This is a genomic window from Methylobacterium sp. (assembly GCF_019750675.1).
GTDB lineage: Bacteria > Pseudomonadota > Alphaproteobacteria > Rhizobiales > Beijerinckiaceae > Methylobacterium.
Map to the genome: position 1 here is coordinate 1 of NZ_JAIEOF010000008.1, position 53,175 is coordinate 53,175.

At 70.4% G+C, this 53,175-nt stretch carries 51 protein-coding genes and 2 pseudogenes; 24 read left to right on the top strand and 29 right to left on the bottom strand.

The window, feature by feature from the left end:
* A pseudogene (locus K2X24_RS00285) lies at positions 1-351 on the top strand (ribosome biogenesis GTPase Der); the annotation flags it as partial.
* Between the two features lie 10 nt (positions 352-361).
* Here K2X24_RS00285 and K2X24_RS00290 read toward each other — a convergent pair.
* The 23 genes and pseudogenes from K2X24_RS00290 to K2X24_RS00400 form a co-directional block, all read right to left on the bottom strand.
* Positions 362-1,489: a carboxylate-amine ligase gene (locus K2X24_RS00290; protein WP_292493590.1), complete on the bottom strand. Its 1,128-nt coding sequence runs from the start codon at positions 1,487-1,489 to the stop codon at positions 362-364.
* Positions 1,490-1,525: 36 nt separating this feature from the next.
* Positions 1,526-1,945, bottom strand: coding sequence for a dihydrofolate reductase (locus K2X24_RS00295; RefSeq protein ID WP_292493592.1), 420 nt, complete (start codon positions 1,943-1,945; stop codon positions 1,526-1,528).
* Between the two features lie 42 nt (positions 1,946-1,987).
* A complete protein-coding gene (locus K2X24_RS00300; RefSeq protein ID WP_292493594.1) occupies positions 1,988-2,737 on the bottom strand; it encodes an SDR family NAD(P)-dependent oxidoreductase in 750 nt (249 codons plus the stop codon).
* A 7-nt stretch (positions 2,738-2,744) separates the two neighbouring features.
* Positions 2,745-4,235, bottom strand: coding sequence for an amidophosphoribosyltransferase (gene purF, locus K2X24_RS00305; RefSeq protein WP_292493595.1), 1,491 nt, complete (start codon positions 4,233-4,235; stop codon positions 2,745-2,747).
* A gap of 107 nt (positions 4,236-4,342) precedes the next feature.
* Complete coding sequence (locus K2X24_RS00310) at positions 4,343-4,948, bottom strand: CvpA family protein (RefSeq protein WP_238281971.1); 606 nt, start codon at positions 4,946-4,948, stop codon at positions 4,343-4,345.
* A 206-nt stretch (positions 4,949-5,154) separates the two neighbouring features.
* On the bottom strand, positions 5,155-6,591 hold the full coding sequence (gene radA, locus K2X24_RS00315) for a DNA repair protein RadA (protein WP_292493600.1): 1,437 nt from the start codon (positions 6,589-6,591) through the stop codon (positions 5,155-5,157).
* A 48-nt stretch (positions 6,592-6,639) separates the two neighbouring features.
* A complete protein-coding gene (gene alr, locus K2X24_RS00320) occupies positions 6,640-7,776 on the bottom strand; it encodes an alanine racemase (protein ID WP_292493602.1) in 1,137 nt (378 codons plus the stop codon).
* Entirely contained in the window at positions 7,776-9,266 is a 1,491-nt protein-coding gene (locus K2X24_RS00325; protein WP_243915747.1) for a replicative DNA helicase, read from the bottom strand. The genes alr and K2X24_RS00325 overlap by 1 nt, the downstream gene beginning before the upstream one ends.
* A gap of 288 nt (positions 9,267-9,554) precedes the next feature.
* On the bottom strand, positions 9,555-10,118 hold the full coding sequence (gene rplI, locus K2X24_RS00330; protein ID WP_292493606.1) for a 50S ribosomal protein L9: 564 nt from the start codon (positions 10,116-10,118) through the stop codon (positions 9,555-9,557).
* Between the two features lie 30 nt (positions 10,119-10,148).
* On the bottom strand, positions 10,149-11,162 hold the full coding sequence (locus K2X24_RS00335) for a hypothetical protein (protein ID WP_292493608.1): 1,014 nt from the start codon (positions 11,160-11,162) through the stop codon (positions 10,149-10,151).
* A 155-nt stretch (positions 11,163-11,317) separates the two neighbouring features.
* Entirely contained in the window at positions 11,318-11,599 is a 282-nt protein-coding gene (gene rpsR, locus K2X24_RS00340; protein ID WP_292493610.1) for a 30S ribosomal protein S18, read from the bottom strand.
* Between the two features lie 3 nt (positions 11,600-11,602).
* Positions 11,603-12,082, bottom strand: a complete 480-nt coding sequence (rpsF, locus tag K2X24_RS00345) for a 30S ribosomal protein S6 (RefSeq protein ID WP_056190048.1) — start codon at positions 12,080-12,082, stop codon at positions 11,603-11,605.
* A 568-nt stretch (positions 12,083-12,650) separates the two neighbouring features.
* Positions 12,651-13,355, bottom strand: a complete 705-nt coding sequence (locus K2X24_RS00350) for an MgtC/SapB family protein (protein ID WP_292493615.1) — start codon at positions 13,353-13,355, stop codon at positions 12,651-12,653.
* Between the two features lie 48 nt (positions 13,356-13,403).
* The gene (locus tag K2X24_RS00355) at positions 13,404-13,667 is read right to left on the bottom strand and encodes a PepSY domain-containing protein (RefSeq protein ID WP_292493617.1); all 264 of its coding nucleotides are present in this window, start codon (positions 13,665-13,667) and stop codon (positions 13,404-13,406) included.
* Between the two features lie 64 nt (positions 13,668-13,731).
* A complete protein-coding gene (locus K2X24_RS00360; protein ID WP_292493674.1) occupies positions 13,732-14,433 on the bottom strand; it encodes a 16S rRNA pseudouridine(516) synthase in 702 nt (233 codons plus the stop codon).
* Positions 14,434-14,480: 47 nt separating this feature from the next.
* Positions 14,481-15,416, bottom strand: a complete 936-nt coding sequence (locus tag K2X24_RS00365) for a methyltransferase (protein ID WP_292493619.1) — start codon at positions 15,414-15,416, stop codon at positions 14,481-14,483.
* Positions 15,417-15,545: 129 nt separating this feature from the next.
* Positions 15,546-16,448, bottom strand: a complete 903-nt coding sequence (gene era, locus K2X24_RS00370) for a GTPase Era (protein ID WP_292493676.1) — start codon at positions 16,446-16,448, stop codon at positions 15,546-15,548.
* A 79-nt stretch (positions 16,449-16,527) separates the two neighbouring features.
* Complete coding sequence (gene rnc / locus K2X24_RS00375) at positions 16,528-17,316, bottom strand: ribonuclease III (RefSeq protein WP_292493621.1); 789 nt, start codon at positions 17,314-17,316, stop codon at positions 16,528-16,530.
* Between the two features lie 13 nt (positions 17,317-17,329).
* On the bottom strand, positions 17,330-18,130 hold the full coding sequence (gene lepB / locus K2X24_RS00380; RefSeq protein WP_238279830.1) for a signal peptidase I: 801 nt from the start codon (positions 18,128-18,130) through the stop codon (positions 17,330-17,332).
* Between the two features lie 158 nt (positions 18,131-18,288).
* On the bottom strand, positions 18,289-18,675 hold the full coding sequence (locus K2X24_RS00385; RefSeq protein ID WP_292493624.1) for a helix-turn-helix domain-containing protein: 387 nt from the start codon (positions 18,673-18,675) through the stop codon (positions 18,289-18,291).
* Positions 18,675-18,971 (bottom strand): type II toxin-antitoxin system HigB family toxin, encoded by a 297-nt coding sequence (locus tag K2X24_RS00390; protein WP_292493626.1) that lies wholly within the window; start codon positions 18,969-18,971, stop codon positions 18,675-18,677. Before K2X24_RS00390 ends, K2X24_RS00385 begins: the two co-directional genes overlap by 1 nt.
* Positions 18,972-19,051: 80 nt before the next feature.
* Positions 19,052-19,444: pseudogene (gene acpS, locus K2X24_RS00395) on the bottom strand (holo-ACP synthase); the annotation flags it as partial.
* On the bottom strand, positions 19,441-20,202 hold the full coding sequence (locus K2X24_RS00400) for a pyridoxine 5'-phosphate synthase (RefSeq protein ID WP_292493628.1): 762 nt from the start codon (positions 20,200-20,202) through the stop codon (positions 19,441-19,443). The pseudogene acpS and the gene K2X24_RS00400, both read right to left, overlap by 4 nt.
* Before the next feature lie 95 nt (positions 20,203-20,297).
* On the opposite strand from K2X24_RS00400, the gene K2X24_RS00405 reads away from it, so the two are divergent.
* The 8 genes from K2X24_RS00405 (at position 20,298) to dxr (ending at position 27,676) form a co-directional block, all read left to right on the top strand.
* On the top strand, positions 20,298-20,672 hold the full coding sequence (locus tag K2X24_RS00405) for a PH domain-containing protein (RefSeq protein ID WP_238279827.1): 375 nt from the start codon (positions 20,298-20,300) through the stop codon (positions 20,670-20,672).
* Between the two features lie 167 nt (positions 20,673-20,839).
* A complete protein-coding gene (locus K2X24_RS00410) occupies positions 20,840-21,907 on the top strand; it encodes a 30S ribosomal protein S2 (protein WP_292493631.1) in 1,068 nt (355 codons plus the stop codon).
* Between the two features lie 182 nt (positions 21,908-22,089).
* A complete protein-coding gene (gene tsf / locus K2X24_RS00415; protein ID WP_292493632.1) occupies positions 22,090-23,010 on the top strand; it encodes a translation elongation factor Ts in 921 nt (306 codons plus the stop codon).
* A 171-nt stretch (positions 23,011-23,181) separates the two neighbouring features.
* Positions 23,182-23,904 (top strand): UMP kinase, encoded by a 723-nt coding sequence (pyrH, locus tag K2X24_RS00420; protein ID WP_292493634.1) that lies wholly within the window; start codon positions 23,182-23,184, stop codon positions 23,902-23,904.
* 253 nt (positions 23,905-24,157) lie between these two features.
* The gene (frr, locus tag K2X24_RS00425) at positions 24,158-24,724 is read left to right on the top strand and encodes a ribosome recycling factor (protein ID WP_243915762.1); all 567 of its coding nucleotides are present in this window, start codon (positions 24,158-24,160) and stop codon (positions 24,722-24,724) included.
* Positions 24,725-24,917: 193 nt separating this feature from the next.
* Positions 24,918-25,634: an isoprenyl transferase gene (locus K2X24_RS00430; RefSeq protein ID WP_292493678.1), complete on the top strand. Its 717-nt coding sequence runs from the start codon at positions 24,918-24,920 to the stop codon at positions 25,632-25,634.
* Positions 25,634-26,500 carry a phosphatidate cytidylyltransferase gene (locus K2X24_RS00435; RefSeq protein WP_292493680.1) on the top strand — a complete coding sequence of 289 codons (867 nt, stop codon included), beginning with the start codon at positions 25,634-25,636 and terminating at the stop codon, positions 26,498-26,500. The genes K2X24_RS00430 and K2X24_RS00435 overlap by 1 nt, the downstream gene beginning before the upstream one ends.
* Positions 26,501-26,512: 12 nt before the next feature.
* Positions 26,513-27,676, top strand: coding sequence for a 1-deoxy-D-xylulose-5-phosphate reductoisomerase (gene dxr, locus K2X24_RS00440; protein ID WP_292493637.1), 1,164 nt, complete (start codon positions 26,513-26,515; stop codon positions 27,674-27,676).
* A gap of 9 nt (positions 27,677-27,685) precedes the next feature.
* Here the strand turns inward: dxr and K2X24_RS00445 are convergent, their stop codons facing one another.
* Positions 27,686-28,330, bottom strand: a complete 645-nt coding sequence (locus K2X24_RS00445) for a TetR/AcrR family transcriptional regulator (protein ID WP_292493639.1) — start codon at positions 28,328-28,330, stop codon at positions 27,686-27,688.
* A 141-nt stretch (positions 28,331-28,471) separates the two neighbouring features.
* Between K2X24_RS00445 and K2X24_RS00450 the strand changes: the two genes are divergently transcribed.
* The 9 genes from K2X24_RS00450 (at position 28,472) to lpxB (ending at position 40,140) form a co-directional block, all read left to right on the top strand.
* A complete protein-coding gene (locus K2X24_RS00450; RefSeq protein WP_292493641.1) occupies positions 28,472-29,698 on the top strand; it encodes an HlyD family secretion protein in 1,227 nt (408 codons plus the stop codon).
* Positions 29,699-29,707: 9 nt separating this feature from the next.
* Positions 29,708-31,288: a DHA2 family efflux MFS transporter permease subunit gene (locus tag K2X24_RS00455; RefSeq protein WP_292493643.1), complete on the top strand. Its 1,581-nt coding sequence runs from the start codon at positions 29,708-29,710 to the stop codon at positions 31,286-31,288.
* A 162-nt stretch (positions 31,289-31,450) separates the two neighbouring features.
* Positions 31,451-32,611 carry an RIP metalloprotease RseP gene (gene rseP, locus K2X24_RS00460; protein WP_292493644.1) on the top strand — a complete coding sequence of 387 codons (1,161 nt, stop codon included), beginning with the start codon at positions 31,451-31,453 and terminating at the stop codon, positions 32,609-32,611.
* A 329-nt stretch (positions 32,612-32,940) separates the two neighbouring features.
* Positions 32,941-35,484 carry an outer membrane protein assembly factor BamA gene (bamA, locus tag K2X24_RS00465; RefSeq protein WP_292493647.1) on the top strand — a complete coding sequence of 848 codons (2,544 nt, stop codon included), beginning with the start codon at positions 32,941-32,943 and terminating at the stop codon, positions 35,482-35,484.
* Positions 35,485-35,529: 45 nt separating this feature from the next.
* The gene (lpxD, locus tag K2X24_RS00470; RefSeq protein WP_292493649.1) at positions 35,530-36,585 is read left to right on the top strand and encodes a UDP-3-O-(3-hydroxymyristoyl)glucosamine N-acyltransferase; all 1,056 of its coding nucleotides are present in this window, start codon (positions 35,530-35,532) and stop codon (positions 36,583-36,585) included.
* A gap of 207 nt (positions 36,586-36,792) precedes the next feature.
* Entirely contained in the window at positions 36,793-37,257 is a 465-nt protein-coding gene (fabZ, locus tag K2X24_RS00475) for a 3-hydroxyacyl-ACP dehydratase FabZ (protein WP_292493651.1), read from the top strand.
* Positions 37,254-38,066, top strand: a complete 813-nt coding sequence (gene lpxA / locus K2X24_RS00480; RefSeq protein WP_292493653.1) for an acyl-ACP--UDP-N-acetylglucosamine O-acyltransferase — start codon at positions 37,254-37,256, stop codon at positions 38,064-38,066. The genes fabZ and lpxA overlap by 4 nt, the downstream gene beginning before the upstream one ends.
* Positions 38,063-38,971, top strand: coding sequence for a UDP-2,3-diacylglucosamine diphosphatase LpxI (lpxI, locus tag K2X24_RS00485; RefSeq protein ID WP_292493655.1), 909 nt, complete (start codon positions 38,063-38,065; stop codon positions 38,969-38,971). Before lpxA ends, lpxI begins: the two co-directional genes overlap by 4 nt.
* Positions 38,968-40,140, top strand: coding sequence for a lipid-A-disaccharide synthase (gene lpxB / locus K2X24_RS00490; RefSeq protein ID WP_292493657.1), 1,173 nt, complete (start codon positions 38,968-38,970; stop codon positions 40,138-40,140). The genes lpxI and lpxB overlap by 4 nt, the downstream gene beginning before the upstream one ends.
* A gap of 4 nt (positions 40,141-40,144) precedes the next feature.
* On the opposite strand, the gene K2X24_RS00495 is transcribed toward lpxB, so the two are convergent.
* Positions 40,145-40,579 (bottom strand): DUF805 domain-containing protein, encoded by a 435-nt coding sequence (locus K2X24_RS00495; protein ID WP_292493659.1) that lies wholly within the window; start codon positions 40,577-40,579, stop codon positions 40,145-40,147.
* Positions 40,576-43,077, bottom strand: a complete 2,502-nt coding sequence (gene hrpB / locus K2X24_RS00500) for an ATP-dependent helicase HrpB (protein ID WP_292493661.1) — start codon at positions 43,075-43,077, stop codon at positions 40,576-40,578. Before hrpB ends, K2X24_RS00495 begins: the two co-directional genes overlap by 4 nt.
* Before the next feature lie 189 nt (positions 43,078-43,266).
* Between hrpB and K2X24_RS00505 the strand changes: the two genes are divergently transcribed.
* Both K2X24_RS00505 and mutS read left to right on the top strand, forming a co-directional pair.
* Positions 43,267-43,560: a hypothetical protein gene (locus tag K2X24_RS00505; protein WP_238279808.1), complete on the top strand. Its 294-nt coding sequence runs from the start codon at positions 43,267-43,269 to the stop codon at positions 43,558-43,560.
* A gap of 256 nt (positions 43,561-43,816) precedes the next feature.
* Positions 43,817-46,471 (top strand): DNA mismatch repair protein MutS, encoded by a 2,655-nt coding sequence (mutS, locus tag K2X24_RS00510; protein WP_292493682.1) that lies wholly within the window; start codon positions 43,817-43,819, stop codon positions 46,469-46,471.
* Positions 46,472-46,483: 12 nt separating this feature from the next.
* Here mutS and K2X24_RS00515 read toward each other — a convergent pair whose 3' ends face one another.
* Positions 46,484-47,002, bottom strand: a complete 519-nt coding sequence (locus K2X24_RS00515; protein WP_292493663.1) for a TIGR02281 family clan AA aspartic protease — start codon at positions 47,000-47,002, stop codon at positions 46,484-46,486.
* A 404-nt stretch (positions 47,003-47,406) separates the two neighbouring features.
* On the opposite strand from K2X24_RS00515, the gene K2X24_RS00520 reads away from it, so the two are divergent.
* From K2X24_RS00520 to K2X24_RS00535, 4 genes are all read left to right on the top strand, one after another.
* Entirely contained in the window at positions 47,407-48,099 is a 693-nt protein-coding gene (locus K2X24_RS00520) for a 50S ribosomal protein L25/general stress protein Ctc (protein ID WP_292493665.1), read from the top strand.
* A gap of 126 nt (positions 48,100-48,225) precedes the next feature.
* Complete coding sequence (gene pth / locus K2X24_RS00525; RefSeq protein ID WP_238279805.1) at positions 48,226-48,834, top strand: aminoacyl-tRNA hydrolase; 609 nt, start codon at positions 48,226-48,228, stop codon at positions 48,832-48,834.
* 67 nt (positions 48,835-48,901) lie between these two features.
* Positions 48,902-49,999 carry a redox-regulated ATPase YchF gene (gene ychF, locus K2X24_RS00530; protein WP_292493667.1) on the top strand — a complete coding sequence of 366 codons (1,098 nt, stop codon included), beginning with the start codon at positions 48,902-48,904 and terminating at the stop codon, positions 49,997-49,999.
* Positions 50,000-50,090: 91 nt separating this feature from the next.
* Positions 50,091-51,086 carry a MaoC family dehydratase gene (locus K2X24_RS00535; RefSeq protein WP_292493669.1) on the top strand — a complete coding sequence of 332 codons (996 nt, stop codon included), beginning with the start codon at positions 50,091-50,093 and terminating at the stop codon, positions 51,084-51,086.
* 3 nt (positions 51,087-51,089) lie between these two features.
* On the opposite strand, the gene mtnA is transcribed toward K2X24_RS00535, so the two are convergent.
* Both mtnA and K2X24_RS00545 read right to left on the bottom strand, forming a co-directional pair.
* On the bottom strand, positions 51,090-52,187 hold the full coding sequence (gene mtnA, locus K2X24_RS00540) for an S-methyl-5-thioribose-1-phosphate isomerase (protein ID WP_292493671.1): 1,098 nt from the start codon (positions 52,185-52,187) through the stop codon (positions 51,090-51,092).
* A gap of 124 nt (positions 52,188-52,311) precedes the next feature.
* Positions 52,312-53,175 (bottom strand): NAD(P)-dependent oxidoreductase (locus K2X24_RS00545; RefSeq protein WP_292493673.1); only part of this gene is annotated, 864 nt, incomplete at its 5' end.

Here is a 53,175-nt window from a genome sequence, read left to right on the forward strand (position 1 = left end):
GGCCTCGCGGGCGAGGGCATCGACAAGTTGATGCAGGCGGTCATCAGCGCCGAGGAGACCTGGAGCACCCGCGTCTCCACCTCGCGGATCAACGACTGGCTGAGCGAGGCGCTGCAGCGCAATCCGCCCCCGGCGGTCTCGGGCCGGCGCATCAAGATTCGCTACGCCACCCAGGTGAAGAGCCGCCCGCCGCACTTCGCCCTGTTCGGCAACCAGCTCGACGGCCTGCCGAAATCCTACACCCGCTACCTGGTCAACGGCCTGCGCGAGGCGTTCACGCTGCCGGGCACGCCGATCCGCCTGTCTCTACGCACCTCGAAGAACCCGTTCGATCGCGAGAACAAGGGCTGAGGCGGGGCGCTCACGCCGCCCCGCAGGTCGTCTCCGCGAGCCAGTCCACCACCGCGTCGAGGGCCTGACGATTCGAGGTGTCGCCGTTGCGCGTGTCCTCGAAGGTCGCGATCTGGCGGTCGGCGCTGGTACCGTGCGCGAGGATGCTCCGGGCCCGCGCGACCTCCGGTTCGCAGCCGAGGGCGGCGGCATCCTCGGCGACGAGGGCGAGGAGGTTGTCCAGGGCCTGCCCGAAGGGCAATGCCGCCTCGCTCGCCTCGTCGATCAGCTCCGCCTCCGTACCACTGCGCTGGGCCCGCCACAGATTCTCCTGGGCGAGCGCCCGCGAGGCCCCGTCGAGACGGGCGTTGAGGTCCGGCCGGCGCACCACGAGGCGGACGAGGCAGCGGTAGAGGGCCGCGATGGTGAGGGCATCGTCCAGGCGGGTGCAGGAATCGGCGATCCGCAGTTCGAGCGTCGGGAACTTGATCGAGGGACGCAGGGACCACCACAGGAAGCTGGCATCCTGGATCGATCCCGCGTTGGTCATGATGCGGACGTAGCGCGCGTAGGCCGCCTGATCGGCGAAGAGATCGGGGAGGCCGGTGCGCGGCAGCTCGCCGAAGGCGCTGAGGCGATAGGCGCTGAGACCCGTCGGCTTGCCCTGCCAGAACGGCGACGAGGCCGAGAGGGCGAGCAGCAGCGGCTGGTAGGGCAGCAGCCGGTTCATCAGGTCGACGCGGGCGTCGGGGTCGGGCACCTCCACGTGGACATGCATGCCGCAGATCAGGCTGCGCCGACCGGCGAGGCCGACGTCCCGCAGGATGCCGCGATAGCGGTCGCCCTTGGTGGGGAGCTGGCGCGCCCAGTCCGCGACCGGATGCGTGCCGGCGGCGAAGACCAGCAGACCGTGCTCGCGCCCGAGCTTCGCCAGCGCCGCGCGCTGGCGGGCCAGCACCTCGCGCGCCTGCGCGAAATCCGTCGCGGGCGGCGTGCAGACCTCGACCTGACACTGGAGTAGTTCGCGCCCGATCTCGGGTAGTTCCTCGCCGGCCTGGACGTGGAAGGGCTTCACCGAGCGGCGCGGCGTGCCGCGCGTCTCGGCATCGGCCAGGAAATATTCCTCCTCGATGCCGAAGCGGTAGGGGGCTGAGGTCATCGGGAGCCTTGTGGAATGGTCGCTCCCCTCAACCCGTCAGGCGCCGGTTTGTGCCCGCGCGGGGCCGCCGACGAGCCAGGCCGGGTCGAACCAGCGGTCGGCCTCGCCGTCGTAGGGCAGGCGGGTGATGTCCCAGTGCTGGATGTACCGGGCATAGACGTCCCAGACCGCGATGCCGCCGCCGACGTAGATGCGCCGTCCGGGATAGCGCGCCAGCACGGCCTCCGGGTCCTCGTGGCTGCGGATGACGTCGATGGTGCGGTCCTTGAACGCGAACTCGGGCACCGACGCGATGGTCTTCGGGCCGGCGATCAGGACGTGGCCCATGGTGACGGCGAAGAACCGCGTCACGTCCTCGACGAAGAGCGGATCGGTGTTGCCCTCCCAGGGCAGGTGCCCGTTGAGGCCGAGCTGTCCGCGAAGGCCGATGGCGCAGATGCAGCGAACGTCGATCATGTGTTTCTCGGGCGGAAGGGGTCGGGACGAGCGCGGCCGGCGTCAGCCCGGCATCTGCGGCGTCAGCACGCGATCGCTCGGGAAGTCGTAGATCTTGCCGGAATCCGAAAAATCCGGGCTCGCGAGGCGCACGAAGTGCGGGGCGAGGTCGTCCGGGGTCTTCAGGGTCGTCTCGTCCTCGCCCGGCATCGCGGCCTTGCGCATCGCGGTCCGCAGGGGGCCGGGATTGAGCAGCATGGCGCGCACGTTCGTCGTCGCCGTCTCGGCCGCGTAGGTCCGCACCAGGGCGTCGAGGGCCGCCTTGGAGACGGAGTAGGGCCCCCAATAGGCCCGGCATTTCTGCGCGGCGCCCGAGGTCACGAAGATGGCGCGGCCCGCATCGGACATCCGAAGCAGCGGATCGAACGAGCGGATCAGGCGGTAATTCGCCGTGACGTTGATGTCCATCACCTGCGCCCAGGTCTTCGGCGTCACGTGCCCGATGGGCGTCAGGTTGCCGAGGATGCCGGCATTGCCCACCAGGATGTCGAGGCGCTTCCAGCGCTCGTGGATGCCGGCACCGAGGCGGTCGATGGCGTCGTAATCCGTGAGGTCGAGGGGCACCAGGGTGGCGCTGCCGCCGACGCCCCGGATGGCGTCGTCGAGTTCCTCGAGGCCCCCTTGCGTGCGGGCGACGGCGACGATGTGCGCGCCGGCCTGCGCCAGGGCGAGGGCGGCGGCGCGGCCGATGCCGCGCGAGGCGCCGGTGACGACGGCGAGGCGGCCGGCCAGCGGCTGGGTCGTGTGGCTCATCGGGCGCTCAATCGGCTTCGGCGAGCATGGCGAGGCGGCGCGGCCCCGCGATGGCGAGGTCGGTCAGGGCGGTCGGGTAGTCGCCGGTGAAGCAATGGTCGGTGTATTGCGGGCAGGCCTCGTCGCGGCGCTCCTCGCCCATGGCCTTGTAGAGGCCGTCGATGGACAGGAAGGCCAGGGAATCGGCGCCGATGTAGCGGCGCATGCCCTCGAGGTCGTGGGTCGCGGCGAGCAGCTTCTCCCGCTCCGGCGTGTCGATGCCGTAGAAGTCCGGGAAGGTGATCGGCGGCGAGGCGATCCGGAAATGCACCTCGCGGGCGCCGGCCTCGCGCATCATCCGCACGATCTTCACCGAGGTGGTGCCGCGCACGAGGCTGTCGTCGACCAGCACGATGCGCTTGCCCTCGACAACCGCCCGGTTGGCCGAGTGCTTCATGCGCACGCCGAGTTCGCGCACCGACTGGGTCGGCTGGATGAAGGTGCGCCCGACATAGTGGTTGCGGATGATGCCCATCTCGAAGGGCAGTCCGGTCTCCTGGGCGAAGCCCAACGCCGCCGGCACGCCGGAATCCGGCACCGGGATGACCACGTCCGCCGCGGTGGCCGATTCGCGGGCGAGCTCGTGGCCGATGTTCTTGCGCACGGCGTAGACGCTCTTGCCGTTCACCACCGAATCCGGCCGGGCGAAGTAGATGTACTCGAAGATGCACGGGCGCATCGGCTGCGCCGGGGCGAAGCGGATCGATTCGATGCCTTCTTCGGAAATCACCACGATCTCGCCGTTCTCGACATCGCGGATGAACTTGGCGCCGATGATGTCCAGCGCGCAGGTCTCGGAGGCCAGGATGTAGCGGCCGTCGAGTTCGCCGAGCACCAGGGGGCGGATGCCCATGGGGTCGCGGGCGCCGATGAGCTTCTTGTTGGTGAGCGCCACGATGGCGTAGGCGCCCTCGATCTGGCGCAGGGCCTCGGTGAAGCGCTCGACGATGCGCGGCGCGCGGGAGCGCGCGGCCAGATGCAGGATCACCTCGGTGTCGGAGGTCGACTGGGTGATGGCGCCGTCGCGCACGAGATCGCGGCGGATCGAGAGGGCGTTGGTGAGGTTGCCGTTATGCGCCACCGCGAGGCCGCCGCTGGCGAGCTCGGCGAAGAGCGGCTGCACGTTGCGCAGGATGGTACCGCCGGTGGTGGAGTAGCGCACGTGGCCGATGGCGGCCGGACCTTCGAGATGCTCGATGGTCGAGCGGTCCGAGAACGAATCCCCGACGAGGCCGGGCCGGCGCTCGGAATGGAACACCTCCCCGTCGAAGGAGACGATGCCGGCGGCCTCCTGGCCGCGATGCTGCAGGGCGTGCAGGCCGAGGGCGACGATGGCGGAGGCATCCGGATGACCGAAGATGCCGAAGACGCCGCACTCCTCGCGCAGCGTATCGCCGTCGCGGTCGAGACCGTCCACGACCTCGACAGGGGGGCGGGCGCTCGACTTGGCTACTGACATGGTGATGTCCTTCCCTGGTTGGCCCCGCGCGAACCCCACGCGGGCACCGTCAGACGACCGTCATGTAATCGGCCTTCGCGCCGCGACCAAGCGCGCGGCAACGCAGATCAGCGTCGCGGGGCGGGCGTGGCTGGCACTTCCGTGCGCCGCTGTGCCGGGACCTCGCCTTCGGGCGGCTCCACCGGGTCGGCCGGCGTCTCCCCCTTCGGCTTCTTGAATTGCTTGAGCAGACCTTCCGGATTCTCCGGCAGCTGGGCCACCAGGGCCTCGCCGGACTTCTCCAGCATCGGACGGCTGCGGGCCTCCGAGGCCCAGGGCGGCATCTTGCCCTGCACCAGCCAGGCCAGGAACACCCAGCCGATCACGCAGATCAGGAAGCCGCGCCCGGCTCCGAACAGGAAGCCCAGCGACCGGTCGATCGCGCCGATGCGCGAATCGAGGATCATGTCCGACACCTTCACGGTGAGGATGGACACCACGATCAGGGTCACGAGGAAGATCGCCGCGATCGAGGCCACGAGGGCGACGGTGGGGTTGCTCACGTGCTGGCTGACGGTGGGCAGCAGCAGCGGATGGAATTTCCACGCGATGGCGGCGGCGGCGACCCAGGCGATGATGGCGAGCACCTCGCGGGTCGCGCCGCGTACGGCGGCCAACAGCGCCGACACCACGACGATACCCAGCACGACGAGATCGAGAACGGAGAACGGCATCTCTGAGAAATGTCACTTCATGGGGCGGAGCGGCGACGATGATCGGATCGTGCGGCATCCCCCGGCCGCCACCCCGTATATCCTGCCGAAACTCGGCCGTCACCCTGGCCTGGGCGGCCATCCGAGACCTGTTCGAGCGCAGTCCGAATCGCGGCGATCCCCTCCAGCGCGCTTTCGGCGGGAGAGGGGATCGCGCGAGCGCCGCATCAGTCGTCGTCGCCGTAATCCGGCGGGTTGTGTCCGCGCCGCGACGCGCCCCGGCGCGGGCCGTTGCTGGCGATGCCCACCACCATGTCGGCGATGTGGCGCAGGGCCTCCGTCGTCAGGCCGCCGTCGCCGCCCTCGCCGCGCCCCTGGGGCATGACGGCCTTGGCGAAGCCGAGCTTCAGCGCTTCCTTCAGCCGGGCCGGGGCCTGCGCCACCGGGCGGACCGCCCCCGAGAGCCCGATCTCGCCGAAATAGACCGTCTCGGGCGGTAGCGTCGCCCCGGAGAGGGAAGACACGAGGGCAGCCGCGACCGCGAGGTCGGCCGCCGGCTCCGAAATGCGCAGGCCGCCGGCCACGTTGAGGTAGACGTCGTGGGTGCCGAGCCTGATGCCTCCGTGGGCTTCGAGCACGGCCAGCACCATCGAGAGCCGATTCGGGTCCCAGCCCACCACGGCCCGGCGCGGCATGCCCAGGGAGGAGGGGGCGACCAGGGCCTGGATCTCCACCAGCAGGGGCCGCGTGCCCTCCATGCCGGCGAAGACCGCGGTGCCGGGGGCGGCATGGTCGCGCCCCGCCAGGAACAGCGCGGAGGGGTTCGGCACTTCGGCCAGACCCATATCGGTCATCTCGAACACCCCGATCTCGTCGGTGGGCCCGAAGCGGTTTTTCACCGCGCGCAGGATTCGGAAGTGGTGGCCCTGGTCGCCCTCGAAGGAGGCGACGGCATCGACCATGTGCTCGACCACGCGGGGACCGGCGATCTGCCCGTCCTTGGTGACGTGGCCGACGAGGATCACCGCGGTACCGCTGGTCTTGGCGAAGCGGATCAGGGTCTGGGCCGAGCCGCGCACCTGCGTGACCGTGCCGGGGGCGGATTCCACGGTCTCGGTCCACATGGTCTGGATCGAGTCGATGATGGCCAGCGCGGGCGGGCGCCCCTGCGACAGGGTCTCGACGATGTCCTCGACATTGGTTTCGGCGGCGAGTTCGACTTCGGCCGAGGACAGGCCGAGACGCTCGGCCCGCAGGCGCACCTGGGCCACCGCCTCCTCGCCCGAGATGTAGACCACGCGCTCGCCCGTGCGCGCCATGGCGGCGGAGGCCTGCATCAGCAGGGTCGACTTGCCGATGCCGGGATCGCCGCCCAGCAGGATCACCGAGCCGCGCACGAAGCCGCCGCCGGTGACGCGGTCGAGCTCGTTGATGCCGGAGGGGATGCGTGGGGCCTCCTTCACCTCGCCGGTGAGGCCCTCCAGGGCGAAGACCCGGCCCCGCGCGCGGCTCGGGCGCGTCTTGACGGGCCCGGCCTGCGGCCCGGTGGCGCCGGTCTCCTCGACGATGGTGTTCCAGCCGTTGCAGGCCTCGCAGCGCCCGCGCCAGCGGTTGTAGACCGCCCCGCAGGACTGGCAGACGAAGGTCTGGTGGATCTTGGCCATCGCGGTTCCGCTGAGGGGGACGGTGCGACGCCGTCCGTCAGGCTGGCGTCAGGCGTCGTGTCCTGTCATATAATGGCGAACATAGCGAGAACCCAGGCCGGTGAGGATCTCGTACCCGATGGTACCGGCGGCCCGTCCCACCGTGTCGACGTCGAGGGCGTCGCCGATCAGGGTCGCGGACGTGCCGCGCACGGCTCCGGGGGCGTCGGTGACGTCGAGGATGACGAGGTCCATCGAGATCAAGCCGAGGATCGGGCAGCGTGAGCCGTCGACGAGGGCCATGCCGCGCCCGCTCGCGGCGCGGGGATAGCCGTCCGCGTAGCCCATCGACAGCGTGGCGAGGCGCCGGGGTTCGGCCGCCCGCCACCGGGCATTGTAGCCGCAGGTCTCTCCGGCCGAGACCGTGCGGACCTGGGCGATCTGCGCCTCGAGCCGCACCACGGGCCGCATCGGATTGGCCTTCCAGGGCGTCGGGTTCCCGCCGAACAGGGCGTAGCCCGGACGCAGCAGATCGTGATGCGCCGGCCCGCCCAGGTAGATGCCGGAGGAATTGGCGAACGAGCCCGGGATGCCGGGGTGGGCCGCACGCACGCGGGCGAAATCCGCCGCCTGGCGCGCGTTGATGGGGTCGCCCGACAATTCGGCGCTGACGAGGTGGGTCATCAGCAGGGCGATGCCCGCGCGGGCGATCAGCGGATCGCCGGCCAGGGCCAGGGCCTCGGACACGGGCAGGCCGAGGCGGTTCATGCCCGTATCGACGTGCAGCGCGGCCGGCAGGCGCCGGCCCGCCGATTCGGCCAGGGCCGCCCACTCGGCGAGTTCCTCGCCGCTGCCGAGGACGGGCCGGAGGTCGTGCGCGACCAGCGCCGGACCGAGGCCCGGCAGCAGGCCGTTCAGCACGTAGATCGTCGCCTCGGGCAGGGCCGCGCGGGCGGTGATGCCCTCGCTCAGGTGAGCGACGAAGAACGTCCGGCACCCGGCCGCCCACAGGGCCGGCGCGACCCGGGCGAGCCCGCAGCCATAGGCGTCCGCCTTGACCACCGCCGCGCAGGCCGCATCCGGCGCCTGCGCGGCGAGGCGGCGCCAGTTCTCCGCGATGGCCGCGAGGTTGACGGTGAGGCGGGCGCCGTGGGTGAGGTCTTGAATCGCGAGATCTCCCTGGCTGACGGAGCGCGGGCCGCGCATCACATGTGCTGCTCCGGCATGCGATCCGACTGCGCGAGGTTCGAGAAGCGCGTGATGTTGGCGTCGAACTGCAGTTCCACGGTACCGGTGGGGCCGTGGCGCTGCTTGCCAAGGATCACCTCGGCCTTGCCGTGGACGCGGTTCATCTCGGCCTCCCAGGCGAAGAACTCCTCGGTGCCCTCGCGGGGCTTCTTGTTGTTGACGTAGTACTCCTCGCGGAACACGAACATCACCACGTCGGCGTCCTGCTCGATCGAGCCCGATTCGCGGAGATCCGCGAGCTGGGGCCGCTTGTCCTCGCGGTTCTCGACCTGACGCGAGAGCTGAGACAGGGCGATGATCGGCACCGCCAGCTCCTTGGCCAGCGCCTTCATGCCGGTGGTGATCTCGGTCATCTCCTGCACGCGGTTGTCGCTGCGCTTGCCCGAGCCGGACAGCAGCTGCAGGTAGTCGACGATGAGGAGGTCGAGGCCCTTCTGGCGCTTCAGGCGGCGCGCGCGGGCGGCGAGCTGCGCGATGGAGATGCCGCCGGTCTGGTCGATGTAGAACGGGATCGTCTGCATGTCGCGGGCGGCGTCGGTGATCTTGTAGAAGTCGGCCGGCTGGATGTCGCCGCGACGGATCTTGTAGGAGGCCACGCCCGATTGCTCGGCGATGATACGGGTGGCCAGCTGCTCCGCCGACATTTCGAGGGAGAAGAAGCCCACGATGCCGCCGTTCTTGGTCTCGGTGCGGCCGTCCGGCAGCTTCTCGGACTGGTAGGCCTTGGCCACGTTGAAGGCGATGTTGGTGACGAGCGAGGTCTTGCCCATGGCCGGGCGCCCGGCCAGGATGATGAGATCCGAGCGTTGCAGGCCGCCCATCTTGGCGTCGAGGTCGGACAGCCCCGTGGCGATGCCCGAGAGCTTGCCCTCGCGCTGATAGGCCTTCGCCGCCATGTCCACGGCGGCCGTGAGCGCGTCCGAGAACTTCTGGAAGCCGCCATCGTACTTGCCCGATTCGGCGAGCTCGTAGAGCCGGCGCTCGGTACCCTCGATCTGGTCGCGCGGCGAGGATTCCACCGGCGCCTCGTAGGCGCCGTTCACGAGGTCCTCGCCGATGGTGATGAGGCGGCGGCGAATGGCCAGATCGTAGATGGTGCGGCCGTAATCGCCGGCGTTGATGACGGTGGTGGCCTCGGCCGCGAGGCGGGCGAGGTACTGCATCACCGTCTGGCCGCCGAGATCGGCGTCGCCCAGATAGGTCTTCAGGGTGATGGGGGTCGCGAGCTTGCCTGCCTTGATGAGCTGGGCCGCCACCTCGAAGATCTTGCGGTGGACGTCCTCCATGAAGTGCTCTGCAAGGAGGAAGTCCGAGATCCGGTAATAGGCGTCGTTGTTGACCAGGATCGCGCCGAGCAGGGCCTGCTCCGCATCGATGTTGTGCGGCGCGACGCGGAATTCCTGCGCGACGGGCTGAAGGTTGGCCGTCAGGGCGTTGGGCAGGGCCATGGTCTGTTTCGAGGCTCCGACTCGTCGATACCGTGTCCGCGCGGCGACGAGGCCGCCGCGGGGTTCTAGCCGCCGACCATGGCCCCGGCATGGTTAGCCGAACCTTAGCCGATTCGCGCTGACCCACCGTGGCATTCGCGCCACCCCCGCCCGGGTCGCGCCGGCCGGCATCCGCTCATGGAAACGCCCGCCATCCTCGCGGATGACGGGCGTCCATGCTGGAACAAATCGGGAACTAGTCAACCGGGAAAGCCGGCGATCCCCGCTGTCCACCGCGTTTCGGCGCGCTTACTCGCGGTCGTCGCCGGCCTCGGCGAGGGCCGCACCGACCTCGAGACCGAGGTCGTCGAGGTTGAAGGCCTCACGCTCGGTGGTCGATTCGCCGCGGGCCTGACGCTCGGCCTCTTCCGGCGAACGGGCGACGTTGACGGTGATCGAGACCTCGACCTCGGGGTGCAGCACGACCGGGACGGTGTGCAGGCCGAGGGTCTTGATCGGCTGGTTCAGGGCGAACTGGTCGCGGCCGACCGTGAAGCCGTCGGCGGTGACGACGTCGGCCAGATCGCGGGTCGAGACCGAACCGTAGAGCACGCCGGTCTCGCCCGACTGGCGGATGAGCACGAAGCTCTTGCCCTCAAGGGTCTCGGCGACGCTTTGCGCCTCGGACTTACGCTCGAGGTTGCGGGCCTCGAGCTGGGCGCGCTGGGTCTCGAAGTGCTTCTTGTTGTTGGCGGTGGCGCGCAGGGCCTTGCCGCGGGCCAGGAGGAAGTTGCGGGCGTAGCCCGGCTTCACGTTCACGGTCTCGCCCATCTGGCCGAGCTTGGCGACGCGCTCGAGGAGGATGACTTCCATGGTCTTGGTCCTTTGGTTCTACGGTGAGGATCAGGGTCGTCCGGCCGCGTCGCGGGGACGGCGGCGGTCGAGGGCGGTATCGGCGATGCCGAACAGGGTCAGGGCGAGAAGGGCGACGCCCTGGGTGAAGAACAGGATGAGGTAGAGGCCGAACAGCAGCGCGAGGCGCCCGGGCCGCCCGCGGCTGCGGTCGTGGAAGGCGGCCAGCCCCTGCATCGCGAACGCGGCGCTCAGCGCGCCCGCCACGGCGACGCCGAGGACGCCGAGGTAGCCGGGAGCCAGGCCGACGAGCATCGCGCCCGCCAGCACGCCGAGCACCCGGCGCGGCATCATTGTCGCGGCGAGGTCCGGCCAGGGGCGGAGCAGGCGCCCCGAGATGCGCACGATGCGGGCGGCGGCCCAGAGATAGAAGGTCAGCAGCACCGTGAGGCCGTGGGTGGCGAGGCCGGGCGCGATGGCGGCGAGCGCGTTGGCGACCTCGGTCCGCGTGGTCTCGGCCGGGTCCTGCGGGCCCGGCTCGGCCGGAGCCTCGGCGCCGGCCTCCGGCGCGGCCGGCTTCGGAACGGGAGCGCCCGGATTGGCGGCGCGGTCCGCCCGGACCTGGATCAGCGTCCGGGTCATGCCCCGGAGCTGGGACTGGAAGGTCTCGTAGTTCGGGGCCGCGATCACCGCGATCGCCACGAAGGCGAGGCCGGCGGTTCCCGCCGTCCAGGCGAGGAGCCGGCCGGTCGGATACCATTCCATCGTGCCGTCGGCGTTCGCGCGGCCGAGCAGCGCCAGGTAGGCGAGCCACCAGGCGGGCAGGGCCAGATAGGCGAAGAAGCCGAGACCGAGAAAGGGCTGGACCACGACGGCGAGGGCCAGAGCGCCGGTGATTGCGGCGACCAGGGCGGCCCGGTGGCTCCAGCCGAGGCCCACGATGAGGATCGGGAGCGGGGCGAGCAGGTAGAGCAGGATCGCGAGCGCCGTCGCCTTCAGCAGGACGCCGAAGAGGAGGGCGGAGACGAGGCCCGCGCCGATACCGATGCCGAGAAACTGTGTCATCAATCCCGCTGTCCCACTGTCCCGATCCGGGCAGGGTTAGAGGCGCGTGTCGCCCCAACGACTCCCGGCACCCGATCGGGAAAGCCGGTACGGACGTGCACGCCGGGCGTGCACGAGTGCCTCGGCCCGGGCGATCCGGGCCGAGGCGCGCGGTCTTACTTGATCACGTAGGGGAGGAAGCCGAGGAAGCGGGCGCGCTTGATCGCCTGGGCGAGCTCGCGCTGCTTCTTGGCCGACACCGCCGTGATGCGGGACGGAACGATCTTGCCGCGCTCGGAGACGTAGCGGGACAGGAGCTTGACGTCCTTGTAGTCGATCTTGGGCGCGTTCGCGCCCGAGAAGGGGCAGGTCTTCCGACGACGGAAGAACGGACGGCGTCCACCGCCGCCACCACCGCCGCCAGCGGCGGGCGCACCGGGTCCAGCACCAAATGCCATGACTTAAGCCTCCCCGCCGAAGCTGCGCTCGGGGCGGTCACCCCGGTCGCCGCGATCACCACGGTCGCCGCGATCGCGGTCGCCGCCGAATCCACCACCACCACCGAAGCCTTCGTCGTCACGACGACGGCCGCGCTCACGATCCTTGCGGTCGTCGCGGTCGCGCTTCTGCATCATCGCCGACGGCTCGGACTCGAGCTCTTCGACGCGGACGGTCATGAAGCGCAGGACGTCCTCGGAGATCTGCATCTGGCGCTCCATCTCGGCGAGCGCCGCCGGGGGGGCGTCGACGTTGAGGAGCGTGAAATGCGCCTTGCGGTTCTTCTTGATGCGGTAGGCGAGGGACTTCACGCCCCACATCTCGATCTTCTCGACCTTGCCGCCATTGGCTTCGATGACGCCCTTGTAGGTCTCGACCATGGTCTCGACCTGCTGGGCCGTCACGTCCTGGCGCGCCAGGAAGACGTGTTCGTAGAGAGGCATTAACGGGCCCTTCATATCCAAAGGGACCCGACGGCACGGGATACGTGCGGGAAAGGGAGCGTCGGGCCGGTTCGTACGCGAGATCGCCCGGCGCCAAGCCCTTCGAGCCGTTTGAAGGCCCGAGCGGTTGATCGAAGGCGGAGACACGGGACGACGGGAAAACCCTCTTCAGGGTTCGGCCCTGTGCCGATGGAATCGGCACCGTCCGTTCAGCCCCCAGCCGGAGCGAACGCGAGGGGGTGCGCTTAAAGGACTTGTTCGCGATTGGCAAGGTCCGCGAGCCGGCCGATAACCGGCGCCATCGGTGTTCTGCCGAACCGGATCGGATCGAACCGGAGGGCGAATGGGGACAGGCCGATGGGATTCGACCTCCGGAGCGATTCTGCAAAGCTCGATACGTCGGCTCTGAACGATAGGATCGGTCAGCGTTTCATTTGTCGACCGGGTGCGCATCCTATCGGACGCGGGTCGGTCGTCTCTCCATCATCGAATGCGAGCGCAACGACGTGTCGGACGTATACCGGCGCTGCATCCATCACGCTGACCGATGGACATCGCGCCTCGATCGTCAGGCGTCGGGATCGCGCCCCGTGGTTTGACGCTCCATCGCCTCGACGCTCTCGACCGCCTCGTGCTTGCGCAGGCGCTCCACCAGAGCGTCGAAGGCGCCGCGATCCACGTGCACGAGGCAGAGGGTGATCTCGTCGCGGCTCCCCGCCTCGCATTGCCGAATCACCATCTGGCGCAGCTTCGAGGCGCATGGTCCGGCGATGCCCCGCAGGCTGTCGATGGTCAGGGTGCCGTGGCGTGCCACGATGCGCAGGTCGTGTCGCTGGCGGCGTTCGCGATACCGTTCCTCCAGCGGCTTCATGCCGGCGAGGATGGCGAGCACGATGACGGTCGTGGCGATGGCCGGTACGTACAGGCCGCCGCCGGCCGCGAGGCCGATGGCCGCCACCGCCCAGAGGCTCGCGGCCGTGGTCAGGCCCTTCACCACCTCGCCGCGCAGCAGGATGGTGCCCGCCCCGAGAAACCCGATGCCCGAGACGACCTGCGCGGCGACGCGGGAAGGATCAAGGGTGACGTTCGGCCGCCCCAGGATGTCCGCGAATCCGAAGGCGGAGACGATCATCAGCAGGCAGGAGCCGACGCAGACCAGCATGTGCGTCCGCATGCCGGCGGCCCAGACCAGACGCTCGCGCTCGAAGCCGATGACGCTGCCGAGGAGCGCGGCCGCCAGCAGGCGCCCGACCATGTCGATGTTGCTCAGCATGCCGCGCCCCTCATCATGCGAGCGAGATTTGGCAGCCGGGGCATGTCCTCACGTGTCGGGCTTCTCCGACAGGATGGCGCCGGTCTTCGGGTCGGCGTGGAACTGCATCTTCATGCCGTTCTTCACGCCCTCGCCCTCCCAATGTCCGTCATCGGCCTCGAATTCGGTGATGCTGGTGTAGCCCGCCGCCATCAGCTTCCGCTTGACCTGATCGGCCGGCATCCAGTCGGCCCCGGGCGTGTCTGCTCGGGACGAGCCGACGGCGCCGGCACTCAGGGCGAGGGCGAGCACAAACGTCGCGAATCGGTTCATGAGGCACCTCCCGCCGATATAGCCGGCGATCAAACGAGGGGTGAGCGCTCCGGTTCCGCGTGCGTCAGGCGCTCCCGCCGGCGAACACGGCGGCGATGTCGGCCTCGTCCAGGATGCGGTAGGCGCCGGGCGCGAGGTCGTCCGGCAGGTCGAGGCCGCCGACGCGGTCGCGGTGCAGGGCGGTGACGTGATTGCCGATCGCCGCGAACATGCGCCGGACCTGGTGGTAGCGCCCCTCGTGCAGGGTGACCACGGCGCCCGTCTCGCCCTCGGCCTCGAAGTCGACCGGCAGCAGGGGCTTCTCCTCGCCCTCCAGCATCAGGGTGCCGGCGGAAAAGATCGCGGCCTCGCCGCCGGTCAGGGGCCGGTCGAGGGTGACGCGGTAGCGCTTGGCCACGTTGGCCTTCGGGGCGATGATCCGGTGGAGCAGGGCGCCGTCGTCCGTGAGGAGGAGCAGGCCCGAAGTCTCCTTGTCGAGGCGGCCGACCGTGGAGAGGGCCGGCTCCCGCCGCCGCCAGCGCTCGGGCAGCAGGCCGTAGACGAGGGGGCCCACCTCCTTGTGCGAGCAGGTGACGCCGAGCGGCTTGTGCAGCATCAGGGTCAGGCCCGGGGGCGGATCGAGGGGTTCGCCGTCGATCAGCATCCGCTGCGCGAGGTCCGGCGTCACCGGGATGCGCTGGTCGGCATCGCGCAGGGGCACGCCGTCCAGCACCACGAGGCCGGCCCGGGTCAGGAGGGCGATCTCCCGGCGGGAGCCGTAGCCCATGTTGGCGAGCAACCGGTCGAGGCGCAGGTTGGCGGCCTTGGTCTTGGTCACCGGCGCGCCTCGTAGATCTTGTAGCCGCCCGCCGACGCCTTGAGCGCCACGGCCTTGAAGGCGGCGTTCAGGGGCGCCTCGTAGGGCAGGTGGGTGTTGGCCGTGAGCCAGAGGCTGCCGCCGGGGCGCAGGGCCTCCGCCGCGCGGGCGATGAAGACTTGGCCGAGGGCCTGGTCCTCGGCGCCGCCGTCGTGGAAGGGCGGGTTCATCACCACGAAGTCGAGGCGGCTGAGCCCGAGGCCACCGGAGCGGATGTCGGCCCAGCGCAGGGTCGCGCGGGGATCGCCGACGTTGCGGGTCGCCATCTCGACGGCCCGCCGGTCGATGTCGATCAGGGTCAGCCCCGTCACCTTCGGCGAGGCCAGCACGGCCCGGGCGAGAATGCCGAGGCCGCAGCCGAAATCGGCGCCCGTGCCGGCGAGGAGCGGCAGGTTGGCCAGCAGCAGGGCGGTGCCCGGATCGAGCCGATCGTAGGAGAAGATCCCCGCCTGGCTGCAGAGCGCGAGGTTGTCGATGTGGCGCGGACCGCCCTCGTGGATCGCCTCCTCGAGGCCGCTCACCGTCTCGGGACGCGTCAGCGCGCAGATGCGGTGGTGCCGGCGGGCCTCCTCGTGCACGGTGCAGCCGAACCCCGCCAGTTCCTTGCCGAGCCGGCTGCCGCCGCGATCCTTCGGAGCCAGCGCGGTCAGCCGCCCGCCAGGGCGCAGGGCCTGGAGGGCGAGGGCGAGCACGTAGCGCCGCTCAAGGGTGCCGGCCGGCGCCAGGACGTCGACGCGCTCGAGGCCGCCGGGGGCGAGATCCTCCAGGCGGGCGGCGCCCGGGACCAGGGGCGAGACCTGCAGGGCGGTCTCGGCCACCTGGACCAGTTCGAGGGGCGGCGCGCCGTAGACGGCTTCCGGGGCGGGCGCTTCCGAGACGGGTATGGGGGACATCGTGACGGGATCCGGCGCGACGGCGCGCGCGCCTCGACGGCTCAGGGCGTGACAGGAAATCGGGAGGCCCGGGCCGCCGCACGATGAGAATCGTCGCGGGGGCCGGTCTCCCGTCCTCATAGCGCATGCTCAGCCGCGCGGGAACTCCAGACCCATCTCCCGGTAGCGCGCCGGATCGTCCGCCCAGTTCTCCCGCACCTTGACGTGCAGGAAGAGGTGCACCGTCTGCTCGGCCGCTTCCGCGATCTCGTGGCGGGCGGCCTGCCCGATGGCCTTGATGGTCTGGCCGCCCTTGCCGAGCACGATGGAGCGCTGGCTCTCGCGCTCCACGAAGATGGTCTGCTCGATGCGCACCGAGCCGTCGGGGCGGACCTGCCACTGGTCGGTCTCGACCGTGGAGCGGTAGGGCAGTTCCTCGTGCAGGCGGTCGTAGAGCTTCTCGCGGGTGATCTCGGCGGCGAGCATCCGGATCGGCGCGTCGGAGACCTGGTCCTCCGGGTAGAGCCAGGGGCTCTTCGGCATCATGCCGGCGAGCGTCGACTTCAGCGTCTCGATGCCGTCGCCGTTGAGCGCCGAGACCATGAAGGTGTGCTGGAACGGGATGCGCTCGTTCAGCGTGGCGGCCAGCGCCAGCAGGCGGTCGCGGGGGATCAGGTCGATCTTGTTCAGGATCAGCACCTTGGGGCGCTTCACGTCCGGCAGCTTGGCCAGGATCGCCTCGACTTCCTCGGTCACGCCCTTGCGGGCATCGATGAGGAGGCAGACCGCGTCGGCATCCGAGGCGCCGCTCCAGGCCGAGTGCACCATCGCCCGGTCGAGGCGGCGCTTCGGGGCAAAGATCCCGGGCGTGTCCACGAGGATGATCTGCGCGGTCTCGTGCATGACGATGCCGCGCACCAGGGCGCGGGTGGTCTGGACCTTGCGCGAGACGATCGAGACCTTGGTACCGACGAGGCTGTTCAGGAGCGTCGACTTGCCGGCATTCGGGATGCCGATCAGCGCGACGAAGCCCGCGGTGGTGTTCTCCGGCATCGTCACGGCGGGCCGCGGCTGCAGCGGCGGCGGGGCGAAATCGTCGTCGCCGTCGAAATCGTCGTCCGGCAAATCGTCGTCAGGCATTTGGGGCATGTCCTTCGTCGACGTCCGCCGACGTCTCCTGGGTTCGGGAGGGACCGGTGATCTCGCGCTCCAGCACGAGGCGGGCGGCCTCCTGCTCGGCCAGACGTTTCGAGGGGCCGACCCCGACGCCGGGGTCCAGGCCCTCGACGCGCACGGCGATCCGGAAGACGGGGGCGTGGTCGGGGCCTGAGCGCTCGACCACGTCGTAGACGGGAATCGGCAGGGCGCGGGCCATCGCCCATTCCTGCAGGGCCGACTTGGCGTCCCGGCCGCGGGGGGCCGCCGTGTCCGTGTCGGGGGTGAAGGCTGCGTTCACGATGGCCTTGGCGGCCTCGTAGCCGGCATCGAGGTAGACCGCGCCGAGGATCGATTCGCAGACATCGGCCAGGATGGTCTGATTGCGGCGGCCGCCGCTCTGGACCTCGCCGGGCCCGAGGGCGAGGTGCGGACCGACATCCCAAACGGTGGCGACCGCCGCGCAGGTTTCGCGGCGGACGAGGCCCGCCAGACGCCGGGACAGCTCACCCTCGTCCGCGCCCGGAAAGGCCTCGTAGAGGAGATCGCCGATGGCGAGGCCGAGGACGCGGTCTCCGAGGAATTCCAGGCGCTGATAGCTGCCGAGGCGACCGTTGCCGCCGGCCTTGCTCACGTGGGTCAGGGCGAGGACGAGGAGCTTCGGGTCCGCGAAGACGTGGCCGATCCTGGCCTCGAGCACGGCGAGGCTGGGCTTGGGACGGGGCGCGCGCCGCGCCCGGCTGGAGGGACGCGCCTCTTCGGTCACAATACTGAACGTCCTAGTGAATGGCCGTGAACAGCCGGTTCCAGCGCACCTTCGCCGGCCAGTTCCAGATCTGCCACGCCGGCGTGCCCTCGTCGATGGAGAAGAAGATCATCTCCGCGCGCCCGACGAAGTTCTCGAAGGGCACGAAGCCCACATTGGCGAGATCGCGCGAATCGGTCGAGTTGTCGCGGTTGTCGCCCATCATGAAGAAGCGGCCCTGCGGCACGGTGTAGGGCTCGGTGTTGTCCCAGTAGCCGTTGTCGCCGTCGCGCTCGATCACCCGGTGGGTGACGCCGTTGGGCAGGGTCTCGAGGTACTGCTCGGCCTTGGCCTGCTCGCCGTAGGGCCCGGTCGTCTCGAACGGCGCGATCTTCTCGCGCTTGACCGGCACGTCGTTGATGTAGAGGAGGCCGGCCTTCATCTGGACCTTGTCGCCCGGCAGGCCGATGACGCGCTTGATGTAGTCGGTGGAATTGTCCTTCGGCAGCTTGAACACCGCGATGTCGCCGCGCTTGGGCTCGGCCGCCCAGATCCGCCCGTCGGCCGTGAACGGCAGGTACTCGCTCAAAGGCAGGGAGTATTTCGAGTAGCCGTAGGAATATTTCGAGACGAACAGGTAGTCGCCGATCAGCAGCGTCGGAACGAGGGAACCCGAGGGGATGTTGAAGGGCTGAAACAGAAGCGTGCGCACCACGAGGGCGATGAGCAGGGCCTGCCCACCGACCTTCAGCGTCTCCTTGATGCTCGCCCAGGTGCCGGTCTCGGCGACCTTCAGGTCACGCTTCGTCTGGTGGTCCACGCGGGCACGTTCCATCTGGCTGCCATCTCCGGTCCGACGCTGGCACCCGGATTCCGGGCGGCTTCCGTCGTCGACGGTCGAGCGGCGGCATAGACCATGCGCAAAGGCGCCGCAACGCACGGGCTGATGAGGCGGCTTCGGCTCGTGCTTCCGGACACGAGCCCGTGGCGGGCCTACGCCGCGTCCTGGGCCAGGGGATACGCGCGTGCCAGGACGGTGAGGGGCAGATGCCAGGCCGCATGGATGAGCCGGATCTGCTCCAGCGTCAGGGCCCGTCGCCGGTTGAGGATCTCCGAAGCGCGCGAACGCGACCCGAGCAGTTCGGCCAGCTCGCCTTGCGAATGCCCGAGGTTCTGTATCGCATAGTTCAGGCAATCGACCGGATCGACCGGTTCGATGGTGTGTTCGGTATCCTCGTACGCCTGTATCAACGTCGCCAGGACATCGAATCGATCAGCCTCCGGACTGCCCGCAGCCGGTGGATGCTCGAAGTAGGGGCGGATCGCATCGATGGCCCAGGTGAGATCCTGATCGGTACGGATCGGACGAATATCCATCATCACACGGTCTCCGGATCGATGCGGTCGTACTCGGCGTGGGTTCCAACGAATTTGATCAGCACGCGATGATATGCGTAGGCGACATGCACGATGAGCCGGAATTCATTGTGTCGAATGTCGAAGATCACGCGGTTGTCGCCAACAAAATCGACGCTTCGGCCAAAGAGCTGCCTCACATCGGCTGGTCCGGACCATTCCGCCTGATCCACGAGGGTGTACCATTCGCGAAGCGGATGCTCGGCACGAGGATGTCTTGCCCAGAACGCGCGCAGCGTCCGCTTCGCGATGATCTGCATCGCATCAATTTTCGCATGTTCCACGATTGGGAACAACATTCGAATTGGTAGCAGCCCTGATTGTGCCTCCAGGGGCTGTCCGGCACCGCCTCGATGATCACGAAGGCCTGAGCCATGGGCGGATCGTCCGTGAGGGTGATGTGCAGCTTCGGCGCGTGGCCGGCGGGCATCATGGCCAGGAGATGCTCGGCGGCCGCCCCGGTGAGGCGAAGGGTCGGGCGCCCCCCGGGCAGATTGACCACCTCCATGTCCCGCCAGAACACGCCCCGGGCGATGCCGGTGCCGAGCGCCTTGGCGCAGGCTTCCTTGGCGGCGAAGCGCCGGGCGTAGGAGGGGGCGCGCGCCGCGCGGGCGTCGCACTTGGCCCGTTCGCCGTCGGTGAAGACCCGGTGGGTGAAGCGCTCGCCGTAGCGGGCGAGCGACTTCTCGATCCGGCGGATGTCGCAGAGGTCGGAGCCGATCCCGAGAATCATGCCCGCGCCGCGTCCATGGCGCTGCGCATGTCGCGGATCGCCTGGGGCAGGCCGACGAAGATCGCCTCGCCGATCAGCGCGTGGCCGATGTTGAGTTCCGCGATCTCGGGCAGGGCCGCCACCGGGCCGACGCTGTCGAGGGCGAGGCCGTGGCCGGCATGGATCTCGAGGCCGATTCCCGCCCCGTAGGTGGCCGCGCGGGTGATCCGGCCGAGTTCGTGCGCGGTGCGGGCCCCGTCGCCCTCGGCCACCGCCTCGCAGTAGCTGCCGGTGTGCAACTCGACCACCGGGGCGCCGAGCCGCCGGGCCGCGTCCATCACCGCCGCGTCGGGCTCGACGAAGAGCGAGACGCGGATGCCGGCTTGCCCCAGGCGGGCGATGCGGGGGAGCAGGGATTCGTACGCGCCGACGATGTCCAGCCCGCCCTCTGTGGTGCGCTCCTCGCGCTTCTCCGGGACGAGGCAGGCCGCGTGCGGCTTGAGGCGGATCGCCATCCCGATCATTTCGTCGGTGGCCGCCATCTCGAAGTTGAGGGGAACGGTGAGGAGGCGCGCCAGGGTCTCCATGTCGGCGTCGCGGATGTGCCGGCGGTCCTCGCGCAGGTGGGCCGTGATGCCGTCCGCCCCGGCCGCGACCGCCGCTTGCGCCGCGCGGATCGGGTCCGGCGCCGTGCCGCCGCGGGCGTTCCGCACCGTGGCGACGTGGTCGATGTTCACCCCGAGCCGCAGGCGATTCGGGGATGGGGCGGAGGTGGACATCGCGGCGGACTCCGAACGGAAACACGGCACCCTGACGGACGGGCGCCCGGGCCCCTACATAGGCGACACGCAGCTTCAGGGGGATACGGCGCGCGATGGGTTTTCTCGATGGATTGCTCGGCCACGGCAGCGACCTCACGCCCGCGGAGGTGAACGAGCAGCTGACCGGCATCCTCACGCAGGGGGAATCGGTCCAGGTCGCCTTCCGCATCCTGCGCGACCTGATCGTCTTCACCGACCGGCGCCTGATCCTGGTGGACAAGCAGGGCCTCACCGGCCGCAAGGTCTCGTACATGACCGTGCCCTACCGGGCGATCACATCGTTCTCCGTGGAGACGGCGGGAAGCTTCGACCTCGACTCGGAGCTCGCGATCTGGGTCTCGGGCCGGGCCGAACCGATCCGCAAGACCCTGAAGCGCGGCGCCAACATCCTGGCGATCCAGCAGGCGATCGCGGCGTCGATCCGCTGATCGCGACGGCGTCGGCAAACCTTGCCTCGGCGGGCGGGCTCTGTTAAGGCCCCGCCCATTCCACACGCGGAGCCGGCCTCATGCCTGAATGAGGCGTTTCCGGTGGTCGCCGTCCCTCGGGCGCGACTGCTTCCTCCGCGGCGGTACCAACCGGAGAGTACACAGACATGGCCGTTGATTTCACCATGCGTCAGCTTCTCGAGGCCGGCGCCCACTTCGGACACCAGGCCCACCGCTGGAACCCGAAGATGCAGTCCTACATCTTCGGGACGCGCAACAACATCCACATCATCGACCTCGCCCAGACCGTGCCGGCCCTTCACCAGGCCCTGCAGGCGGTGAGCGACACCGTCGCCAAGGGCGGCCGCGTGCTGTTCGTCGGCACCAAGCGCCAGGCGGCCGACACCATCGCGGAAGCCGCCAAGCGCTCGGCCCAGTACTACGTCAACTCCCGCTGGCTCGGCGGCATGCTGACCAACTGGAAGACCATCTCGGGCTCGATCCAGCGCCTGCGCAAGGTCGACGAGACCCTCGACGGCGGGGCCCAGGGCCTCACCAAGAAGGAGCGCCTGATGCTCGGCCGCGAGAAGGACAAGCTCGAGAAGGCGCTCGGCGGCATCAAGGACATGGGCGGCGTGCCCGACCTGCTGTTCGTGATCGACACGAACAAGGAGCAGCTCGCCATCAAGGAGGCCCAGCGCCTCGGCATCCCGGTGGCGGCGATCGTCGACACCAACTGCAACCCGGACGGCATCACCTACGTCGTGCCCGCCAACGATGACGCCGGCCGCGCCATCGCCCTGTACTGCGACCTGATCGCCCGCGCCGCCATCGACGGCATCTCGCGCGGCCAGGGCTCGATGGGCGTGGACATCGGCGCCTCCGAGGAGCCCGTCGCCGAGGAGCTGCCGGCCAACGACGACGCGGCGGCCTCCATCGAGTCCGGCTCGGTCACCCAGGCCGACGTCGCCGCCCTCGTGGAGTCCACCGAGCACTTCGAGCTGCTCTCGGCTCCCCGCGGCGCGCCCGACGACCTGTCCAAGCTCCACGGCGCCGGCCCGCAGATCGTGCAGAAGCTCAACGAGGCGGGCATCTACCACTACTGGCAGCTCGCCTCCATGAGCGCCGACGACGTCGCCAAGGTCGATGCCGACCTCAAGCTGAACGGCCGCATCGGTCGCGACGGCTGGGTCGAGCAGGCCCGCGGCTTCGTCGAGGCCGCCGCCGCCGCCTGATCCCGCACCGGCGGCCGGTCATCGGGCCGCCATCGGCGGATCGGACACTGCTTCCTGAAGCCCGGCGCTTGTCCTGAGCGCCGGGCTCAGTCGCTTCAGAAGACTCAACCCCTCAAGAAACGCCGGCTTCGCGAGCCCCCCGGGGCAGCCTCGCATCCGGCAAGACACGGAAAGGACCCGCCATGGCCAACATCACCGCCGCACTGGTGAAAGAGCTCCGCGAGAAGACCGGCGCGGGCATGATGGACTGCAAGGGCGCGCTCAACGAGACGGACGGCGACATCGAAGCCGCCGTGGACTGGCTGCGCAAGAAGGGTCTCGCCAAGGCCGCCAAGAAGGCCGGTCGTGTCGCCGCCGAGGGCCTCGTGGCCGTCGAGTCCGCCGGCCACCACGCCGCCATCGTCGAGGTGAATTCCGAGACCGACTTCGTCGCCCGCAACGACAGCTTCCAGTCCTTCGTCCGCGAGGCCGCCAAGCTCGCCCTCAACACCGACGGAACCCTGGAGGGCCTCGAGGCCGCCACGTTCCCCGGCGCCGCGACGACGGTGAAGGAGAGCCTCGCCAACCTCATCGCCACCATCGGCGAGAACATGACCCTGCGCCGCGTCGCCAAGCTCGACGTGACCAAGGGCGTCATCGCCTCCTACGTCCACGGCCAGGTCGCCGACGGCCTCGGCAAGATCGGCGTGCTCGTCGCGCTGGAGTCCGAGGGCGATGTCGAGGTGCTCTCCGCCCTCGGCCGGCAGATCGCCATGCATGTCGCCGCCACCAACCCGGTGGCGCTCGATGCCGCCGGCGTCGACCAGGCGACCCTCGACCGCGAGATCAACATCCTGCGCGAGAAGAATGCCGGCAAGCCCGAGAACGTGCTCGCCAAGATCGTCGAGAGCGGCCTGAAGAGCTACTACAAGGAGGTTACCCTCCTGGAGCAGCCCTTCGTGCATGACGGCTCCAAGACCGTCTCCCAGGTCCTCAAGGAGGCCGAGGGCAAGGCCGGTTCGCCGGTCAAGCTCACCGCCTTCGTCCGCTATGCCCTCGGCGAGGGCATCGAGAAGGAAGAGGGCCCGGACTTCGCGTCCGAGGTCGCGAGCCTCTCGCGCTGAGGCGCCGCGCGCCGGTCGATCCGGCGCCGAATGCATCCGAAAACGACCCGGGGGCGGTGGCAGCGATGCCGCCGCCCCTCGACGTTCCGGCCCGCCTTGGGCTAGACACCCCTCCGCTTCCGTTTGGCTTCCCACCCGAGATCTCGGGCCGGGTTTGAGGGGACTGGCTCGATGCCGGAGACCACACCGTTTCGCCGCGTCCTCGTGAAGCTCTCGGGCGAGGCCCTGACGGCTCCCGACGGCTACTGGCTGCACCCGCCGACGCTCGCGGGCATCGCGGACGACATCGCCCGCACCCGCGAGGCCGGCATCCAGATCGCCCTGGTCGTGGGCGGCGGCAACATGATCCGCGGGGCCCGCATCTCGGCCGCCGGCTGGATCGACCGGGCCACCGGCGATTCCCTCGGCATGATGGCCACGGTGATGAATTCGCTGGCCTTGGAGACGGCCCTGAACGCCGCCGGCGTTCCGGCCCGCACCATGTCGGCGGTCTCGATGCCGACGATCTGCGAGACCTACGCCCGCCAGCCCGCCCTGCACCACCTCGACAAGGGGCAGGTCGTGGTTCTGGCCGGAGGGACCGGCAACCCCTACTTCACCACCGACACCGCCGCCGTGCTGCGGGCGGCCGAACTGCGCTGCGAGGCGGTGCTCAAGGCGACGCAGGTGGACGGCGTCTACTCGGCCGATCCGAAGCACGATCCGAGCGCCACCCGCTACGACCGCCTGACCCACGACGAGGCCATCGCCCGCGACCTCAAGGTGATGGACACCGCCGCCTTCGCGCTGGCCCGCGAGAGCCGCCTGTCGATCGTCGTCGGCTCGGTCCATGCCCCGAGTTCCATCAGGGCGATCCTCACCGGCGAGGCGCCGGCCACCCACGTCGTCCCCTGACCGCGTTCGTCGAAGTGCTCGCCCGTTCGAGAAAAGAGAATGACGCGGGGACGCAAAGCTTGCGGGCGTCGCGCCATGCACAGTGCCGGGGAATTCCACCCGCGGTAACGGCGCGGATGACGGACCGGGCGATTTCGCGCCGCGTGGGCGCGAACGCCATTTGCGACCCATCTCGTTTTGGTTCATTGAGGCCCACGAACGGGCCCCGGCGGCCCGACCCCACCTCCTCCAGTTCGCGTCGGGAACGATCCGCATGGCAGCCATTCCAGAGTTCGACCTGAATGACATCAAGCGCCGCATGCAGGGCGCCGTCGCCTCGCTCAAGGGCGACCTCGGTTCCCTGCGCACCGGCCGCGCCACGCCGAGCATCCTCGATCCGATCCAGGTCGACGCCTACGGGGCGATGATGCCCATGGCGCAGGTCGCCACCGTCAGCGTTCCGGAGCCGCGTCTCCTCTCGATCTCGGTCTGGGACCGCGGCATGGTCAGCGCCGTCGAGAAGGCCATCCGCGAATCCGACCTCGGCATGAACCCGCAGACCGAGGGCCAGACGATCCGCCTGCGCGTGCCGGAGATGAACGAGCAGCGCCGCAAGGAGATGGTCAAGGTCGCGCACAAGTACACCGAGGAGGCCCGCGTCGCGGTCCGCCACGTGCGCCGCGACGGCCTCGACCACCTCAAGAAGCTCGAGAAGGACGGCGCCATCAGCGAGGACGACGAGAAGCGTCAGGCGGGCGACGTCCAGAAGGCGACCGACCAGTTCATCGCCGAGATCGACGGCGTGCTCGCGGCCAAGGAAAAGGAGATCATGCAGGTCTAGGGGCCCGCAGGATCGACCTGATACGGTCTTGGGACGGCGCGTGATCGACACGAACGACGGATGGGGGAGAAGCGCGTTGGGTCGCTCAGGGGGCGCGCGTCAGATCGAGGCCGCGAGGGTGAACGGCGCCGAGGCGGTCGCGCGGGGCGCCCCGGATAGCGGGCCGACGGGCTTTTCCGCGAAGCCGCTCGCCGTGCAGGCCGTGCCCGCCCATGTCGCCATCATCATGGACGGCAACGGGCGCTGGGCGGCCGGGCGCGGACTGCCCCGCGTCGAGGGCCATCGCCGTGGCGTCGAGGCTGTGCGCCGGGCCGTGCGCTCGGCCATCGACCTCGGCATACGCTACCTGACCATCTACAGCTTCTCGTCCGAGAACTGGCGCCGGCCCGCCGCCGAGGTCGCCGACCTCATGGGCCTGCTCAAGCTCTTCGTGCGCCGCGACCTCGCGGACCTGCACGGCAACAACGTGCGCGTGCGCATCATCGGGGAGCGCGCCGGCCTGAGTGCCGACATCGCAGGCCTCCTCGACGAGGCCGAGGAGCGCACCCGGAGCAATACCGGCCTCACCCTGGTGGTGGCCTTCAACTACGGCGGTCGCCAGGAGATCCTGCGCGCGGTGCGCCGCCTCGCCAGCGACGTCGCGGAGGGACGCCTCGCTCCCGAGGCCATCGACTTCGACGCCCTGTCGGGGGCTCTCGACACCACCGGCATCCCGGACCCGGACCTCGTCATCCGCACCTCCGGCGAGCAGCGCCTCTCGAACTTCCTCACCTGGCAGACGGCTTATGCCGAGTACGTGATCGTGCCGGAATTCTGGCCCGACTTCGACGACGACGCCTTCCGGGCAGCCCTCGACGAATATCATCGCCGCGACCGCCGCTTCGGCGGCCTCAGCGGCAAGGCCGGCTGATCGTGGCGCCCGGAGAGGCGGCACCCACCGCGCCGCGCGGTCCCTTCGCGGGCCGTGAGTTCCAGGCCCGGGTGGTCTCGGCGCTCCTGCTCGGCGCCATCGTTCTCTCGGCCCTGATCATCGGCGGCTGGCCGTTCGCGGTGATCTGGCTCGCCGCCGGCATCGTCTTCGCCGCCGAATGGATCGGCATGAGCGCGACCGCGCCGCGCCGCCTCGTGCTCGCGCTCACCGCCGCGACGCTGTTCGGCCTCGTGCTCTGCCTGCAGGGGGACGCCTCGTTCGGGGCGGGCCTCGCGGTCGCGGGCATCGGCACGGTCCTGGTGGCGGCCGTGGCGAAAGAGGCCGCCGGACGGTTCCGCGCCGTGGCCGGCCTCCTCTGCGCGGCCGTGATCGCCCTGGTGCCCACCGCCCTGCGCGACGATCCGGCCATCGGCCTCCTCGGCCCCGCCTGGATGTTCGCCGTGGTCTGGACCACCGACATCGTGGCCTACTTCACCGGCCGCACCCTCGGCGGCCCCAAGCTCATGCCCCGGGTCAGCCCCAAGAAGACCTGGTCGGGCGCCATCGGCGGCCTCGTCGGCGGAACGCTGGCGGGGATCGGCCTCGTGGTCTTCGCCCGCGATCACGGCTGGAGCGACCTCGCCACCGCGCCGCTCGCCCTCGTGGGCCTCCTCAGCGCCGTCGCCTCGATCCTCAGCCAGGGGGGCGACCTCGTGGAATCGGCCCTCAAGCGCCGTTATGGCTTCAAGGATTCGGGCCGCTCGATCCCGGGCCACGGCGGCGTCATGGATCGCCTCGACGGCTTCTTCGCCGTGGCCGTCCTGGCCGGCTTCTATCTCATCGCCCGCCGCTTCGTGGCGGCCTGAAGGACCCATCCGTTGCTGACCGTCACAATCCTCGGCGCCACCGGCTCCATCGGCCAATCCACCATCGACCTGCTGCTCCAGCATCCCGACCGTTTCCGCATCGGCGGCCTCGTGGCGGGGCGCGACGTCGCGGCGATCGCCCGGCTCGCCGGTGACCTGAAGCCCGATTTCGTCGCGCTGGCCGATGAATCCACCGGCCCGGCCCTGCGCGAGGCGCTGGCCCACACGGGCATCCGCAATGGGGCCGGCGAGGGCGCCGTGCTGGAGGCGGTCGCCCGCGATGCCGATATCGTCGTGGCGGCGGTGAGCGGGGCCGCGGGCCTGCGCCCGACGCACGAGGCGCTGAAGCTCGGCCGCACGGTGGCGCTGGCCAACAAGGAGAGCCTGGTCTGCGCCGGCGACGCCTTCATGCGCGACGCCAAGCGCTACGGCGCCACCCTGTTGCCGGTGGATTCCGAGCACAACGCCCTGGCGCAGGCGCTCGGCGACGGGCGCCTCGACGACGTTTCGAAGATGACGATCACGGCCTCCGGCGGCCCGTTCCGGACCTGGACCCGCGAGCGCATCGCGAGCGCCTCGCCCACGGAGGCCGCCGCACACCCGACCTGGTCGATGGGCATGAAGATCAACATCGATTCGGCCTCCCTGATGAACAAGGGGCTGGAGTTGATCGAGGCGCACCACCTCTTCGCCCTGGAGCCGGAGCGCCTGGACGTCATCGTCCACCCGCAATCGATCGTGCACGGCCTCGTCTACTGGCGCGACGGCGCGGTGACGGCCGGCCTCGCGATGCCGGACATGCGGGTTCCGATCGCCCATTGCCTCGGCCTCGGCGAGCGCCTGACGATCACGCGCGGGCGCCATCTCGACCTCGCCGCCGCCGGAAGCCTTACCTTCGAGGCCGCCGACGAGGTGCGCTTCCCCTGTCTGCGCATCGCCCGCGCGGCCCTCGCCGCCGGGGGCGCCGCCCCGACCGTGATGAACGCGGCCAACGAGATCGCCGTGGCGGCCTTCATCAAGGGCGCTATCGGATTCTACGGCATCGCCGACCTCGTCGAGCGGGCCTGCGAACACTTCGCCGGCCAGTACCGGACCGCGCCGGAGAATGTCGACGAGGCCCTGGCCATCGACGCCGAGGTCCGCCGCTGGAGCAGCCAGGCCGTCGCGGCGGCCTGAGCCGCCGCGTCAGGCCTCCGGCGCGTAACCCGCCAGGAAGACCCGTACGGCTTCCTCGACATTGTGCCCGATCTCCGACTGCGCGGCCCCGTCGCCGGCGTTGAAGAGCAGCCGGGTCAGCAATCCGGCCTGGCACATCTGCAGGAACTGGCGCGCGGCGAGGTTGGTATCCGCCGGGCGCAGCCGCCCGGCCGTGACCTGCGCGTCGAGATAGGCGGCGAGCCGGCTCGTCCCCTGGACCGGCCCCGCCTCGAAGAAGGCCTGGCCGAGGCGCGGGAACTTCTCGCAGGCGCCGATCACCATCCGGATCACCGTGACGTGCTCCGGCCGGACCATTTCGGCGAGGTAGCTGCGCCCCAGGCGCGTCAGCACGCCGCGTAGGTCGGGATCGTCGGCATCGAGCCGGAACAGCACCTCGGCGAGTCCGCGCTTTTCCGCCAGCGCCAGGGCCTCGAACAGGGCCTCCTTGCTGTCGAAGTAGACATAGAGCGTCCCCTTGGAGACGCCCGCCGCCTTGGCGATCTCGCCCATGCTCGCGCCGTCGAACCCCGAGGCCATGAAGACCGCGCGGGCGCCTTCGAGGATCTGACGTCGCTTGTCGGTCTCGGGCGATGTGCGCTCCCGCGCATCCAGGGTGGCTTCGGCGATCGCCATGGTCGTGATCCTGATTGACCGAACGGTTCGGTCATAATATCCCAGAGCCTCGGGTCGCGCCAGCTTTCGCGGCCCGGAAAATGACCGAACGGTTCGGTCAAAATGTTTCACGAACCCGTTCGACATCATGAGATCGATGCCATGAGCCTGCGTGAGGACGAGGGATTCCGGGCCGAGCCCGCCCAGCCGGCGACCGTCGAGACGAATGCCGCCGCCGTGCCTCCGGCGGCCGTGCCGGCTGTACCCAACACGCCGGCCGTCATCGCGGCGGCGGAGGCGCCGGCCAAGCCGCGACGTGCGCGCAAGCTCGTGATGGCCACCCTGGTCCTCGCCGCCCTCGGGGGCGGCGCCTACAAGGCGCATGCCTGGTGGACGGTCGGGCGCTTCTTCGTGAGCACCGACGATGCCTACGTGCAGGCCGACATCTCGGTGCTGGCCGCCAAGGTCCCGGGCTACCTCGCGGCGGTGCCGGTCGTGAACGGGCAGACGATGCGCCGGGGCGACGTGATCGCCCGGATCGACGACGGCGACTATCGTCTCGCCGCCCAGGCCGCGCACGACAAGCTGGTGACGCAGCAGGCGGCCATCACCCGGATCGCCCGGCAGGTCGAGGCGGCGCAGGCGCAGATGCTCCAGGCCTCGGCGCAGATCGACGCCAGCAAGGCCGACGCGGTGCGGGCCGCGGCCGACTATGCCCGCCAGCAACAGCTCGAAAAGGTCGATTTCGTCGCCAAGGCCCGCATCGAGCAGGCACGGGCCGACCGCGACCGCACCGACGCCGCCGTGAAGGGGGCGGAGGCCTCCCTCACCGCCATGCGCGCCAATGTCGAGGTGCTGCGGGCGCAGGGCAAGGAGGCGGAGGGGCTGGCCGCCGAGTTGCGCACCGCCGAGGCCCGTGCGGAGCGCGACCTCACGTTCACGACGATCCGGGCGCCCTTCGACGGCGTGGTCGGCAACAAGGCCGTGGAGGCCGGCGCCTACGTCTCGCCGGGCTCGCGCATCGCCGCCCTGGTGCCCCTGGAGAGCGTCCGCATCGACGCGAACTTCAAGGAGACGCAGGTCGAGCGCATGCATCCGGGCCAGCGCGTCCACATCGCGGTGGACGCCTATCCGGACCGCGACATCGTCGGCGAGGTCGAGTCGCTCTCGCCCGCCTCCGGCTCGGTCTTCAGCCTGCTGCCGCCCGACAACGCGACGGGCAACTTCACCAAGATCGTCCAGCGCCTGCCGGTGCGGGTGCACGTTCCCGCGGACGTCGCCCGCGAGGGCATCCTGCGCCCCGGCCTCTCCGTCACCGTCCGGGTGGACACCCGCGAGGGCGCGGAGGCGGCCGCCGATGCCCGCGTCCGTACGGCGCTGCGCCGCTAGGCCCCGCACATGGCCGCCACCGCCGCCCTGGGACCCGCCGCACCGGCCGTCGAGCCGCCGCTGGACCGCCGCCGCATGGTGGCGTTCGTCTGCATGGTGTTCGGGATGTTCATGGCGATCCTGGACATCCAGATCGTCTCGGCCTCGCTCGCCGAGATCCAGGCCGGCCTCTCGGCCTCGGGCGACGAGATCCCCTGGGTCCAGACGAGCTACCTCATCGCCGAGGTGATCTCGATCCCGCTCTCCGGCTTCCTGTCGCGGGTCGTCTCCACCCGCTGGATGTTCGTGGTCTCGGCCGGCGGCTTCACGGCGATGAGCCTGATGTGCGCCACCTCGACCTCCATCAACGAGATGATCCTCTGGCGGGCCGCGCAGGGCTTCATCGGCGGCGGCATGATCCCGACGGTGTTCGCCTCGGCCTTCACGATCTTTCCGCCCTCGAAGCGGTCCATCGTCTCGCCGATGATCGGCCTCGTGGCGACCCTCGCCCCCACCATCGGGCCGACGGTGGGGGGCTACCTCACCGACCTGTTCGACTGGCACTGGCTGTTCCTCGTCAACGTCGTGCCGGGGATCTTCGTCACGGTGTCCACCTATCTGCTGGTCGATTTCGACGAACCGAACCTCGCCCTGTTCAAGCGCTTCGACTGGTTCGGCCTCGTCTTCATGGCGTTGATGCTCGGCTGCCTCGAATACGTCCTGGAGGAGGGGCCGAACCACGACTGGCTCGCGGACGAGGCCGTGTTCGCCTGCGCGGTGGTCTGCCTCACGGCCGGGCCGGCCTTCTTCTGGCGGGCCTTCACGGCGGCCGAGCCGATCGTCGACCTGCGCGCCTTCTCCGACCGGAACTTCGCGGCCGGCAGCATCTTCAGCTTCGTCCTCGGCATCGGCCTGTACGGGCTGACCTACCTCTACCCGGTCTATCTGGGCCGGGTGCGCGGCTACTCCGCGCTGCAGATCGGCGAGACGATGTTCGTCTCGGGCCTCTGCATGTTCGCCACCGCGCCGATCGCCGGGCGCTTCTCGGGCAAGGTCGATCCGCGCCTGATGATGGGGCTCGGGTTCCTCGGCTTCGCCACCGGCACCTGGATGGTCACGGGGCTGACCAAGGACTGGGATTTCTGGGAGCTCCTGGTGCCGCAGGTCCTGCGCGGCTGCTCGCTGATGCTGTGCATGATCCCGATCAACAACATCGCGCTGGGCACCCTGCCGCCGGCCCGGATGAAGAACGCCTCGGGGCTCTACAACCTCACGCGCAACCTCGGCGGCGCCGTCGGCCTCGCGCTGATCAACACGGTGCTCAACGACCGCTGGGACCTCCACCTCGCGCGCCTGCACGAGCGCTTCACCTGGACGAACACCGCCGTGCTCGAACGCCTGGAGATGACGCGCCGCCAGTTCGAGGTCCTGGGGGGCAACGCCGACGCCATGGCCCTGAAGGCGATGATGAACACCGTGCGGATGCAGGGGCTGGTGATGGGCTTCACCGACGTGTTCCTGGTGCTCACCATCCTGTTCGTGGCCATGGCCTGCGCCGTGCCCTTCATCCGCCGGCCTCGCGCGGCGGCGGGTGCCGGTGGGGGGCATTGAGGCCGGGCCCGCTCTTTACCCTGTCGCCGGGAATGCGGGGACATCCGGTCCCCGCGCGCCGCTGCGACGCCGAATCCCGCTCTTCCGGTTTGCGTTCGCGTCGTACGCACACGATCTGCTAGAGCGGAACGACGGCCCCGGGGAGGCCGAGAGGATCGACGCATGGACTTCCTGAACGCCATGGGCGGCACGGCAACCGGATTCTTCGGTGCCGTGATCCCCTTCCTGATCGTGCTGAGCATCGTGGTCTTCGTCCACGAGATGGGGCACTTCCTGGTCGGGCGCTGGTGCGGCGTCGGCGTCCACGCCTTCTCCCTCGGATTCGGTCCGGAGCTGTTCGGGTTCAACGATCGTTACGGGACCCGGTGGAAGCTCTCGGCGGTGCCGCTCGGCGGCTACGTCAAGTTTCACGGCGACGCCAACGGCGCCAGCGTGCCGGACCCCGCGGCGGTGGCGCGCATGAGTCCGGGGGAGCGGGCGACGAGCTTCCCGACCCAGTCCCTGCCCAAGCGCGCCGCCATCGTGGCGGCCGGCCCCATCGCCAACTTCCTCCTCGCCATCGCGCTCTTCTCGGGCGCCATCTACCTCAACGGCCGCTACGAGACGCCGGCCCGCGTCGAGGCCGTGGTCCCGGACAGCGCCGCCGCCCGCGCCGGCTTCCAGCCCGGCGACGTGATCCGCGCCATCGGCGGATCGCGGATCAGCAGCTTCACCGACATGCAGCGCACGGTTTCGGGGGCGGCCGGGAACGCGCTCACCATCACGGTGGAGCGCAACGGCCAGACCCAGGACCTCGTGGCCGTGCCGGAGAGCAAGGAGGACGTGACGCCCTTCGGGCGCCATCGCTTCGGCCGCCTCGGCATCCAGGGCCCCAAGGCCGCCGATGCCAAGCTCGTTCATTACGGCCCCGTCGATTCCCTCGGCCTCGGCGTGTACGAGACCTACTTCGTGGTCGACCGGACCATCGACTACATCGGCAAGCTCCTGACGGGCCGGGAATCCCCCGACCAGCTCTCGGGTCCGATCGGGATCGCGCGTGTGTCGGGCGAGGTCGCCAAGGTCGGCGGCGTCGGCGGCCTAATCGGGCTGGTGGCCCTGCTCTCCGTCTCGATCGGGCTCCTCAACCTCTTCCCGGTCCCGCTCCTCGATGGCGGACACCTGCTGTTCTACGCCTTCGAGGCCGTGCGCGGGCGCCCCTTGAGCGAGCGCACGCAGGAGATCGGCTTCCGGATCGGGCTGGCGCTCGTCCTGTTCCTCATGCTCTTCGCCGCCTGGAACGACATCCTGAACCTCGGTTTCTCCTGGCGCGGCCGCGGGACCTGAAATCGGCCCGACGCGCCTGTGGATTGCGGGCGCATCCCGTTTCGGGACGCCTAAAGTCTTTCACCACCATCGCATTCTTCGTTCCGCGCGGGGCAGCGACGCCCCGCGCGGAACGATTCGTTGACCCTGTTGGGGGATCGAAGCGCGGCGTTAAGTGACCGGAAGGCCACGTCTCCGCAAAATCCCGGGTGAGCGGGAGTCCCGAGCGTTTGCTTCGCCTGGGAATCCCGATAGAAGCTGAGCTTGGGACCAGAGGTCAGGACGCCCGCAAACGGGTGGCTGATTGCGGGTGCAAACTCGCGCTGAAGATAAAAGAGACGGGCGATTACATGATGTCGATGACGGGGAAGCGCCGGCGCAAGTCGGCGGAACAGACCATCGTCCTAGTCGCCGCGGCGGCCGCTGGCCTGGTCCTCGGTGGCGCCGCTCAGGCGCAGCAGATCGTCGTCCAGGGTAACAAGCGTGTCGATTCCGACACGATCCGGTCTTACGTGACCGGCACCGCCTCGGGCTCCCCCGAAGAGGCCCGCCGCAACCTGCTGGCGACCGGCATGTTCTCCGACGTGAAGGTGTCGCGCAGCGGCGGCGGCACGGTGGTGAGCGTCCGCGAGAACAACATCATCAACCGGGTGGTGTTCGAGGGGAACAAGAAGATCGAGAAGGCCACCCTCGAGGGCGAGGTCGAGGCCAAGGCGCGTGGCGCCTTCAGCCAGGGTGTGGTCCAGGCCGACATCCAGCGCATCAAGGAAGTCTACCGCCGCGCCGGCCGCGGCACCGCGAAGGTGAGCTTCCGCACGGTCGACCTGCCGAACGGCCGCCTCGACGTGATCTACGTCATCGAGGAGGGCGACAAGACCGGCATCAAGGCGATCAACTTCGTCGGCAACAACGTCTATTCGGATTCCAAGCTGCGCGAGCTCATGTCCTCGTCGGAGATGAACTTCCTCAGCTTCATCAAGACCTCGGACGTCTACGATCCCGATCGCATCACCAGCGATCTCGACATCGTCCGGCGCTACTACCTCAAGAACGGCTACGCCGACTTCCGCGTGGTGAACGCCGATGCCCGCTACGTCGAGGGCGAGGGTGATGCCGGCTGGGTCGTCACCGTCACGGTCGAGGAAGGCGAGCAGTACCGCGTCGGTGCGGTGGCGATCGATTCCCGCCTGCCGGGCCTCGATACCCAGAAGCTCGACGGCGAGGTGCGCGCCCAGGTCGGCGACGTCTACAACGCCGAGGACGTGGAGCGGACCCTCAACGGCGTGACCAACCAGGTCGGCCGCCAGGGCTACCCCTTCGCGCAGGTCCGCCCGACGGGCCAGCGCGACCGCGCCACCCACACCGTGGCCCTCGGCTTCGTGGTCGAGGATGGCCCGCGCGTCTATGTCGAGCGGATCAACATCCGCGGCAACACCCGGACCCGCGACTACGTCATCCGCCGCGAGCTCGATATCACCGAGGGCGACGCCTACAACCGGGTGCTGACCGACCGCGCCGAGCGCCGCCTGAACGGCCTCGGCTTCTTCAAGAAGGTGCGCTTCTCCAACGAGCCGGGCTCCTCGGCCGACCGCGTGATCATCAACATCGACGTCGAGGATCAGCCCACGGGCTCGTTCTCGGTGGCGGGCGGCTACTCCACCCAGGACGGCATCATCGGCGAGGTCTCGGTATCCGAGTCGAACTTCCTCGGACGCGGCCAGTACGTCCGCGTCGCCGGCACCGGCGGTCAGTACTCGCGCGGGTTCGACTTCTCGTTCACGGAGCCGTACTTCCTCGGCTACCGCCTGGCCGCCGGCTTCGACGCCTTCTACAAGTACAGCGACCAGACCCGCTACTCGCGCTACGAGACCACGGTCTACGGTGGGCAGCTCCGCATCGGCCTGCCGATCACGGAAGAGTTCGGCATCACGATGCGGTACTCGCTCTACAACACCGAGCTGCGCGTCCCGAACACCGTCAAGCGGCCGTACAACGACTGCTCGAACCCGATCCCGGGCTACACGACGCTCACGAACGGCCTGAAGGCCACCGGCGCGGCTGGTGAGCAGGCAGCGTTTCCGACCTGTGCCCTCGACGGTGAAGCCTCGATCGCACTCAAGGGCTCGCAGGGCTCGACCCTCACCTCACTTGCCGGCCTGACGCTCGCCTACTCGACCCTCGACAACTTCGCCTCGCCGCGCAACGGCCTCTACGCCGAACTGAAGCCCGACCTCGCCGGCCTCGGTGGCGACTCGAAGTTCTTCCGCGTGACGGGCGACGCCCGCTACTACAAGGAGTTCTACGAAGACATCGTCGGTTTCGTGCGCTTCCAGGGCGGTCACATCGAGGCCCTCAACAACCAGCCCCTGCGCATCACCGATCAGTTCTTCCTCGGCCCGTCGCTCGTGCGCGGCTTCGCGCCCAACGGCATCGGCCCGCGCGACATCGGCATCTCCGACAGCCGCTCGAACGCCATCGGTGGCTCGACCTACTTCGGCGGCACGGTCGAAGTTCAGTTCCCGCTCCCCGGCATCCCGCGGGATCTGGGCCTGAAGGGCGCGGTCTTCGCCGATGCCGGTACGCTGTTCGGCTATAACGGCCGCACGCAGTTCGACGTGAACAACGATCGCTTCATCAACGGCTTCGCGCCGGGCAGCGGCTGTAACTTCAACCAGGCGACCATCGGCGTCGAGCCCGAGTGCGTGAACGTCCGCGACAAGCTGATCATCCGCTCCTCGGTCGGTGCCTCGATCCTCTGGAACTCGCCGCTCGGCCCGATCCGCTTCGACTACGCCTACGCCCTCTCGAAGGACGAGGGTATCAAGACCGCCTTCGGCCGCGTCGGCCAGGATCAGATCCAGGCCTTCCGGTTCTCCGGCGGCTCGCGCTTCTGACATCGAGCGCCGCTTCCCTTTCGGGAGGCGGCGCGTTGTGACAGCATGTCAGATCCCGTCTTCTTCTCCGCGTCCTCCACCCTCAGCCTCGGCGCCATCGCCGAGGCTGCTGGCGTTTCGGTGCCCGAGGGCGCCGATCCGCACCGTGTGATCACGGGGGCCGCGCCCCTCGAATCGGCGACGCCGCAGGATGTCGCCTACATGGACAACGCCCGCTACGGGGACGCGCTCGCCGCGACCCGGGCGGGTATCTGCCTGGTCTCGCCGCGCTTCGCGCCCCGCGTGCCGGCCGGCACCGTCGCCCTCGTCCTGCGCGATCCCTACCGGGCCTATGCGGGGCTGCTGGCCCGCCTGCACCCCGAGGCGATGCGACCCGCCTCGCTCTTTTCCGCAAGCGGCGTGGCGCCGGGGGCCCATGTCCATCCGGAGGCACGGCTCGAGCCGGGCGTCCACGTGGATCCGGGTGCCGTCATCGGCCCGAACGCCGAGATCGGGTCCGGCACCATCGTGGGCGCGAACGCGAGTATCGGACCGGGCGTGCGGATCGGGCGGGACTGCGCCATCGGAGCCGGGGTTACGCTGACGCATGCCCTGGTGGGAAACCGGGTCATCATCCACCCGGGTGCGCGCCTCGGTCAGGACGGGTTCGGGTTCGCCATGGGTCCCGGCGGCCACCTCAAGGTGCCGCAGATCGGCCGCGTCATCGTTCAGGACGACGTCGAGATCGGCGCCAACACCACGATCGACCGCGGCGCCAGCCGCGACACGGTGATCGGCGAGGGCACCAAGATCGATAACCTCGTGCAGATCGCTCACAACGTCGTGATCGGACGCCACTGCGTCATCGTCTCCGGTGTGGGCATTTCCGGCTCGACCACCCTCGAAGACTACGTCGTCCTCGGCGGACAGGTCGGCGTCGTCGGGCATCTGCGCATCGGCATGGGTTCACAGATCGCCGGCTCCTCCAACGTGAACCGCGACGTGCCGCCGGGCAGCCGCTGGGGCGGGACGCCGGCCAAGCCGGTACGCGCCTGGTTCCGGGAACTCACCACCCTGGCCCGCCTCGCCGAGCGCTCCGGCGGCGATGAACCGAAGGGCTGAGCCCGGCTTCGGACGCGGCATGCTGCGAGCCTCGTTTCATGCACGGCCGCTCCAGGCTCGATCCGTAGCCGGCATGCGTTCAATCGGCAGCCAGGGCTTGCATCCCTTCATCATCTCGCGAATGAAGGCGCGTCCAACGCGTTGGTGATTTGGGAAACGAGGCGGGACGGCGGGGGCGTCGGCGCGCTCAGTGGGGTTATCTGATCGATGAACGACATGCCGCGAGAGCTCGGCTCGGCTGATATCCAGCAGGTCCTGGAATTGCTGCCGCACCGCTACCCATTCCTGATGATCGACCGGATCATCGAGATCGACGGCGACCGCAGCTGCATCGGCGTGAAGAACGTCACGATCAACGAGCCGCAATTCACCGGCCACTTCCCCGGACTGCCGGTGTTTCCGGGCGTCCTGCTGATCGAGGGCATGGCTCAGACCGCCGGCGCCATCTGCTGCCGTCACATCATGACCGAAAACCTGAAGACCAAGCAGGTTTTCTTCATGACCATCGACAAGTGCAAGTTCCGCAAGCCCGTTGTGCCGGGGGATACCGTGCACTACCACATGACCAAGACGAACCACCGCCGCACCATGTGGTGGTTCCGCGGCGAGGCGCGGGTCGACGGCGTGCTGGTGGCCGAGGCCGATATCGGCGCCATGCTGGTGACCGAGTGAGCGCGGGCCCCGGGATCCATCCGAGCGCCGTGGTCGAGGACGGCGCAACCCTGGGGGAGGGCGTCCGGATCGGGCCGTTCTGCCACGTCGGCCCCGGCGTGACGCTCGGCGCGGGCTGCGAACTCGTCAGCCACGTCGTGGTCGCCGGCCGGACCACGATCGGACCCCGCACGCGGCTCTATCCCTTCGCTTCCATCGGGCATCCGCCGCAGGACCTGAAATTCAAGGGCGAGGATTCCACCCTGACGATCGGAGCGGATTGCCTGATCCGCGAGGGCGTCACCATGAATCCGGGGACCGCCGGCGGCGGCCTCGAGACCACGGTGGGCGACAACTGCACCTTCCTGGCCAATTCGCATGTGGGCCACGATTGCCGGGTGGGCGACGGCGTCGTGTTCTCCAACAACGTCATGCTGGCGGGCCATTGCAGCGTCGGCGACTACGCGATCCTGGGGGGCGGCGCGGCCGTGATCCAGTTCGCGCGCGTGGGCGCGCACGCCTTCGTGGGCGGCCTGTCGGGCCTGGAGAACGACTGCATTCCCTACGGCATGGCGTTGGGCAACCGGGCCTACCTGTCGGGCCTCAACATCATCGGCCTGCAGCGGCGCGGGTTCGCCCGCGAGGACATCCACGCCCTGCGCCGGGCCTATCGCCTGCTCTTCGCCAACGAGGGGACGCTGATGGAGCGGGTTGAGGACGTGGCCTCCGAGTTCGAGCACCACCGCGCGGTGGCCGAGATCATCGCCTTCATCCGTGTCGGCGGCAAACGCTCGATCTGCACGCCGCGCGAGGCGCCGGGCGCACCGTGAGCGCGAATCCCGCGCCGGCCGGGCGCGCCGATCCGCTGCCCGCGGCGCTGGTGCTGGTCGCGGGAGCCGGCCGCCTGCCGGAACTCGTGGCGGGTTCCCTCGACCGGGCGGGGCGGCCCTACCGCATCCTGGCGATCCGGGGCTTCGCCGAGCGGGCCATGCGCGCGCGGGCGGCGGCCACCGTCGACCTCCTCGACATCGCCGGCATCCTCGCCGTCCTGAAGCGCTGGGGGCCGGTGAGCGTGGTGCCGGCCGGCGGCGTCTCGCGCCCCAACCCGGCCGCGATCCTCAATGCCGCCGCGGCCCTGCGCAACCGCGAGGCCCTGCGGGCGATCTCGGGCGGCGGCGACGACCGGCTCCTGCGCGGCGCCCTCGCGCTCCTGGAGGAGAACGGCCACGGGGTGGTGGGCGTCCACGAGGTCGCTCCCGATCTCCTGAGCCCGGCGGGGGTGATGGGCCGCCACCGGCCCGACGCGGCGGCCGCCGTCTCCATCGCGGCCGGGCAGGCGCTTCTGGGGGCGCTGTCGCCCCACGATGTCGGACAGGCGGCGGTGCTGGCGGGCCAGCGCGCCCTGGCCGTGGAAGGCCCCGAAGGCACCGACCGGATGCTGGCCCGGGCTCGGAGCCTCGCCCGGCGGCCCCTCGGCCTCGGCCGGGCGCAGGCCGGCATCGTCCTCGTAAAGCTCGCCAAGGTCGGCCAGGATTTGCGCGTCGATCTCCCGGCGATCGGGCCGCGCACCGTCGCCAACGCGGCGGCGGCCGGCTGCGCGGGGCTCGCCGTCCAGGCACGCTTCACCCTGATCATCGACCGGCCCGCCACCATCGCGGCGGCCGACCGGGCGGGACTCTTCCTCGTCGGACTCGATCCGGCGACGGGGTTGGACGCAAGGGACCTGGGAGCATGAGCGAACCGAAGCCTGAGCGGACGATCTGGCTGGTGGCGGGCGAGGATTCCGGCGACCAGCTCGGGGCCAAGCTGATGCGCGGCCTCGTCGAACTCTCGGAGCGGCCGATCCGCTTCGGCGGGGTGGGCGGCGAGGCGATGGCCGAGCAGGGCTTCCGCTCCCTTTTCCCGATCGACGACGTGGCGGTGATGGGTTACCTGCCGGTCGCCGCGCGGCTGCGCACCCTCCTGCGCCGCATCCGCGAGACCGTGCGGGACGTGGTCGCGGCCCGGCCCGACGTGCTCGTGATCATCGACAGCCCCGGCTTCACCCACGCGGTGGCCCAGCGGGTGCGCAAGCGGATGCCCGACCTGCCCATCGTGGACTACGTCTCGCCCAGCGTCTGGGCGTGGCGGCCGTGGCGGGCGGCGCGGATGCGCCCCTTCATCGACCACGTGCTGGCCCTGCTGCCCTTCGAGCCCGAGGCGCACCGACGCCTGAACGGGCCCGCCTGCAGCTATGTCGGCCATCCGCTGATCGAGCGCCTCGACGCGCTGCGCCCCGGGCCAGCCGAAGCGAAGGGCCGCATGGACGGCCCGCCGGTCCTCGCCATCCTGCCGGGCTCGCGCCGCTCCGAGATCGAGCGGCTGATGCCGGTCTTCGGCGCGGCCCTGGCCCGGCTCACCGAGCGCTTCGGGCCGATCGAGGCGGTACTGCCGGCCGTGAGCCGGCACCGCGCTTTAATCGAGCGGTTGGCGCTCGCCTGGGATGCCCCGGTCACCCTGGTCCACGGCGAGGCGGCCAAGCACGCCACCTTCCGGCGGGCGCGGGCGGCCCTGGCGGCCTCCGGCACGGTGACCCTCGAACTGGCGCTCGCGGGCGTGCCGATGGTGGTGGCCTACAAGGTCTCGCGCATCGAGGAGGCGGTGGCCCGGCGCCTCATCCAGGTCCCGACCATCGTGCTGCCGAACCTCATCCTGGGCCAGAACGCGATGCCGGAATTCATCCAGGCGGATTGCACCGCGCCGCGCCTCGCCGAGGCGCTGGCGCCGCTCCTGGCCGGCGGCCCCGAACGCGACGCGCAGGTGGCGGCGCTCGCCCGCATCGACGGCCTGATGCGCCTGCCGGACGACGACCCGCCGAGCCGGAGTGCGGCCCGCATCGTGCTCGCCGCCCGGCGCGCGGCTTGAGGCACTACGCGACCGGCACCGGGCCGAATCGGTTCGGCCCGGGGGTTCCCGGCCTGAGCAGGGTCTCGATGAGGAACCATGCGGAGAATCCCAGCATCGCCAGCACGAGGCCGATGACCGCTCCCGGATAACGGTCGACCCAGCGTTCCAGGGGCAGGACGCCGAGGGCCTCCACCACCCCGTAGGGTGCGAGCCACCAGCCCGTGCGATCGCGGTCGTGAAGGCGCCGCGCCGTCTGGGCGAGGGCCGCCCCGGCGAGGGGGACTTGGGCCCCGAAGACCAGGAGGGCGGGCCAGCGCAGGCCGAGCCCTGCGAGCCAGATCGCCGCGCAGAGGAGCCCGAAGAAGGCCAGCAGCAGACGGATCACCCGGTGGCGATAGGCCGGTGCCGAGAGACGTCCGCGCGGATCGACGAGGTCCAGGGCGGCGCGCGGCCTCACGTGCCCCTCGGCTTGACCCGGCGGGTCGGTGGCTCGGCCACGGGGTCTTCGGGCCAGGGATGGCGCGGGTAGCGCCCGCGCATCTCCGCGCGCACGGCGCTCCAGGACCCGCGCCAGAAGCCCGGCAGGTCGCGGGTGATCTGGATCGGCCGCGAGGCCGGCGAGAGCAGATGGAGCACCAGGGGGATCCGCCCGCCCGCGATGCTCGGATGCCGCTCCAGGCCGAACAGCTCCTGCACCCGAACCGCCAGGACCGGGCCGCCCTCGGCCCCGTAATCGAGGGGAATGCGCGAGCCCGTCGGCACCTCCACGTGGGTCGGGGCCTCTGCGTCGAGGCGGGCCCGCAGGTCCCAGGGCAGCTGCGCCTGCAGGGCGCGGCCGAGATCGTCGGCGCCGATCGCATCGAGGCCCGTCCGGCCAACGATCTCGGGGGCCAGCCACGCGGTGACGGTTTCGGTCAGGCGCGCGTCGGAGAGGTCCGGCCACGTCGCGGGATCGGCCGCGCGCAGGAAGGCGAGGCGCGCCCGCCACTGGGTCAGGGCCGGCGTCCAGGGCAGGGCCTGCAGGCCGATCTCGGCGATGCCGCGTGACAGGATCGCCGCGGAGGCGTCGTCCGCCGGGATCGGCAAGGTGCGCTCACCGAGCGTCAGCGCGCCGAGGCGGCGCAGGGAGCGGGCCCTGAGGGCACGAGCGCCCCGGTCGAACGTCACCTGGGTGGCGGCCTCGATGCGGTCGGGAAACAGCGCCTCGATGGCCTCCAGGCTGATGGGCGCGGCGGCCAGGATGCGGGCGTTCGCGGCGGTGCCGGTGATGTCGGCGACCACCAGGAAGGGCTCGCGCGCCAGGGCCGAGGCCGGCTCGACCCGTCCGGCCCGGCCGTTGGCCATCACGAACTCGCCGTCGCGGCCCCGCCCGCGCGCGATCCGGTCCGGATAGGCGAGCGCCAGGAGGGGGCCGGCCTCCGTGAGATCGCTCCCGGAGAGGGCCGGCACCGTGCGGGCGAAGCCCTCCGCTTGGCGGGCCCAGGTCTGGGCAAGGCGGCGCATGTCGGTGGCGCGTTGGCCGCGGTCGCGGGCGAAGCGCTCGACCCGGTGGCCGACATCGGTCTCGTCGCCGCCGAGGCCGCGCTCGACCAGCACGGCGGCGAGGTCGGACGCCGCGCGGGCCTGGCCCTGTCCGGCCGCCGTCACGACCATGCGGGCGAGGCGCGGGGGCAGGGGCAGCGCCCGCAGCGCACGACCAGTCTCGGTGAGCCGGCCGTCGGCCTCGATCGCGCCGAGGTCACGCAGCATCGCGCGCGCCTCGGTGAGGGCCGGCGCGGGCGGCGGGTCGAGGAAGGCGAGGACGGTCGGATCGACGACGCCCCAGGCGGCGGCGTCCAGGAGCAGCCCGGAGAGGTCCGCCGCCAGGATCTCGGGGCGCGTGAAGGGTTCGAGCGCGCTGGTGGCGGCCTCCGACCAGAGCCGGTGGCAGATGCCGGGCTCGGTGCGGCCGGCGCGGCCCCGGCGCTGGTCGACGGAGGCACGGGAGGCCCGCGCGGTGACGAGGCGGGTCAGGCCGAGGCCCGGCTCGTAGACCGGCACCCGCGACAGGCCGGAATCGACCACGATCCGCACGCCCTGGATGGTCAGCGAGGTCTCGGCGATGCTGGTGGCGAGGACAACCTTGCGCCGACCGGGGAGCGCCGGCGCCACGGTCCGATCCTGCTCGGCGGGCGTGAGCGCACCGTAGAGCGGTGCGATCTCGGTGGCCGCGTCGACCCGGTCGGCCAGCAGCCCAGCCACCCGGCGGATCTCGCCCTGGCCCGGCAGGAAGGCGAGCACCGAGCCCGGGTCGGCCCGCAGGGCGCGCAGGACGGCATCGGCCATGACTTCCTCGATGCGCCGGTTGGGGTCGCGCTCCCAGTACCGGGTCTCGACCGGGTAGGCGCGTCCTTCCGAGGCGACGACGGTGGCGTCGCCCAGCAGGCCGGCGACGCGGGCGCCGTCGAGGGTGGCCGACATCACGAGGATGCGCAGGTCCTCGCGCAGGCCCCCTTGCGCGTCGAGGGCGAGCGCCAGCCCGAGATCGGCGTCGAGGGAGCGCTCGTGGAACTCGTCGAACAGCACGGCCCCGACGCCGCGCAGTTCGGGGTCGTCCAGGATCATCCGGGTGAACACGCCCTCGGTGACGACCTCGATCCGGGTCCGGCCCGAGACCTTGGAGCCCAGACGCACCCGCAGGCCCACGGTGTCGCCCACCCGCTCGCCGAGGGTCGCCGCCATGCGCTCGGCCGCGCCCCGCGCCGCGAGGCGGCGGGGCTCCAGCAGGATGATCCGGTCGCGGGGCCCGAGCCAGGGCGCGTCGAGGAGCGCCAGGGGCACGCGCGTGGTCTTTCCGGCGCCGGGCGGCGCGACCAGCACGGCGGACGAACGGGCCGCGAGGGCCTCGCGCAGGGCGGGAAGCGCCGTCTCGATCGGCAGGGCGGGCGCGTCGGCGGCGGAAGGGAAGGGGGCCATCGGCGCCGGTGGTGCCGCGATCGGAGCGGTTCCGCAAGTCGTGCGGGGTCAGACCACGTTTACGACAATTCTGAAATCCGTCGCGCAGGCGAAATTAAACGTCGCCTCAGCACTTTAACGTGGGAACGGAATCTCCTGTCCGGACTTGATGGCTCGCGGCGCGTCAGGCGCTCGACGGAAGATGAACTCATGAACAAGTTAGCGATCGCACTGGCCGCCAGCACCCTGCTCGGCGCCTTCGGACTGACGGCTGCGTCGGCCGCTCCCGTGATGCCGGCTCCCGCCGTCACGGTGGCCGGTGACGCCGCCCTCGATCAGGTGGCCTATCGCCGCCACCATCACGGCATGCGCCACCATCGCCATCACCGCCGCATGCACCGCATGCCGCGCTCGCGCATGATGAGCGATCCGAATTCGCGCAACCCGTCGCAGCCGGGCTACATGCAGCAGAAGGGCAACACCTCGGGCGGTCCCCGCTACTGAGCCGACGCCCCATCGCGGACGGAAGGGAGGAGCCGGTGCGCGGGGCGCGCCGGCTCCTCTCTGCGTTTCCGGGCCGGCCCTCGTTCTCCACGCTTCTCCCCAGGGGAAGCGGTGTGCCGCGCTGATGCGGCGGGGCGGCCTCTGCTATGCTGGCGCCATGTCACAGCGCCCCGCCCGATCGGTCCCGAAGACCGGTGCCGCACCGTCGGACTACACCACCAGCGCGGCCATTCTCGACACGGCGGGCGCCACGCCGATGATGGCGCAGTACATCGAGATCAAGGCCGCCAACACCGACTGCCTGCTCTTCTACCGGATGGGCGATTTCTACGAGTTGTTCTTTGAGGACGCCGAGATCGCCTCCCGGGCGCTGGGCATCGTCCTGACGAAGCGCGGCAAGCACGGCGGCGCCGACATCCCGATGTGCGGCGTCCCCGTGGAACGGGCGGACGACTACCTCAGCCGCCTCATCGCGCTCGGCCACCGCGTGGCGGTCTGCGCCCAGACGGAGGACCCCGCCGAGGCCAAGAAGCGCGGCCCGAAATCCGTGGTCCGGCGCGAGGTGGTCCGCCTCGTCACCCCCGGCACCATCACGGAGGACCGCCTCCTCGATCCGGCGCGCGCCAACGTGCTGCTGGCGCTCGGCCGGCGCAAGGCCGGCGAGTCCGCGTCCGTCTACGGGCTGGCGGCCCTCGACATTTCCACGGGCCGCTTCTGCCTCAGCGAGGTCCCGGCGGCCGAGCTCGCCTCGGCCATCGCCCGCCACGAGCCCCGCGAGATCGTGCTCTCGGAGGCGATCCACACCGACCCGGCCCTCGCCCGACTCTGGCGCGAGATCCCGGCGCCGGTGACGCCGCTGCCGCAGGCCGAACTCGAGCCGGCCTCCGCCGAGCGGCGCCTGAAGGAACAGTTCGGCGTCTCGACCCTGGAGGGCTTCGGCCAGTTCGGGCGGGCCGAACTCGCCGCCGCCGGGGCCGCGCTCCTCTACATCGAGCGCACGCAGATCGGCGCGCGCCCGACGCTCTCCCCGCCGACGCGGGAATCGGCCGGGGCGACGCTGGCCATCGATGCGTCCACCCGCGCCAACCTCGAACTGACCCGCACCCTGTCCGGCGAGCGCCGGGGCAGCCTGCTCGACGCCATCGACCGGACGGTCTCGGCGAGCGGCGCGCGCCTTCTGGCCGAGCACCTCGCCGGCCCGCTCACCGATCTCGCGGCGATCCGGCACCGCCACGCGGCGGTGGAATTCCTGGCCGAGAACGGCCCGGCCCGCGCGGCGATCCGCGAGAACCTTGCCCGGGCGCCGGACCTCGCCCGCGCGCTCTCGCGTCTCGGTCTCGGGCGCGGCGGCCCACGCGACCTCGCCGCGCTCCGCGACGGACTCGATGCGGCCCAGGCGCTCGCTGCGCATTGCGCCGCCCTCGACGGCTTGCCCGAAGACCTCGCGGCCCTCGCGACGCGTCTCGCCACCGTCGATGCCGGGCTCGTCGGCGAACTGCGCGCGGCGCTCGCCGACGACCTCCCCCTGAAGCGCCAGGACGGCGGTTTCGTCCGCGCCGGCTACCAGCCCGAGATCGACGAGAGCCGGCTCCTCGGCCAGGATTCCCGCAAGGTCATCGCCGCCCTGCAGGCGCGCTACGCCGAGGAGACCGGCTGCCGCACCCTGCGGATCAAGCACAACAACATGCTGGGCTATTACATCGAGGTTCCGCAGGGGGTGGGCGAAGCCTGCCTGAAGGGCGTGATGCGCGAGACCTTCATCCATCGCCAGACCATGGTCGATGCGATGCGCTTCACCAGCGTCGAACTCGGGCAGCTCGAGAGCCGGATCTCCGGTGCCTCGGACCGGGCGCTGGCCCTCGAATCGGCGGTGTTCGACGCGCTGGCCACGCGCATCCTGGGTCAGGCCCCGGCCATCGCGGAGGTGGCCGAGGCCCTCGCGGCCTTCGACGTGGCCGCCTCGCACGCCGAACTCGCCGTCGAGCGCGACTGGCGCCGGCCCGTGGTCGAGGAGGGCTTCGCCTTCGTCGTCGAGGGCGGGCGCCACCCGGTGGTGGAGGCCGCCCTCCGGCAATCGGGCGCGCCCTTCATCGCCAACGATTGCGACCTCTCCGGCGATGCGCGTGGGCGCATCCGCCTGATCACCGGCCCGAACATGGGCGGCAAGTCGACCTTCCTGCGCCAGAACGCGCTGATCGCCGTGCTGGCGCAGATCGGCGCCTTCGTGCCGGCCGCTCGCGCCCGCCTCGGCCTCGTCGACCGCCTGTTCTCCCGGGTCGGCGCCGCCGACGACCTCGCACGCGGACAATCCACCTTCATGGTCGAGATGGTGGAGACCGCCGCGATCCTGAATCAGGCGACCCGGCGCTCCCTCGTGATCCTCGACGAGATCGGGCGCGGCACCGCGACCTTCGACGGTCTCTCGATCGCCTGGGCCTGCCTCGAGCACCTGCACGAGCAGAACGGCTGCCGGGCGCTCTTCGCCACCCACTTCCACGAGCTGACCGCCCTCGGGGCTCGCCTCTCGCACCTCGACAACGCCACCCTGCGGGTGACCGAGCACAAGGGCCAGGTGGTGTTCCTGCACGAGGTGGTGCCGGGTGTGGCCGAGCGCTCCTACGGCCTCCAGGTCGCGCGCCTCGCCGGTCTGCCGGCGGGCGTGATCGCCCGCGCGGGCGCGATCCTGAAGCACCTCGAGAAGGCGGAGCGCGACCGGCCGGGCAAGCCGCGCATCGACGATCTGCCGCTGTTTGCGAATCTCGAGCCCCCGCCGATGCCGGAACCGGCACCCGAGGCGCCCAACGATGCGTTGCGGCGCGCCCTCGACGCGATCGACCCCGACGCACTGACGCCGCGCGAGGCCCTTGAGGCGCTGTACCGGCTGAAAGCCGAGGCCGTCGCGCCGCACTGACGCGCGACGGGATCAGCCCCGCAGTGTGAGACGGCCGCCGTTCATGCTGAACTCGTTCAGACGCTTCAGGAAGGACATGCCCAGGAGGCTCGTCGACAGGCGGCCCCGGGGCATCACCATGCCGTCGACCCCATGGACCAGGATGTTGCCGACCCGCATCGACGGAATCCGCACGCGTGCGGCGTAGACCGTGCCGTTGGCCGTCTGCACCGGCATCCGGAACTCGCTCTCGCTCACGCGGAGCCCGCTGGCCTCGGCATCCTCGTAGGTGAAGGCGCAGGTGGTCGCCCCCGTATCCACCAGCATGCGGATGCGGCGCCCGTCGATCATCGCGTCGGTGGCGAAGTGACCCTGCCGGTCGGCGAACAGGGTCTCGGTGTTGGACTGGACGGCGATCCTGGTGGGGCGTTCGTCCGATGCGGGCTTGGCCACCGCCGCGGGCGGGGCCCGATCGAATCGGTCCACGAGGCCGACGGCCCAGAGCGCCGCCACCCCGGTCACACCGAGGGCCCAGAAGATTGGTCGGGTCATCGATCCCACCTGCCTGCGAGGCTTCGAGCCTTAAGCCGGCGACGGTGAACGAAACGTCGGCGCCCGCTCAGGTTCCGGTCGCGCGGCGTCCGCGACCCACCGGCAGGGTTTCGGAAGTTCTAAGTGCCGCGATCGCAATCGATACGACGGTCCCTGCGCGTCGATCCGTGCGCGTCCGCGGGCGCGCCGAGCACGGGCTTCCCCGATGGCCGGGCCGGATGACATCCCGGCGAATCGGTTGCACTCGCGGGCACTTGGCGGTATAGGCCGCGCCAGCGCCCGCCAGACACCCTTGGAGGCACGGGCGCTTTCGGGATCGGGGCTTCGAGGATCGAGGTCTGGCCGTCCGCTTCGGGCGGCCTTTCGCGTTTTCCCGGAATGTTCATCTTTCAAAGGATCACGCCATGAGCGCAGTCAAGACGCTTGAGGCCGTGGCACGCGACCGGGTCGGCAAGGGGGCCGCCCGGGCCGTTCGTCGCCAGGGTCACGTTCCCGCCGTCATCTACGGAGGCGGCCAGGCCCCGCAATCCATCGCGGTCGACCTCATCCGCATCCGCACGCTGATCTACGCCGGTGGTTTCAAGACCACCCTGTTCGAGATCAATGCCGGCGGCAAGAAGACCCGCGCGATCCCGCGCGACTTCCACCTCGATCCGGTGACGGGCGTGCCGATCCACGTCGACTTCCTGCGCGTCGTCGCCGGTCAGTCGATCACGGTCGAGGTGCCGGTGCACTTCCTGAACGAGGACGCAGCCCCCGGCATCAAGCAGATGGGCGGCACGCTCAACGTCGTCTCGCACACGCTGGCCCTCGAAGTCGCGCCCGACGCAATCCCGGACGCCATCGAGATCGACCTCACCGGTCGCGAGATCGGCGATGCCATCCACATCACCGATGTGAAGCTCCCCGCCGGCGCCACCTTCACGGGTGAGCCCGACGCCACCGTCGCCAACATCGTGCCGCCGACCGTGCTCGGCGCCGAGGTCGAGGCCGAGGAGGCGGCGATCGCCGAGGCGCAGTCCGCCGAGGCCGCCGAGGAGAAGGCCGAGGAAGAGGCTGCCGAAGAGGCTGCCGAGGACGAGAAGAAGGAGGATTGAGACCGGGGCGCAAGCCCTGTCTCACGCCATTCCTGCGGATGCCCCGGCCACCCGGCCGGGGCATCTCCGTTTTGGGGGCTGCTCGCGCATCCCCGCTGTGAAGTTCCGTCAGGATCGATTCGCGCCATGCGCCTGATCGTCGGCCTGGGCAATCCCGGCCCCCGCTACGCCCGGAACCGCCACAACATCGGCTTCCTGGCCCTCGATGAGATCGCGCGCGTGCATCGCGCCGGGCCGTGGCGGCGCAAGTTCCAGGGCGAGATCGCCGAGGTGGCCCTCGGGCCCGAGCGGGCGATTCTCCTGAAGCCGCAGACCTTCATGAACGAGTCCGGCCGCGCCGTTCAGGAGGCGCAGCGCTTCTACAAGATCGCGCTGGCGGACGTGATCGTGCTGCACGACGAACTCGACCTCGCCCCCGCCAAGCTGCGGGTGAAGGCGGGGGGCGGCAATGCCGGCCACAACGGCCTGCGCTCGATCACGGCCCAGTGCGGCAACGACTACCGCCGCGTCCGCCTCGGCATCGGGCACCCGGGCGACAAGGCCCTCGTCCACGCCTACGTGCTGAATGATTTCGGCAAGGGTGAGGAGGCCTGGGTCGACGACCTCTGCCGGGCGGTGGCCGACCACGCGCCGCTGCTGGCGGCGGGCGAGGATGCGAGCTTCCAGAACAAGGTCCACCTCGCCATGGCGGGGCGGGGCTGGGACGACGTCAAGCAGGTCAACGCCCGCGATTGACCGCGGCGGTGACATCGGATTTCACGCGGGCAAACCTTCAGCGGACCCGCGAACGGACAGGTGACCCATGGGCTTCAAATGCGGCATCGTCGGCCTGCCGAACGTCGGCAAGTCGACCCTCTTCAACGCGCTGACGCAGACGGCGGCCGCCCAGGCGGCGAACTATCCGTTCTGCACCATCGAGCCGAACGTCGGCGAGGTGGCGGTGCCGGATCCGCGCCTCGACGACCTGGCCAGGATCGCCGCCTCGAAGGAGATCATCCCAACTCGGCTCACCTTCGTGGACATCGCGGGCCTCGTGCGCGGCGCCTCGAAGGGCGAGGGCCTCGGCAACCAGTTCCTCGCCAACATCCGCGAGGTGGACGCCATCGCCCACGTGGTGCGCTGCTTCACCGACGGCGACGTGACCCATGTCGAGGGCAAGGTCGACCCGGCCGCCGACATCGAGACCATCGAGACCGAGCTGATGCTGGCCGACCTCGACAGCCTGGAGAAGCGCGTCGTCGCCCTGGAGAAGAAGGCCAAGGGCGCCGACAAGGAGGCCAAGGAAATCCTCGACCTCGTGAGCCGCGCGCTCCCGCTGCTGCGCGAGGGCAAGCCCGCGCGCCTCGTGCAGCGGAAAGCCGAGGAAGAGCGCCTGTTCCAGAGCCTCGGCCTGATGACGGCCAAGCCCGTCCTCTACGTCTGCAACGTCGACGAGGGTGACGCCGACAAGGGCAATGCCTACTCGGAGGCGGTGATGGCCCGGGCCAAGGCGGAAGGCGCCAAGGCGGTGGTGGTCTCGGCCAAGATCGAGAGCGAGATCGCCGTGATGCCGTTGGCCGACCAGGGCGATTTCCTGGAGGCGGTGGGCCTGGTCGAGCCGGGCCTGAACCGGGTCATCCGGGCCGGCTACGAGCTTCTCGGCCTCATCACCTACTTCACGGTCGGTCCGAAGGAGGCCCGTGCCTGGACCATCGAGAAGGGCACGCGGGCTCCCGCCGCGGCCGGGGTGATCCATACGGATTTCGAGAAGGGCTTCATCCGCGCCGAGACCATCGCGTTCGCCGATTACACCACCCTGAAGGGCGAGGCCGGCGCCAAGGAAGCCGGTAAGTTCCGCCTCGAGGGCAAGGAGTACGTCGTGCAGGACGGCGACGTGCTGCATTTCCGTTTCGCCAACTGATCCGAATGACCCGACACGGACCGGCCGGCGCCTTGCGCGGCGCCGGTCTCGCGCCGGGCTGGCCGCTGATCTCCCTCCCAAAAGGACCCGTATGACCGGCATCGCGTTCGAGGACTTCACACCCGGCTCGGTGATCGAGGGAGGTCCGCTGACGGTCACGGAAGCGGAGATCGTGGCCTTCGCGGCCGAGTTCGATCCGCAGCCGTTCCATCTCGACGCCGAGGCCGCCAAGGCGACCTTCGTCGGCCAGTTGATCGGCTCCGGCTGGCAGACCGCCGGCTTCGGCATGCGGCTCCTCCAGGAACACGTCTTCCGAGGCGGCACCTCGATGGGCTCGCCCGGCATCGCCGAACTGCGCTGGCTGCGTCCCGTCCTGCCCGGAGACGCCCTGCGCATCGCGGTGAAGGTCGAAAGCTGCCGGGCCTCGAACACCAAGCCGGATCGCGGCTTCGTCGCCTTCGCCATGACGGTGCTGAACGGCGCGGGCGAGCGGGTGATGACCCAGGAGTTCAGCGTGATGTTTCCCCGGCGCGGGACCGAGCCCCTGCCGCCGCGCGCCGTGACGCCGGCCGGGCCCGAAGCTCTGGTGGAGCCGGACGACGCCGAGGCGCTGCACTTCCTCGAATCCGCGCCGCTCGGCACCGCGCGGGATCTCGGCCGGCATCACTTCACGCCGGATGCGGTGATCGCCTATGCGCGGGCCTACGATCCGCAGGCGTTCCACGTGGACCCGGAGGCCGCCCGGCAGACGCATTTCGGCGGCCTCTGCGCCTCCGGCTGGCACACCGCAGCCGTCTGGATGAAGCGCCTGCACATCACCCGTGAGCGCGACATCGCCTTCACGGCGCGGACCGGCCCGGTCCCGCAACTCGGCCCCTCGCCGGGCTTTCGCGACATGCGCTGGCTCGCCCCGGTCTACGCCGGCGACACGCTGCGCTACACCTGCACCCTGGTGGACAAGCGCGCCGCCGCCTCGCGCCCGGGCTGGGGCCTCGCCACCCACGAGAACGTCGGCGTGAACCAGCGCGGCGAGACGGTTTTCCGCTTCACCGGCTCGGTGTTCTGGCAGTGGGCTCGCGAAGCCTGAACCTCACGCAGCCTTGCGCCGCTCCGGGTAGAGCGACAGCAGGCCCTCCGCATTGGCGCTAGCGACGCCCCGCTCGGTGATGATGCCGGTGACGAGCCGCGCCGGGGTCACGTCGAAGGCCGGGTTCGCCACCGGGCTTCCCGGCGAGACGACCTCGATCGTGGCAAAGCCCCCGTCGGCGAGGCGGCCGGTGAGGTGCGTCACCTCGCGCCCGTCGCGCTCCTCGATCGGGATCTCGGCGACGCCGTCGTCCAACGTCCAGTCGATCGTGGAGAAGGGCAGGGCGGCGTAGAACGGCACCCGGTTGTCTGAGGCCGCCAGCGCCTTCAGGTAGGTGCCGATCTTGTTGCAGACGTCGCCCGAGGCCGTGGTGCGGTCCGAGCCCACGATGCAGACGTCGATGGCGCCGTGCTGCATGAGGTGGCCGCCAGCATTGTCGGCGATCACGGTGTGGGGCACGCCGTGGGCGTTGAGTTCGAAGGCGGTCAGGGCCGCGCCCTGGTTGCGGGGGCGCGTCTCGTCCACGAAGACGTGGACCGGCACGCCGGCATCGTGCGCGACGTAGATCGGCGCCAGCGCCGTGCCCCAATCCACCGTCGCGAGCCAGCCGGCGTTGCAATGGGTCAGCACGTTGATCGGCCGGTCCTTGGCGCGGTGCAGCTCGCTCAGGATCCGGGCGCCGTGCGTGCCGATGGCGTGGCAGCTTTCCACATCCTCCTCGGCGATCCGGCCGGCCTCCGCGTAGGCGAAGGCGGCCCGCTCGGCCTCCGGCACCGTGCGGAGCTTGGCGGCCACCCGGTCGAGGGCCCAGCGCAGGTTGATCGCGGTGGGGCGCGTGGCCGCGAGGGTGGCCACGGCCCGGTCGAGCCCGGCCTCGGAGGCATCCGCGCGCAGTCCGAGGGCCACGCCGTAGGCCGCCGTGACGCCGATCAGCGGCGCCCCGCGCACCACCATGGTGCGGATCGCCATCGCCGCGTCGTCGAGGCTCGCGAGGGTCCTCAATTCGAAGGCGAAGGGCAGGCGGGTCTGGTCGATGACGGAGACGGAGGTCCCGTCGCCGGCGGGCAAGATGGTGCGGTAGGGCTTGCCGTCGATCTTCATGCCGCGCGTCCGGATGCTCGTGGGTTCGAGGCCGAAAGCCTCGTCGTCGAACCCGCGTTTACGTCAGAACGCCTTCGGGAGGCCAGCCTGCGCGTGGGCCCGCATCCGTCCGGACCGGCTTTCCTCAGAAGCCCACCGGCCGCACCCGCTTCACCTGCGGGATCGCTGCGATCTGCTCCAGGACGTCGTCCGGGACCGGCGCGTCGACGGCGCAGAGGCAGATCGCGTTCCCGCCCCGCGCGTCGCGTCCGAGGTTGAAGGTCGCCACGTTGACGCCGGCCTCGCCCAGCACGCTGCCGAAGCGGCCGATGAAACCGGGCTCGTCGCGGTTGCGCACGTAGAGCATGTGGGCGGAGAAGGCCGCGTCGATGGGGATCGACCGGATCTCGATCAAGCGCGGCTTGCCGTCGTGGAAGACGGTGCCGGCGGCGTCGCGAGGCATGTCCTCGGCATCGACGGTGATGCGCAGGACCGATTCGTAGTCCGGTGCCGATCCGGCCCGGGTCACCGCCTCCACCACGATGCCGCGCTCGCGGGCGATCGCGGGGGCGGAGACCATGTTGATGCCGGGCAGGACCGGGCGGAGCACGCCCGTGACGGCCGCAGCCGTGAGCGCGCGGGTGTTCATCTCGGCGACCGCGCCCTCGAAGGTGAGGCGGATGCCCCGGACCGGCGCGTCCGTGAGCTGCCCGAGGAACGAGCCGAGCTTTTCCGCGAGCGCCACGAACGGACGCAGGCGCGGCGCCTCCTCGGCGGAGATCGCCGGCAGGTTGACGGCGTTGCGGACGGCCCCTTGCAGCAGGTAGTCGGCCATCTGCTCGGCGACCTGCAGGGCAACGTTCTCCTGCGCCTCGCGGGTGGCGGCGCCGAGATGGGGCGTGCAGACCACGTTCGGATGCCCGAACAGCGGGTTGTCATGGGCCGGCTCGGTCACGAAGACGTCGAAGGCGGCCCCCGCCACGTGGCCCGAATCGAGGGCGGCGCGGAG

Excerpts from the sequence above, each read along its gene's own strand:
- lpxB (WP_292493657.1), top strand. The coding sequence starts at position 38,968 with ATGAGCGAACCGAAGCCTGAGCGGACGATCTGGCTGGTGGCGGGCGAG.
- rplI (WP_292493606.1), bottom strand. The coding sequence starts at position 10,118 with ATGGAAGTCATCCTCCTCGAGCGCGTCGCCAAGCTCGGCCAGATGGGC.
- era (WP_292493676.1), bottom strand. The coding sequence starts at position 16,448 with ATGCCGGAGAACACCACCGCGGGCTTCGTCGCGCTGATCGGCATCCCG.
- pyrH (WP_292493634.1), top strand. The coding sequence starts at position 23,182 with ATGCCGGAGACCACACCGTTTCGCCGCGTCCTCGTGAAGCTCTCGGGC.
- mtnA (WP_292493671.1), bottom strand. The coding sequence starts at position 52,187 with ATGAAGATCGACGGCAAGCCCTACCGCACCATCTTGCCCGCCGGCGAC.
- K2X24_RS00405 (WP_238279827.1), top strand. The coding sequence starts at position 20,298 with ATGGGTTTTCTCGATGGATTGCTCGGCCACGGCAGCGACCTCACGCCC.
- hrpB (WP_292493661.1), bottom strand. The coding sequence starts at position 43,077 with ATGGCCCCCTTCCCTTCCGCCGCCGACGCGCCCGCCCTGCCGATCGAG.
- K2X24_RS00355 (WP_292493617.1), bottom strand. The coding sequence starts at position 13,667 with ATGAACCGATTCGCGACGTTTGTGCTCGCCCTCGCCCTGAGTGCCGGC.
- K2X24_RS00445 (WP_292493639.1), bottom strand. The coding sequence starts at position 28,330 with ATGGCGATCGCCGAAGCCACCCTGGATGCGCGGGAGCGCACATCGCCC.
- K2X24_RS00325 (WP_243915747.1), bottom strand. The coding sequence starts at position 9,266 with ATGGCCCTGCCCAACGCCCTGACGGCCAACCTTCAGCCCGTCGCGCAG.
- K2X24_RS00520 (WP_292493665.1), top strand. The coding sequence starts at position 47,407 with ATGAGCGCAGTCAAGACGCTTGAGGCCGTGGCACGCGACCGGGTCGGC.
- tsf (WP_292493632.1), top strand. The coding sequence starts at position 22,090 with ATGGCCAACATCACCGCCGCACTGGTGAAAGAGCTCCGCGAGAAGACC.
- lpxD (WP_292493649.1), top strand. The coding sequence starts at position 35,530 with ATGTCAGATCCCGTCTTCTTCTCCGCGTCCTCCACCCTCAGCCTCGGC.
- K2X24_RS00535 (WP_292493669.1), top strand. The coding sequence starts at position 50,091 with ATGACCGGCATCGCGTTCGAGGACTTCACACCCGGCTCGGTGATCGAG.
- K2X24_RS00450 (WP_292493641.1), top strand. The coding sequence starts at position 28,472 with ATGAGCCTGCGTGAGGACGAGGGATTCCGGGCCGAGCCCGCCCAGCCG.
- ychF (WP_292493667.1), top strand. The coding sequence starts at position 48,902 with ATGGGCTTCAAATGCGGCATCGTCGGCCTGCCGAACGTCGGCAAGTCG.
- fabZ (WP_292493651.1), top strand. The coding sequence starts at position 36,793 with ATGAACGACATGCCGCGAGAGCTCGGCTCGGCTGATATCCAGCAGGTC.
- K2X24_RS00455 (WP_292493643.1), top strand. The coding sequence starts at position 29,708 with ATGGCCGCCACCGCCGCCCTGGGACCCGCCGCACCGGCCGTCGAGCCG.
- K2X24_RS00350 (WP_292493615.1), bottom strand. The coding sequence starts at position 13,355 with ATGCTGAGCAACATCGACATGGTCGGGCGCCTGCTGGCGGCCGCGCTC.
- K2X24_RS00290 (WP_292493590.1), bottom strand. The coding sequence starts at position 1,489 with ATGACCTCAGCCCCCTACCGCTTCGGCATCGAGGAGGAATATTTCCTG.
- alr (WP_292493602.1), bottom strand. The coding sequence starts at position 7,776 with ATGCGCGGCCCGCGCTCCGTCAGCCAGGGAGATCTCGCGATTCAAGAC.
- K2X24_RS00400 (WP_292493628.1), bottom strand. The coding sequence starts at position 20,202 with ATGTCCACCTCCGCCCCATCCCCGAATCGCCTGCGGCTCGGGGTGAAC.
- bamA (WP_292493647.1), top strand. The coding sequence starts at position 32,941 with ATGATGTCGATGACGGGGAAGCGCCGGCGCAAGTCGGCGGAACAGACC.
- K2X24_RS00295 (WP_292493592.1), bottom strand. The coding sequence starts at position 1,945 with ATGATCGACGTTCGCTGCATCTGCGCCATCGGCCTTCGCGGACAGCTC.
- pth (WP_238279805.1), top strand. The coding sequence starts at position 48,226 with ATGCGCCTGATCGTCGGCCTGGGCAATCCCGGCCCCCGCTACGCCCGG.
- rpsF (WP_056190048.1), bottom strand. The coding sequence starts at position 12,082 with ATGCCTCTCTACGAACACGTCTTCCTGGCGCGCCAGGACGTGACGGCC.
- K2X24_RS00365 (WP_292493619.1), bottom strand. The coding sequence starts at position 15,416 with ATGTCCCCCATACCCGTCTCGGAAGCGCCCGCCCCGGAAGCCGTCTAC.
- K2X24_RS00335 (WP_292493608.1), bottom strand. The coding sequence starts at position 11,162 with ATGACACAGTTTCTCGGCATCGGTATCGGCGCGGGCCTCGTCTCCGCC.
- K2X24_RS00410 (WP_292493631.1), top strand. The coding sequence starts at position 20,840 with ATGGCCGTTGATTTCACCATGCGTCAGCTTCTCGAGGCCGGCGCCCAC.
- frr (WP_243915762.1), top strand. The coding sequence starts at position 24,158 with ATGGCAGCCATTCCAGAGTTCGACCTGAATGACATCAAGCGCCGCATG.
- rseP (WP_292493644.1), top strand. The coding sequence starts at position 31,451 with ATGGACTTCCTGAACGCCATGGGCGGCACGGCAACCGGATTCTTCGGT.
- K2X24_RS00505 (WP_238279808.1), top strand. The coding sequence starts at position 43,267 with ATGAACAAGTTAGCGATCGCACTGGCCGCCAGCACCCTGCTCGGCGCC.
- K2X24_RS00300 (WP_292493594.1), bottom strand. The coding sequence starts at position 2,737 with ATGAGCCACACGACCCAGCCGCTGGCCGGCCGCCTCGCCGTCGTCACC.
- K2X24_RS00360 (WP_292493674.1), bottom strand. The coding sequence starts at position 14,433 with ATGGGCTACGGCTCCCGCCGGGAGATCGCCCTCCTGACCCGGGCCGGC.
- K2X24_RS00310 (WP_238281971.1), bottom strand. The coding sequence starts at position 4,948 with ATGCCGTTCTCCGTTCTCGATCTCGTCGTGCTGGGTATCGTCGTGGTG.
- K2X24_RS00390 (WP_292493626.1), bottom strand. The coding sequence starts at position 18,971 with ATGCAGATCATCGCGAAGCGGACGCTGCGCGCGTTCTGGGCAAGACAT.
- radA (WP_292493600.1), bottom strand. The coding sequence starts at position 6,591 with ATGGCCAAGATCCACCAGACCTTCGTCTGCCAGTCCTGCGGGGCGGTC.
- rpsR (WP_292493610.1), bottom strand. The coding sequence starts at position 11,599 with ATGGCATTTGGTGCTGGACCCGGTGCGCCCGCCGCTGGCGGCGGTGGT.
- K2X24_RS00515 (WP_292493663.1), bottom strand. The coding sequence starts at position 47,002 with ATGACCCGACCAATCTTCTGGGCCCTCGGTGTGACCGGGGTGGCGGCG.
- mutS (WP_292493682.1), top strand. The coding sequence starts at position 43,817 with ATGATGGCGCAGTACATCGAGATCAAGGCCGCCAACACCGACTGCCTG.
- purF (WP_292493595.1), bottom strand. The coding sequence starts at position 4,235 with ATGTCAGTAGCCAAGTCGAGCGCCCGCCCCCCTGTCGAGGTCGTGGAC.
- lepB (WP_238279830.1), bottom strand. The coding sequence starts at position 18,130 with ATGGAACGTGCCCGCGTGGACCACCAGACGAAGCGTGACCTGAAGGTC.
- K2X24_RS00385 (WP_292493624.1), bottom strand. The coding sequence starts at position 18,675 with ATGATGGATATTCGTCCGATCCGTACCGATCAGGATCTCACCTGGGCC.